A 57671-nucleotide genomic window follows, 5' to 3' on the forward strand; every position below is an offset into this window, starting at 1 on the left:
TCTAGGTAATCATTAAAGTGTTATAATATATCCAAAGAGTACTTACATACATCTTTTAGAATGCTATGTATCTATTTAATAAATTGAAAAGGGGGGCTTTGTAATGCTCGGTAAAATACTTTATGCTGATGACGAGGCAAATTACAGAAGACTTGTTAAGATGTTTTTAGAACAAGCAAACTATGAGGTACTCACCGTCAGTAACGGCAAAGAAGTTATAGATATATTAAACCTACATAATGATATTGATCTGGTTATATTGGATGTTATGATGCCTAATCTCAACGGATGGCAAACATGTCAAGAAATCCGAAAAAAATCCAGTATTCCTATTATAATGTTGACTGCCTTAGGAGACATAACTAGTGAAGTTCACGGTATTGAAAACGGTGCAGATGATTATGTTGCTAAGCCCTTTTCCCATGAAGTCCTTATTGCTCGTGTAGGTGGTGTACTACGTCGAGTACGTAAAAATCAGCAAGAGCAATTTAGTGATGAAGGTATGTTTTTTGAAGAATCCACTAACTCTGTCATTATTGACAGCGATAAAATTTCCCTACGGCCAAAGGAATATGAACTTTTAATGTGTCTAGTGCTTAATAAATCTATTGTACTTTCTCGTGGACAAATTTTAGATAAGGTATGGGGGTATAACTATTTGGGCGATCCTAGAACAGTTGATACTCACATTAAAAGCCTCCGAGCGAGGTTAGGACATGTCGGGAAACGTATTAGAACCTTGAGAAATAAAGGATATTGCTATAGAGGTGTTGACTAATGAGATCGATCAAAATGAAATGGATGTTGGCTATAGTAATTTTATTGACCATTTTGATTGGAGCAATGATCTTGGTCAACTCTATTTTTCTTGAAAAATACTACATATTTAAAAATAAATCAACTTTTGTTGAGGAATATGAGGAACTCTTGGAGGAGCACCGTGGCATATCCGACGATAAATTCCTAGATATTTTGAGAAGTCATAATTCAATTACTGGGTACAAGTATCTTGTCGTTAACGAAAAGTATGATACTGTCTTGTCATCGTCTCCTGAATTTAAAAAAGGTGATAGATTACGTCTACCAAAAGAGTTCAAAGAGTTTATAGAAATAAATCAAAAGAAGCTTGAAGAAGGCCATATATTTTATGATGCCTTAAAGAATAATGAAAATGAAAACTATCATATCACTTTAGCTGCCAAATTAAGAAAGGATCATTTTTTACTGATTACTAAACCATTACAACAAGTACGTGAAAACGTAGCTATTGCCAATGACTTTTTCATTATGATTGGTATAGGTGTTTTGATTATAGGAGTAGTTCTTTCTAATTTTATGTCACGAAGGATAGTAAGGCCTATATTAGAAATAACGGATATCACCAGTAAAATTGCTCATTTAGATTTTTCAGAACGGTATCATGGAGCTTTAAAGGATGAGGTAGGTATATTAGGTAAGAGCATTAATACAATATCGGAAAAACTACATTCTACAATTAGTGATTTGAAGCAGGCTAACGATGACCTTCAAGGAGAAATACAATTGCAAAAGCGTTTTTTAGCTAGTGTATCTCATGAGTTTAAAACCCCTGTTGGGTTGATCAGAGGGTATACAGAGTCATTACATCTAGGCATGGCGAAAGACACGGAAGAAGCCAAAGAGTTTACATCGATTATACTTCAAGAAACAGATCGTTTGAATCGATTGATTAGCGACATTATATTTTTGATGCATGTAGACTCAGGAGTATTTCAAATGACTATGAGGGATTTTGATTTATCCAAATCAATTAAAGAAGTGGCTAGTAAATTTTCCCAAATGCCCTCAGATAAACCCTTTGAATTACAAATAGATATTCCTCCTTCGTTACAAGTTCTTGGAGATGAAGGACGATTGATTCAAGTTCTGGAAAATTTAATTTCAAATGGTATACGTCATGTTAACTCTGGTGGTATACTGAAAATTAGCGCAGAGCAAAAGAATAATGTAGTTAAGGTGGCAGTCTATAATAGTGGCGAAGAAATTCCTGAGGAGCACCTTTCCCATCTATTCAATGCCTTTTATAGTGCACAGGATTCTCGTTCTCGAAATAAAGGTGGCACCGGGCTGGGACTATCAGTAGTTAATAGCATAATACAAAAGCATAAAGGCCAGTGCGGTGTTTTTAATAAAGAAAATGGAGTAGTATTCTGGTTTACACTTCCTACACAAAATTAAGATACAGTGTCGCTTTTTTACAAGTATTACTTTAAATCTTGAGATAGAATGAAGTATAACATTTTGGAGGTGTAAAAATGAAGGAAAAAGGATGTATTGAAATAATAACGTTTAATCTGGTTGACAATTTAGAAGAACAACAGATTTCAGAAGGTTTTAAGATACTTGATAGGTTCTATAAAAAGTTCGACGGATACTATGGAATGGATATTGCTAAAGTAGAACAGGGCCAATGGACTTTGGTTTTAAGATGGGAGTCAAAACAACTTGAAAAAAATGCTAGTGCTAATATGATGAAAAGTGATGAAACAAATCAATTTAAAATGTTAGTCAATCCTAAAACAGTTGTCAAAAACGTATATTCATGTGTTGATATCAACTGAAATTCGCAGTAATTGATCAAACACTTTTAGCCAAAAGAGTGTATCTCTAATGATGAGATATACTCTTTTCATTGCAAACATATGATAAAATAATAAGCAAGATATGCTTATTCTGCTGTGGTATACCTCTCTAGCTAGTACTTTATTATAGTGGACTAATTGAATTTGCAATGATGAGGAGGTGTCAAAAAATTGATAAAAATACAATTTCTAAATGAAGTTAAGCCATTGCTGAGAGGTCTTATTCGCCATTATTGGTATGTCAATGGTGAAGAAGGAAGTCCGCCTAGTAAAAATTTATTACTACCTATGGACCATGTTGATCTGATTATAACTATGGGCGATCCCTATATTTATAGTAAAAATAAAAAGATCTTCCAACCTAAAAATATTCATTTTCATGGAATAAGAGAGGGGTCAGTTCAAATAACTCAACAAGGTAGAATACAAGCCGTAGGAATTAGTTTTGAACCTTGGGGTTTTTACTTTTTTACAAGACAGTCGATGAGTCAATATGTCAACAAAATAGTAGACTTAAGAGATGTAAATCATTCACTTTGTGAAGAGTTATCTGATCATATGGTACAATTTGACGATCCTATAGACTTTATTAAAACCGTAGAAGAGTCGCTAATAAGATGTGTCAATCTCAAAACTCAGGAGCACATTGACTGTAGAATAATTGAGGAATTTATAAGTTCCGATATCAATAGTATAAAAGATTATTGTCAAATCGGTGGAGTATCAATACGAAAATTAGAACGTATCTTTAAAAAATATATTGGTGTCAGTCCTAAAAGGTTCATGAATATTGTTAGATTTGAAGCTTCTTCAAGAGATATGATAAATAGTAATAGTTCTAGTTTAACAGATATTTCATATAAACATGGATATTATGACCAACCCCATTTTGCCAGGGTTTTTAAGGATTATACTGATTATGCTCCAAAGGACTTCCAATCAGATAAACCAGCTGTAAAATCCCACTTTGATTACGAATAGTAGGAGATTCATATAAGTACTACTCTACAATTTAAAGCCACTATAAAGCATCACCTTTTTAAGGTGTAAATATATCAAACAATAGATTTCTTTATATTTTCACTTTTTATATTCAGAATGTAAAAAAATAAGTCATCTAACCTCTCAGTTAGTGACTTGTATAATGGTTAACTATTTACTATCTCCTTAACCCTTCCTACAATTCCACCCTCAAGCATTACTTTTATGCCATGAGGATGACTATGTGAGTTTGTAAGAATTCTTTGAACTACGCCTTCTGTTAATTTTCCAGAGCGCTGATCTTGTTTTTGTACTACCTTGACCCTTGCACCTATCTTAATTTTTTCTCTTTTAGTTCCTTGCATCACACTGTTCCCCTCTCTTTATTACTTGTATCTGCAGCATTATTTATGAATCATAAATTTTTTACTACCATGTCAATTTTTACATCTACTCTAAAATAGCAGGGATAATATATTTCTTGAGAAGTGCCCATCTATCTTGAGGCCTTTGAATTATTTTAGACGCTATCACTACAACCAGATCCTTTTGAGGAATACAAAAAATATGATTTCCGCCTGAGCCTGCTGCTGTATATGCCAATGTATTTTCTACTTCAAAAAGCCACCATAGATAACCATATTTACATATATTCATAGCTGTTGATTCAATCCATTTTTCTGAAATAATTTGCTTGTTATCCCAAGCTGTTGATTCATCAATCCATTTCTCCGAAATAATTTGATTGTTATCCCAAATACCTCGATTCAGATACAAAAATCCAAAACGTGCCATATCCCTAGGAGTTATTGTTAGTCCCCACCCGCCAGTGGTGTTGCCCTGGGGATCTTTAATCCATCCCGTAACATTTTTCCCGAAAACGTCATCTAACTTAAATGATTTCATTTGGTGATCAGGTATTTCTTTTATTCCTATAGTCTTGAATAAATGTTTGTTTGCAAACTCCCTAGCAGACATGCCTGTTGCACGTGTAATAATAGCCGAAAGCAGATGCGTTCCTGCAGTGCTATATTGAAAATTCCCTATCTGTCCATTTCTACCTAACTGGTCTAAAATATATTTTACCCAGTCCTTTTGTCTTCTTAGTCTGTCTAAAGGTTCATTCTTCCACGGAAATGGTGCAGTCATAGTAAGAAGATGTTTAATCGTAATGGTACTTTTTGAAATATTATCTGCCCCCGAAAGATATTCAGGAAAAAAATCCAATACTTTCTGATCTACGCTTTTAATATATCCTGCATCAATGGCAATGCCAATCAGAGCAGATATAAAGCTTTTTGTCACCGATGCTACATTATGTGTATCAGTCGAACAATATCCATTGTAATATCTTTCATAAACTATATACCCCCTTCTTACTACAACTATGCCATTAATATTTTTGTATTTGGAATTTATAGTATACTCAAAATCCGTAAGATATTTTGGATCCATATCTACATCTACTAGCTCTGCTGTCTGCCACTCTTTTGTGGGCCAGTAATCTCTTTTACTAGTAATTTCAAGCATTTAAATACCTCCCTGTTTTGGATTTCGGATTTTCTTTCAAAGTCCGTGGTGAACCCTCTGCGATAATCCTTCCTCCATCGAATCCTCCTTTAGGACCGAGTTCTATAATCCAATCGCAGGTTGATAAAACCTCAGGATCATGCTCAACAACAATTACTGAATTCCCATTTCCAACCAATTCATCTAATAATAAGATTAGCTTGGCAGTATCACAAAGACTAAGACCAACAGTTGGTTCATCCAGTACATAAAGTATATTTCCTTTTCGTTGTTTACCGATTTCTTTTGCAAGTTTGATTCTCTGAGCTTCACCTCCACTAAGTGTTGGCGTAGGCTGTCCCAGTTTGATATATCCCATACCAACCTGCTTCAATACTCTTAATGTAGAAGTAATTCTCTTACTATCTTCAAAGAAATTGACAGCTTCTGAAACAGTCATTTCTAGTATGTCAACAATATTTTTTCCCCTATAGCTAACAGATAAAGCTTCATCATTATACCTTTTCCCGTGACATTCCTTGCAAATATTATTAATAAAGAAACTGTCTCCTAGCCACTTTTTTTCCTGCCCACTACCTCCACATTCAGAGCAGGCGCCCTTTGAGTTAAAGGAAAAGTGACCGGCAGTTAAGTTTTGCTTAATAGCTTCTGGCTGCATAGCAAATATCTTACGTATTCTATCCCAAATACCAATATAGGATATCACATTGGAGTTTATATTTCTACCTATAGGAGCCTGCGATACTTCAACGTATCCAGAGATATGTTCTACACCTTCAAGTTTTACCTCTTTTTTTGCAGATGTAGTAAATAAGGTGTAGTCATCAATTTCATTTTTCTGAGTATTTGTTTCATTATACTCTGATTTATTATAAAAGTGGCTTTGAAGAAGTGAGATTAGAGTGTCTGAAACAAGAGAGCTCTTACCGCTTCCAGATACACCGGCAATTCCAACAAGCATACCCAAGGGTAATGACACAGTTACATCCTTTAGATTATTTTGTTTTGCATGCCTGATTGTAAGCTTAGGTGTTTCCTTTTCAATTTCACAATTTTGATTTGTTTTTCTAGCAGGCATTATAGCTTTACCAGATAGATATTGACCAGTGATTGATAAATCACACTTAAGGAGACCATCTATATCACCCTGATAAACGATCTGTCCACCTTGCGTCCCAGCCTTCGGACCTATATCAATGATATGGTCTGCCATCTCGATTGTGCTTTTGTCATGCTCTACAATAATAACAGTGTTACCCAGTTCTTTAAGAGCCTTGATTGATTTCAGCAGCTCAGCCTTTTCAGACTCATGTAATCCGGATGTTGGTTCATCAAGGATATAAATAAGAGAATCCATTTTTGATTCCAGATGTGAATTAAGAAAAAGTCTTTGTAGTTCTCCACCACTAAGAGTGGACATTTCTCTATAAAGGGACAGATGGCCCAAACGAGATTTACTTAAGCAATTTACTTTATGCAAAATATCTTTAAGTAGGTTATTTCCTAAGGGCTTTAAAGTATCTTGCTTTAATAGTCCTGCAAGAAAATCATGTAATTCTGTTATTGTCATTTTTCCAAGTTCGCCGATATGTTTACCTTTTAAAAATACTTTTTGTGCTTCTTCACCAATCCTAAATCCTCCACAATCGGAGCAAACCGATGATGTGTATATACCACCTGAATTATCGTCGCTTTTTAAAAGGCGACCTTCAAAAATTCTTTGTAAACAATAGCTACGATTTTGGCTATTGCTATTTGTATATTTTCCATAAAGAATCTCTATTTTTACTTCATCGGGTATTTTTAAAAAGGGCATTTCTAGATAATCCTTAAACTTTTTATTGAATAGTTTTTTATAACCGGGTGTTGGTTTAGCTATTTCAAAAATCTGTTTTAGAGTTGTATTTTCATAGGGAATAAGTTGTTGCATATTCATTTCATAATACGATCCTTTACCAGAGCACCTAATGCACATTCCATTCGAGTTGTTATATAAAAAATAACTAGCCGGCAGGTATTCTTCTACATTTCCACATTTTGAGCATATCATGTCATCGCCAACAAGTGAATCACATGTTGAACAGGAAATCTTGCCTTCTGCTGCATAAAGCACTGCAAGCATCTTTAAGATACTGGTCTTTGTGCCCACAGTTGAACGTGGATTGCTTTGGCGTATAATATTTTGCTGTACTGCTATTGTCGGGCCTATACCGGATATGTTATCAAACTTGTCTTCATCATCGATCCCAGCAAAAACACCCAACGACTGCAAGTATTGTTTACGTCCCTCTTCAAATATAATGTCAAAGGCAAGACTAGATTTGCCCGAGCCGCTTACCCCTGTTACTACAACAAGTTTGTTTTTTGGTATAGATACATCAATTTCTTTAAGATTGTGGATACGTGCACCTTCTATTGTTATGCTTTTCATAAATTCACCCCTTAAAAAGTATAGGCAATTGCTTTTTAGAGTGCAAATATTTTTATAAAAGCCTCCTAATATTCAGGTATGATTCCTAAGTATTACTAATGTTGCTTGAATTGATAATTCTATCTACTGTCCTTATCTATATTTTCTGTAGTAATGATCCTAAAGCCATTACAATGGTTTTACTGGGAGATAAATATCAAGAATTTGTTTTTTCTCTGGGTGTGTGTTAGGGTCATTTGCATACATTTCAAAAATGTAACCTTTATCCGGCTGAAATCCGCTTTTCGGAAGCCATTCACCGTAAATATAGTCCCAAGCATTGGTGATATCGCTTCGATCAATTTCAAAGTGCCCAATTGCATATTTACCCGATGGAATGTTTATCTTTCCGATCTCCCCTTCCACTTTTATATCCTCTGAAACGGCTAGGCAAATACTAGTTTTTAGATTCTCATCTTCAGTAAACTCGGGATTATCATGGTAAATTGAAAAAAGCTTGATTCCATCACAACCTATTAAATTCCTCGCCATAGCCCAACTTATTAATTTTCCTAACATTCCTTGGAACACAGTAGCCAATTCTTCATAGGAACCCATGTGCCTTAAATAGATAGCTTTTATTTCTTCAATTATTCGTACCTCAACATTGCCTTTTACTAAAATATCATTATTCTTTCTTAAGGTATTTGATACTTTTTCATTATACCTTGGCAATATCATATTAGCTTTGCAATCCTTGCTATCTACTTTGCAATTCTTGCTATATTTTTTCCTTACTTCTGAAGCACTCATTCCATAGTGCTTTTTAAAAGCTCGTGCAAATACTGCTGAATCAGAAAACCCTAACTGCATTGCTATTTCGGTAATACTCATACTAGGATTGTGCAGAAGATAACCTGTTGCTCTCTCCAATCGTATTCGATTTATATAACTTAAAAGCGTTTCTTTAATAATTCCTCGAAAAATCCTACAAAAATGAAACTTTGAAAAACCAGAAATGTCTGCAAGTATATCAAGGGAAATATCTCCTCCAAGATTTGCTTCAATGTAATCTTGGACTTTATTTATTCTTGAGGTATATTCACTATGTATAAGTGAACTAGTTGATTCCAACATTGATTTCACTCCTTTAACAGTCACATATATAGGGATTATATAATATAAATTAAAGTCTTTACTTAAATCCTTATAGTCATACTACTTCAAAATTTATTAATCCTTCAACTATAATTACTAAAAAAATATTGTTATAAAGATTTAATACCATTTCTATATATTGTAAAAATTCAATATATAGAAATGGTATCACGTACTAAAATTTCTTTCAATAATAGATCAGATTTTGTACCTTCAAAAGACAGGTCTGATGTTTTGGAATTTATAAATAGTAATTATTTGCTTTCGTCTTCTCCCCCCTAAAAAAACTATTAATTAGTACAGCCATTTGTACATTTCAAGCTGATTTATTTTATTCTTTTCCATACCGTAGTGTTTGGCAAATGTATGTAACTCCGAGTTGTTTGTGTAGGTGATATTTAACTTTTGCGTATCTGTATCTACTATCAATCTATTTAGTAAGGCTCTTGCATACCCTTTTAATCTATACCTTGGGTTAACCCATATATATAAAATTTTATTTTTTGCTCCTGCCAAACCTGCAATTAAACGATCATCTTCTCTTATACCATAATAATTACAAGACAGCTGTTTAAAATAGGAAAACTCGCCCTGCCATGGTAGGTGTGAAAACTCTTCCTCTCTCAATGAATAAAGGTCCTCATGGCTAATAACACTTATCGCATTTGATAAAGGGTTATTACCTTGTACTATAATCTCTTTATTTTCTATCTCCCAATTCATATAGGTTAGGTCATATATCTTTTCATAACCCATCTTTTTATAAAAACTAATGGCTCTATCATTGCTATCTATTACCTCTAGAAATAGCTGCTTACAGCCTATATCCCTTGCTAAACCTTCATGTAATTCAAATAGCTTTGTGGCTACACCACTACCTCTTTCTTCTGGTATCAAGGACATAGCTCCACATCTAAGTGTCTTAAATATCTCACCTGTCTTTATCCCACCTAATATAATCCCTATAGGTCTATTATTCCTAAAAGCTACAAAGGATAGCTCTCTTTCATTTCCCTCGATACCAAAAAATCTACTAATTAACTGTTCTTGTGTCATGTTAGCTTGTATTATATAATCTGCAAACCCATCTCTGAAAGCTTCATATATTTGCCTATCAGAAACTTCTATACACTTTTTAAAACTGTACAATTCTTCACTCCCCCTTCAAGTACTTAAGATGCATATCTACAATATCTTTTATCTGAGTATCTGTGATCACTCTTCCCATTACACCCGATAGAACCCCAACACCGTTTATTGTACTCATAATCTGATATACCATGGAGTCTACATTGTAGCTAGCCCTGAATACTCCCTCCATTATTCCTTGATTGATAATATGTTCTATATCAGCCCTATAGGCTTTATAGCGCTCATCATCTATCTCTTTGAGTTCTGGAATATCCTTAGGTAATGACCAAAACATTAAGGATATCTTTGCCCATTTATGGTTTTTAGGGTATTTGAATATCTCAAGTCGCCTTTCTAGGTATTGTGATAAGATCTGATCAGCAGAAAGACTGCTGTCTATGTCTTTAAGAATATTTCTTCTTTTGGAGTCTATACGCTGCATAATTCCTAAGAGGATCTCTAGCTTGCTATTGAAATAAACATATATTCCGCCCTTGCTGATATTAGAAGCCTTCATAATGTCTCTCATACCAGTAGACGCATACCCCTTCTCTGCAAAGAGTTCAAAGGCTATATCCAAAATATAATCTCTTCTCTCACTTTTCTTTTCTTCGGATAATTTTGGCATAATCAACCTCCTTTTAAAAACCGATCGTGCTTTTATTTTATCACGAGCTTTACTAATTTTCAACATGAATCATTCATGAATATTATTCAGTCGTAAATTATCTCGTTTGCAAAAAAAAAGAATCCAAGTTAAATTACTTGGATTCCTTTAAAACTTGATACCCGAAAAGCCTGCCCTTTAGAGTTTAAAAATCAACGATAAACTATAACTATTTCGTAGATTCTTTCTTTCGTATCCCTACCACACATTCAACATGTGCCGTGTGCTAGGTGTAGATTCTTTATGTACTAGCTTATATATTAATTCGCTACAATATAAAACAAGGCTCTGTAAAAATAATGTTAATACCAAAATTCTATTATGTCATATTTTAAGAAGAATGCGCCTTAACTGCAAATACGGATTCTACTCATATTCTCCCCAATATATTGGAATTTACATCTCAATAAGTGTTTTCAATTCATTTATAAAACGACAAACATGAAATCCATCACATACAGCATGATGAACTTGTATTGCTAAGGGCAAGATATATTTTTCGTTTTCTTTATAATATTTTCCTATTGTAAAAATTGGCAACAAATAATCATACCCCTTTTGTAAATTCAAGTTAAAACCTTCAAAAGTTTCCCACGGAATCATAGAAACATGAAAAGTATTATTGGGCGTATTGGGCTTTGCTTCCATTCGCTTTACAGAACCAAATTCCTCAATATCCTTTTGATACTCTTTACGAAAAGTTTCATAATCCTCGAAATATTCTGTCCAAACATTAGAGAATGTTTCAGTATCTTTGTGGAATACTGTATAACATGGAATTAGCTCATCAAAAATACCTAGTTGTCCATTATTGTTTAATGATGTTCTAAATTCGCTATGCTTATTAACTACTCTTGATAAGAGATAGAGCATTGTTGGATATAGTTTTTGATTGGATTTTTTTATTTTTGTAATATCAAGTTTTACTGTCATACTGTATGTGCAAGGAACTCTTGAAGAGTAGTGTTCAAAATATTCTTTTCTTTCCCATTTTTCTTTGTCTATAAGGTTGAAACTCATAATATTATTCTCCCTTCAAATTCCTGACTATCTAGTTTATGCTACACAATATTCTACAAGTGTGTGTTTATCTTCTCTGATCCATTGAATTTATAGCATATCTTTATTTTTCCATCGTCAGCTATGACTATCTTATCCATAAACCTATTTAAAACCTCACGGATTATATACTTAAATTCTACCTTTTCTTCTATAGATACTTTTAATCTATTTAAAAGTACTTCATCTAGTTCTGCTCTAATACCTATCTGTCTTTCTTTTAATCTATCTAATTCTTTTTCCTTAGATTGTGTTATAAGCTTCTTGTCTCTGTAATTACCAGCATTCACACTATTTTATCTTTTTTAACTGTACACAGCACTCCACATGAGGTGTATGCGGAAACATATCTACGCATCGAACCTTCTCTGTTACATATCCTGCTTCTTTAATCTGCTTTAAATTTTCCGCAAGTGTCTTTGGATTACAGGATACATATATAATTTCTTTAGGTTCAAATCTCAAAATTTTATCTAGCGCCTTTGGATGCACTCCTACCCTTGGTGGGTCTATAATTATTATATCTGGCTTTTCATTTATCTCGTCAATCTCTTTTAGTACATCGCCAGCAATAAAATGACAGTTATTTAGACCGTTCATTTCAGCATTTTCATTCGCAGCTTTTACGGCTTCTTCAACAATTTCTATCCCTATTACCTTTTTAGCTTTTTGAGCAGCAATTTGTCCTATTGTTCCTGTTCCAGAATATAAATCAAATACGGTTTTGTTATCTGAATCCTCAATAAAATCTAAGGCTGTTTGATATAGGAGTTCTGCTCCTAGTGTATTTGTTTGGAAGAATGAAAAGGGAGATATTTTAAATCTCAGACCGAGAAGCTCGTCGTAGAAATAATCTTGTCCCCAAAGTATCTTCATTTCCTCACATTTTACAGCATCAGCCAGATTGTCATTATGTATATGGATAATCCCTTTTATCTCTCCCTTAAGTTTAAGTCCAAGGATCATCTCTACATAATCAGTTAAATCAGGACATAGTTGGGTTGAAGTTACTAAAACAACTAGCATTTCCCCAGTATTTAATCCCTTTCTAACTATTAGATGCCTTAAATATCCCTTATGGATTTTATTAATATAATGTGGTATATTTCTTTTTCTGAAATATTCTAAGTTCGACTTTAGAATATTATTGAAATCATCATCTACAAGCTTACATTTATCTACGGTTACTACAGAATTAAATTGTCCTCTTTTATGCATCCCAAGGGTCGTCTCTCCCCCCTTAGCTTCATCTCCAAAGGAGTACTCCATCTTATTTCTGTAACCATAAATTTCAGGGCTTCTCACAGTATCTAGTAGCTCGTAATCCTTTATTCCCGCTTCGTCAATAAGTTTTTTGACTAGATCTGTCTTTATTTGTACCTGTGTCTCATAGGGAACAGTTTGTCTAGCACAACCTCCGCAAAGTCCGAAATGATCACAGAAGGATTCCGACTCATAGTGAGCTGTTCCTACTACTTCCACTAACTTACCTTCTGCATATTCTTTACGGTTTTTCTTTATTCTAACCTTTACTTTTTGCCCCTTCAAAGCATTCTTTACATATATCTTCTTTCCATCAAGTTCTCCTATTCCCTTTGCTGGAAATTCCATATCCTTTATTTCAACTTCTACCAGTTGTCCTCTTTTCAATTTTTCACACTCCTTGAGTTAGTTAAGCTTCACACTTACAATTAATCTCTACATTATTTTTCTCCTTATGATATAATATACCCTAAATCCAATTTAGTAAAGGTCCAAATAAAAACTCATTGGTATAGAACCACTTCATTTGTGTCAATTTTTAGCATCAAAAAACGCCGGCTAGTATCCGGCGTTCTTCTCTTCTTTAAGCAATATTTATATAGTTATCAATGTAATTTTCAGCCAACTCACATATTTCTTCTTTATAAGGTATTGATAGTTCATCTGATATTGCAACAACCCTCATACCAGCACGTTTTGCAGCCAGAACTCCTGCATAAGTATCTTCAAATACAATACATTCATCAGGTTTAACATTTAAATCCTCTGCCGCCTTCAGGAAAACATCTGGATGGGGCTTCCCTTTCTCTACCTCACAAGAGGTTCTAATAGTATCAAAGTGCTTATAGATATCATGCTTTTTTAATACTTCTATGGCTAGTTCTCTAGAATTACTTGTTCCCAAGCCTAGTTTTATTTCTCTAGATTTTATCATCTCGATAAATTCCCTTACTCCACCTTTCAAGTCAATTCTATTGCGATAGAAATCAGATGCCATCTCATTCCATTCTTCTTTAATTTCTTCGATTGTATCAGTTAGATTAAAGGTTTCTTTAAAGTATATTGCTGTTTCTGTGAAGCTCTTTCCCTCAATTGCTTTTTGAAGATCTTCTGGTAGTTCATGGCCTCTCTTAGCGAGATATTCAATATCTATTGCCTTCCATATCCACATGGAATCCACAAGGGTCCCATCTAAATCAAATATTACTGCCTTTATATCTTTTAACATGTCAGCCTCCTAAAATAATCTATAAAATAAACTTCATTAAGTGCTCTTTAATGTAAAAATATAAACTCAATGGGCATCTTACCTCTTCGTTTTGGTCAGATTTCTGTTTGAGGAACGACGCAATAAAATAGAGTGGGAACTAATCCCGACTCTATTTTATTTTATTACTATCTTAACTTTTAGTCAAATTAGTGAATTGCATAATTATCATCTAAAGAGGCTTTTATGCTATCTAGTCTAAAAGTCCCTATTGTCTAACTTTTCTGCCCGTTTTTGAGCCTTTTCTAATAATGATTTCTTATTTACGATAATTCTTTCATGAGATCCTCTTCCAATGATACCAATTTCATCATAGGCTGTCATCTTAAGGTTTATTCTGTTTCCATCAAACTTTTCTATCTCTACATTTACACTAATAGTTTCCCCTAGTACCGTTGTTTTTTCATGAACTACTTCTGCTTTTTTGCCGACAGTAATAAATCCTTCAGGGAGTTTATCATCTAATAGTTTAGCTGAGGCCTCGATCATAAGTGCTACAAGGCTTGGTGTAGCAAAAAGCTTCTCTAATTTTCCGCTACCATAGTTTAAAGCCGTATCTTCTTTTTGTACTGTTCTTTGAACAGTGATATTACTTCCAACTTCAACCTTCGGAACATTTAACATGGTTTCATCTCCCTTCTCCTCTATATATTATATTTATACCTTTACCCCCTATGATTATTCAAAATTTTTCTATTTTAATAGATTTGTTAGTTTTTTCTTATGTTTATACAATAGAAACTCAGGAGCATCGAACTACTTCGTTTTGGTCAGATTGCTCTTCGAGAAATGACCTCAATAACAAAACCTATGGAGTTTACTTTCCCATAGGTTTTAGATTCTATATTTTAGTCAAACAGTATATATTTGCTGATTGTAAAAGTTATTACATTATCCTTATTATAACTATACTTACTGTAACCTCATATCCTTATCATATAGTACTTTGGATTCAACATAATATTCGTTGAGTTTCCTCAAGTTTCCTATCCATAGGTATACCACGTATGGTATAAATACGAAAAAGGCATATGAGATCTGCGCCATTAATATGAAATTGAAGCCTCCGTGAAGTAATGCTGGAACATACCAAGATTTTCTAAGATATTTTTTTCTCTCACCTTCATCCTTTGCAAATTTTGCAAGTGAAAGATAATATCCCATAGTAGTTCCAAAAAGCATATGGGCTGGCACAGAGAATATTCCTCTATATATTCCTATTGTAGGGTTCGCAGAAAATCTAAATACAACATACATTATATTTTCAATAGTTGCAAAACCTAGTGCTGAAAAAATTGCATATATAATCCCATCAAGTTTTTCGTCAAAGGCTTTGCTCCTGAAGGCTGTTAATAGTACAACTCCTCTTTTGAAGAATTCTTCTGTTAGACCTGCCACAATGAAAGCTGTAAAGGCAGCACTTAGCAATCCTCCAAAGACATTAAAGCCTAATAAAAATCTTTCTACTAAGGCAGTGGGAATTACGGATAAACATCCAAGAACAAATACCTTTAATAACAAAGATAAGGGTTCTTTATCATATCTATCGGTAAAATAAACTGCCATAGCAAGAGCAATTCCAGGTGTTATTGCAATAACAAATAATCTAGTGTTCATTTTAAGCACCCTTTCAATACACTATAAGATTATTATTTGTAGAAGAATCTTTTTTATCGCTCCATTTTTTTCTAAAAAGCTATTTATCAAAACTTAAACTATTAACTTTTTAATATAACTATGCGAATCATTATTATAGTGTTTGTTGGGATATAAGGATTGATATCCAAAATGCGTCATTATATAAAATCAATTTTTGAGGTAAATTATTATAAAGGAAGTGATTGTGTAATGATCAATACTGACAAATTAATTAATACCAGTGAAATAGTTTATAGAGATTTGTTTAGTTCAAGTAGTAACAAAAAAGATACGTCAATACACGAAAAAAGTAATCTTATCAAATTATCTCAATTAATTAATACTAGCGAAATAATCTATGAGGATATGTTAAGTTTCTAAAAGCTCTATTAAACCCAGATTATCTTAGGAGTGATATTATGAAAAGCAAAGAGAAGTTCATAAACGCGTATGAAATATATTATAAAGACATGTTAAACTCAAACATTAATGCTAATCATAGAGCAATATCTGAAAAGAAGAATAAAGAAGTTTTAGAAAAAGATACCTTTAAAAACAAAACTAATCACTTTAATCCTTCTTAAAAAGATTGATTAAAATCAACAGAGGGTGTCTCAGAGTGAGAAATTTCTATTTTATTGAAATTTACTCATTCTGAAACACCCCGTTTTTTATGATACATAGGAAACTATAAATATTTCTGATTTATATAATCATCTATTAGAGATTTTCTTATACCTTCGTCAAAGACACCCTCACTTCTTAATCTTTCTAGCATTGATTCGCTCTTCGAATGTAGAATAACATCTTGAAAGTCATATAGGACTATTTCATAGAGCTTATCCTTCAATGCCTTTGATCTTACTTTTATAAAATATGCTTCAACATTTTCAAAATCTAAGTGTTCGAGAAGTCTTATTGTTGACCAATCCTTCTGATTATAGTAATGTGCTGCTTTTGCACTATATTTACGAGCAACTTGTGGATGCTTGTTAATAAGTTTTCTATCCTTTGATTTCATATAACAATATTTCGCTAGCATATTATAATATTGATAATTGTAAATCCCTTTTTCAAATGAATCTATTTTATTTTTAAATGGTTGTAGCTTCAGTTTCTGAATAAAATGGTAGTGCTCCTCAAGAAATTCCCTTTTAGTTATGTCTCCGTTTTTAAATTGAAGTATTAAAGAATTTCTATGTTCGAAAAACTTATCAAAAACATTTTCAGGCATTTTATATTTTAACATTATTACACCCAATCTAGATCTAATTTATGAATATAGAGTTCTTATGAATCTCTATGTTAAAAATGTTTACCATTTTCATAATATCTATTTTTTTCAAATACAGTAAAGGTCATATCTAAATCTTTTACACCTATTTCATTAACATACTTTGTTATTATCTCAGCTACTCTATCTTGAACTTCTTGGCCCCTATCAAACCAAGCAACTTCGATAAATGGATAGGTTTCAACTATCTCCCCATCTAATATAGAAGTGGTACTAATACATTCTATAGTGAAATAATCTCTAGGGCAACCTACAATTTCTGTTAATTCATCTATTAGTTCTTTGCTTATCTTCTTTAGTTCATTAACTCCTATACCTCTTACTTTAAGCTGAGGCATTGTCTATCCCTCCTTTTAATCCTATGTAAGTTTCTAGTCTAGTATTTTTATTGGATTAAAATCAATAAAATCACATGATGCCAAGCTATATTCAATACCATTATGGATTCCCTTCAATCCCATCTTAAATGAATCTTTACCATGTAAATGACCATATATTACTTTCTCTACATTATATTCTTCATATATTTCTATAAATCCTGACCTTTGAAATTTTTCATTGGTAGGAGGATAGTGGGTCATAACAATAAATTTACTAAATCCATCTTTTTGGGCAGATTGTAAAGATAATCTTAGCCTATGAAGTTCCCTCTCATAGACTTTTTCGTCGTGATCATCAAATTTTACTTGATTTGGACAGTTCCATCCCCGCGTACCACATATAGCATAATCATCATATATATAATAATTATTCTGCAAAAATTGCATATTGTCAAATAAATTGTTCATTTTTGATAGAGAACCCCACCAATAGTCATGATTTCCACGTAATAATATCTTTCTGCCCGGCAAAGAATTTATCCAACCTAGGTCTGTCATAGCATCTTTTAGTCTCATAGCCCATGATATATCCCCAGGAATTAATACGGTATCATTATCCCTTATTTTTTCCATCCAATTTGTCTTTATTTTCTCGTCATGACGAATCCATAGATCGCCAAATACGTCCATTGGTTTATCAGTTTCAAAGCTTAAATGTAAATCTGCTATTCCATATAACGACATTTTATCACCAGCAATCTCTTCTTTGTTTCCAAATATTTTTCATATCAATATTGCTTAAAGAAGTTACTATCTTCTCTCTTATATCAGGATAATCCTTTTCTAATGAATTAACTAACTCCTTTGTTCCTTGCCTACTTGTACATCCATCTTTAGGACATTTTGATTTAATCACAGGTAACTCTAAAATCTCAGTTACCTTTATTATTTTTTGCTCTTTAACATATACTAAAGGCCTTATTGTGTAGATATTCTTTTCTTTTTCATATACCTTTGGCTGAAATGTTCCTAGCTTACCATTGTAGAGCATATTCATAAAAAAAGTCTCAACTGCATCATCCATATGATGTCCTAAAGCTATTTTGGATATGTGCATTTTTTGTGCTAGTCTGCCAAGAGCTCCTCGTCTCAGCCTGGCACAAAGATAACATGGATTTTTTTTACCTTCAAAGTCTAGTTGCCCTACTATATTCGTTTCTTCAATGTGAAACTTAATATTCTTATTTTCACAAAATTTCTTTAAAGGTTCTATATCCATACCAAAACCACAGTCTAAATGCACCCCTATTACTTCAAAGCTTTTATGGGAATATTTGCTCAGCAAGTCAAGGGCAAATAACAATAGGGTACTATCTTTCCCTCCTGACAACCCAACAATTACCTTCTCATTCTCTTTAATCATATTATAATCATCTATAGCTCTTCTTATATCATTCAAAAACAATTTATTATACCATTTTTTCATGAGTAAAGCTCCTCACCAATGATTATAGTTCTATTTAATCAAATGCTTGATATCTTTGTATTGCATATTTTATAGATTCTGATAGTTTCTGAAGCTCTTCCAAAGTTCCATTTATCCATATCTTATCAAATTTACTTTGAAACTCCCTTGCCTCTTCTTTATAGCCAAATAGATTTAAAAGTTGTATATTGTTTGAGATTTCGTAAACACTGCTTGATTTTTCTTCAAATAGCTTTTGTGCATTTATTATCTCATTCCTAATTGTATACATTTCTTTATCTAATTGATGCGCTGCTTCTGAAGCTTTTCTAAGTCTATCTCTTACCTCTTCAGGAATGTTCTTTTTATATTTATAATTTAGTGAATGTTCCACCGTGGCCCAGAAATTCATTGCTAATGTACGTATCTGAATCTCTGCAAGTATTTTCTTCTCACCTAGGGCAGTTTGTACTGGATATCTAATGATAACATGATAACTCCTATATCCACTTTCCTTATAATTTTTTATATAGTCCTTTTCATAAACAATATCTAAATCTTTCCCACTTCGTCTTCTAATTAACTCTACGACCTCATAAATATCATCTACAAATTGACACATTATCCTAATTCCTGCTATATCTTCAATTTCTTCTTCTATTTTATCCTCGGTAATATTTCTTCTACTAGCCTTTTCTAATATACTTGATATTTTCTTTACTCTACCAGTTACAAACTCAATAGGAGAGTACTCATTCATATCTCTAAATTCATTTCTAATAGATTTAAACTTTACCTTAAGCTCCTCAACAGCTTGTGTATAGGGCAATAGGATTCGTTTCCAATGTTTTATTCTTTGCAATTATACCACCCCGATTTCAAAACTTCTATGTTATTAATTATTTAGTTTTCTAGAAATCCTTATCTATTTTATTAGTATACATAGGAACTCTTCAAAGGACTCAAAGCTTTGAAAAATATAATCTGGTTCATAGCTCTTTAATTCATCATAGCTATACCCACCTGTTGCAACAGCAACAGATTTTATTCCCAAAATCTTTCCACATTCAATATCTAGCGGTGTATCACCAATAACATAGGTTTTATTGTTTGAAAAATCTATATCATAAAAAGCTTCAGATTCACTAATAGCCCTTTTTATAATTTGCCACCTCTGTACATCTTCGTCACCAAAACCACCAATTTTAAAATACTTATCTAATTGTAAATGTGACAGCTTAAGTCTTGCACCTCTCTCACAATTACCAGTCCCTAGGACATGAAATATATTCGCATTGTTAGCGGTTTTTTCTAATATTTCATTAATCCCTGGCAAAACCTTTGACGAAGTATTGCCTTTTAGTCCTTCTTTTAACATTTCCTCATATTTATCTAAAAATCTAGTAAAATTAGTATCACATATTTTATTTATTTCAAAGGCCTGCTTAACTATTTGTGAATCTAATCTACCTGCCATACTAACATCTTTGAAGCCGTCTTCCACACTAAAAAGATGCAGAAAAGCCTCATTCATGGCATTTCTTCCTGAGCCTTTGCTATCTATCAAGGTTCCATCTATATCCCAGATTAATAGAATATTATCCATAGGTACCCCCTCTTATGTTTCAATTATCACAATATCTATGCTATTTATAAACTTAATAGCTTTACTTGAATCTCTATAATACTATATCATATTTTGGTTTGTTTGTTCTATATCTTTATATCTTTATATCTTTATATCTTTATGGCTTGTTTTTTTATTCAACAAACTTCCTGACTGCTTTACCATTTAGGTAGTCGCATTCTTTTCCTTGATAGGTATCTAACTCTTCTAGTCTCTCATCAATCATGTCTCTAATACGCCACCAACTCATATCCCAGTTACAAAATAAAGTACTTTCCTTAGGGGCTCTTCCTGCTAATCTCTGTATTACAGCTTCACTACGAAGATAACTTATAAAGGTTACTACCCTATCAACATATTCCTCTACAGATATGATGGAAATTTCTCTTCCGTTATACATTCTTCCTAGCTCAGTTTTTTCTAATATGTATAGTGAATGAAGCTTAACCTGATTTATACCTAATGCTGATACTATCTTTGCAGCTTCAATGATATCTTCCATATCGTCCCAAGGGAAATTTAATATCAAGTGACAGCAGCTTTCAAAATTATAGGAATTTATTTTTATCATGGCATCTATAAATTCAGCTAATGTATGACCCCTTTTTATTTTTTTCAGGGTCTTATAATTAACACTCTGAAGTCCCATCTCAACTGTGATTTCTACACCATACTTTTTTCTAACATTATCTAAGATTTCAAGATAGCTATTGTTAATACAATCAGGCCTTGTGGATATACATATCTCTACTATGTCATCTACTGATGCAGCTTCTTCAACATACTCTTTAAAAGAACTCACAGGCATATATGTATTTGTAAAGTTTTGAAAATATGCAATGTATTTTTTAGCTTTATACTTCTTACCTATATATTCAATATTTTTATTTACTTGTTCCTTTACGGATAATGTATTCTCTAAGCTTTCAAATCCGGTTCCAATATCTCCACAAAATATACAACCTCCTGTCCCACATTCTCCGTCTCTATTTGGACAGGTTATCGGAAGATTTATAGGAATTTTATAAACTTTCTCTCCATATTTTTCTTTAAGATATTTTGAATATACTCTATATCTATCTTTCTTTTCTTCCATATCTTCTACCCTTCCCTATGCTTTATTTTCTATCTTAGTATATCATGAATAAAAAATTTTATCATTGGTATAGAAATCGCAATAACTCTTTTAAAATTTGATTCCTTAAATATCCTTAAAACTCTGGCTATTCAAGAAATCAAAGTATAGATTTATAAGTACGTTCTATATAGATAAAAGACTCAATATATAAAAATTAAGGGAATTTTATCATCCAAGATCATAAAATTCCCTTAGTCTATTTATTTATAGTCATAACACCTTGAAACTTTAAAGTATCCTTATTTTATTCATATCTTAATGCATCAATAGGCTTTAGCTTCGCAGCCTTATTTGCAGGATATATACCGAATATTATCCCTATACCTACTGAAAATGTAAATGCAATCAACATTACTTTAAGGTTTAATACTGGTTTTAATGGAGAGAATTTTCCTATTAAGAAGTTCGCCATTATGCCTAAGCCTATTCCTAATATCCCCCCTGTACCGCTCACTACACCGGATTCTATTAGGAACTGTATTAATATGTTTTTTCTTTGAGCTCCTAATGCCTTTCTTATTCCTATTTCTCTAGTTCTTTCAGTCACTGACACAAACATTATGTTCATAATCCCTATACCACCAACTAATAAAGAGATTCCTGCTATACCTCCGAGCATAAGAGAAAAAGTTCGCGTCATTTCTTTTACCTGCTTCATCTCTTTCTCTGGTGTATAGACGTAAAACTGGTCATTAAACGAATAGGCTCCGAACCCTCCCGTTGATCCATCTTCCCCGGATTCCTTATCTTTCTTAGTATTGTAGAATTTCTTCAAAGCTCCTTCAATTTCTTGTGAAAGAGGAATAACTTTTTCTTTATCATTTACCTTAATATGGACCTTACCTACTGATTTTACGCCAAAGCTTCTTTGAACTGTTGTTATTGGTGTTAATAATTCTTCTCTAAGCCTCTCATACATGGAGACCTCTCTATTGGCTATTACACCTACAACCCTATAATCATTTCCATCTATTTTTATATCTTTTCCAATAGGGTCTTGACCCTTGAAAAATGTTTCAGCAGCTTTTTCATTTATTACAACTACTTTTTTGCGATAATCCACATCTAAGGCTGCTATCAATCTTCCACTTTTAAGCTTCGCATTAATCATACTTGCATAAGCCTGGTCGACACCCTTAAGTGAAATATTCTTTTCAACTTTTTCATACTTAGCCTGTGGCTGTTGATCTAAAATCGGTGATACATTTTTTATATCCAACTTCTTATAAAAGTCTAGGATTTCATTATAATCCATTTGCTTTGCTTCATCATTTGGAAACATTTCAACCTTAATAAGGTTTGTCTCCTTTGATATTGCTTTCGTTATATTGGCGGACGCACCTTCACCTAGGGATACTAGAACAATTATGGAAAAAACCCCTATTATTACCCCTAACATAGTTAGTATAGACCTTAGTTTATTTGCTATTATTTCCTTTATCGATAACTTGAGAATCGTAGTTATATTCATAATCGGCTCCCTTCTACTCTATTTAGTCCTTTATAATCTGCCCATCGCTTATTCTAATGATTCTACTAGCTAACTTAGCTATATCATTATCATGGGTAATTAGCACAAGAGGAGTTCCTGATTTATTAAGGTCTAATAAAATATTCATAGTATCTTCCGTAGATTTACTGTCTAAGTTTCCAGTAGGTTCATCGGCTAGTATTAAAGGCGGTTTTCCTGCGATAGCCCTAGCTATTGCTACCCTTTGCTGCTGTCCTCCTGATAATTCTGTTGGTTTGTGATCTTGTCTATCACTTAATCCAACCATTTCCAGTGACTCTAATACACGCCTTTTTCGTTCTTTCTTCTCCATTCCTTTATATAGAAGTGGCAGTTCCACATTTTCATACGCACTCATCTTACTAAGTAGGTTAAATTTCTGAAATATGAACCCAAGCTTTTCGTTTCTTATCACGGCTAATTCCTTTTCTGTATAGGAGTTTATATCCTTAGAGTCTAAAAAATACTCTCCAGATGTACATGTATCTAGACATCCTATTATATTCATAAGAGTTGACTTACCTGAACCACTTGCTCCTATTATAGATATAAACTCTCCCTTTTCCACCGTTAGTGAGATTCCTTTTAAAACTTCTACTTTTAGGGCTCCAGTTTCATAGGTCTTCCTTATATCCCTCATTTCAATAATTGGTTTATTCATTTAAAATCCCACTCCCTCAAATTCACCTTCGCCGTTTTGACTATCTGCATAGCTAGATTTTTTTACCACAGAGTCTCCCTCTTTCAGACCTGAGATAATTTCAGCATAGTTATTGGACACCAATCCTACTTCAACATCAACCCTATTTACTTCTTCATCTTGTCCTTTTACGTTAACAAAGTACTTACCATCTTCTTTTTCCACACACTCAATAGGAACTCTCAATACATTTTTCTGTGAAGCCAATACAATTTTCGCATTAGCATTCATTCCGATTCTCAGATTCCTTGCTTGGTCTGACTCTTCTATTCTTATGGTAGTTTTATATTTAGTTATACCATTTTGTATATCACCTATTTGAGCGATTTTACTAACCTTTCCTTTAAGTTCTGCTCCTTCAACGGCTGAAACCTTAATAAAAGCCTCCTGCCCTTCTTTAACCTTAAGAATATTTAATTCATCCACTGGTATTGTAATTTCTAAATTATCTAAGTCTGCAATTTTAGCTACAACCTTATCGGATGCAATGTTTTCTCCTTCTACTACATCGATTTTTACTACAGTTCCAGAAATAGGTGCCAACACAATATTATTAAGCTCCCTTTTACTATTACTATCTTCCAACTTGATTTTCTTGTTGGCAAGACGCTTTTCTTTAATTTCTATACTCTTCATATAATCTTCATTGACTATTTTTGCAATTACTTCACCCTTATTTACTTTTTGACCACTTTTTACATAAACTTCTTTTATTTCTCCATCCATTTCAAACTTTACTTTTTCTTCGTCATTCCACTTCAATTCTACAATCTTATTAACATAACTTATTCCCCAATCAAATACTAATCCAACCTGAGCTTTTAGTCCCTCAACTAAAGCACCTTTATTCTCTATCTCAATAGTTACATTTCCTAGTAATTCTCCATTTTTTGTTCCATATGCTTCAGTATTAATATTTGTAACTTTCCCTTCTAACTTCTGGAGATTTCCCTTAAGTAATATTTCAGCTTTTTGACCTATAAAAGCTTTTTCAGCCATCTTTTTATTAAATGGTGCAATAACTTTGAGTGTACCCTTATCTATAATATCTACAAAATCTTCCCCTTTAGAAACATCATCGTTTTTTTCATGGTTAACCTCACCAACTACTCCTGTAAAGGGAGCTCTTACAGTAAGTTTTTCTAAATCTTCCTTTAAGTTTCTTAATTCATTTTCTTCTTCATAGATTTGTAAATTACTTTCCATGATACTATCATTATCTTCGTCCTTTATACTTCTGAGTTCTATTATTCTGTCACCTTTATTTACCTTCTGACCTTCCTGAGATAAAACCTCTACAATTGTTCCAGCCTTTCTATTTGTCAATTCCTTAATTAACTTTGACTGTATATTTCCACTTCCCGATATACTCATCTCAATATCGCCTTTTTGTACTGCAACTGTCTCTTGCATTTCATTTACTGATTCAATTGAACTACTTGTGTTTCTTTTAAAATAAAAAAAAGCTCCTATTGTTACCACAACTATAATTGGTATGATAATTTTTAAATATTTTTTCTGCATCACTTTCTACTCCTTACTTTCAATATTTATTTTTAATTTTATAAATACATTATACAGCCCTACTCTTACATGAAACTTAAATGAATCTTAAATCCATCTTAAATATTATAAACTTTGCTATATTAACAAAAAAAGTAGAGAAGCAGTTTAAGTTAAACTGCTTCTCTACTTCTTTTATGATTTTTATGGAGCAGGAACTAGTAATTCTTGTCCTGTGATAATTAAGCTTGGATTTTTTAGCTTATTGTATTCAGCAAGCCTTTGCCATGTTAATCCAAACTTCTTAGCGATCTTCCATAGTACATCGCCTTCTTTTACAACGTATTTACCAACCTTCATTTCTGGTGTATCAGCTTTTACTTCTGGAACCTCTACCTTAGGCTCAGGTTTAACTACTTCAGTCTTAGGCGCTTCCACTTCTACCTGTGGACTATGAACCTTAACTCTACCTTCAACCTTAGCATCTTCTGTTCCATATTTTTGAATATGCTCTATTAATACTTCATCAAGACCAGGATATTCTCCTAGAATCTTGTCGTCTGCAAACATCTTATATCCATCTCCACCTGCAGCTAGGAAGTCATTTGTAACAAATTTATAGGTTTTTTCTAGATCTAGAGGATTCTCTCCAACCATAACCTTAACCAATCTGCTTCCAGCTTCTTTAGATGGATCAAATTCGAATGTCATACCTGCTACATGTGGGAATGCTCCCTTTGCTTCTGGATAAGAATCTATTCCATGCTCTAATGCAGCCCATACATCTGATCCCTTCATTTCTTTAACAACAACGTAATTACCAAATGGCAACACTGTAATAACTTCTCCCTTAGTTATTTCACCTGGTGCTATAGATGCTCTAATTCCACCACCATTTGTGAAGGCAATATCGGCTTCCGTTAATTTAAGCATTGCAGAAGCGATAAGGTTACCAAGGTTTGTTTCTCCAGTTCTTACATCTGCTCTTTCACCGTCTAAGTGAATATCTGTTTTACCAACAACAACTGAAGTTACTTTTTCATTTTCAGCTTTAATGTCGGCAACAACAGCTACTAAAGCTTCATCTTCAGCTAATTCTGCTGCTTCTTCCTTAGTCAATAAGGATGCAGCAACTGATTTTATTTTTCCATCTTCATATACTAAATCAACTATTCCTAAATTCTTATCGTATTCTCCAGCTTGAACTATTAAGGTATCATTCACCTTCTTACCTTCTGGAAGAGTTGTATGGCTGTGACCATCAACCATAATGTCAATGCCTTTTACCTCTTCAGCTACTTGAACACTTGTAATTGAACTACTTTCATCTACTCCTAGATGAGCTAAAGCTACAATAATATCTGTCTTATCTTCTAACTCTTTAACCATTTCCTTAGCAACAGCTATAGGATCATTGAATTTTATTCCTTCAACGTTCTTTGGATGAGTCATATATGTAGTATCTGGAGTAGCTAATCCGAAGATACCTACCTTTAATCCGCCTACTTCTTTAATGATGTATGGCTTTAGTAGAGCCTTTCCATCTTCCTTAATAACATTTGATGCTAGAATTGGGAAGTCTGTCATTTCCTCTAATTCTACTAATCTCTCCTGACCATAGTTGAAGTCGTGGTTACCTGTAACCATAGCGTCATAACCTATAGTATTCATAACCTTAACAATACTTTCACCCTTTACTATCGAAGCAATAGTTTGTCCATGGAAAGTATCACCGGCATCTACAACTAGAACATTTGGATTTTCTTCTCTTAGTTCTTTAATCTTCGTTGCAATCTTTGCAAATCCCATACCAGCATATTTACCAGCTTCAACTCTAGCATGGGTATCATTTGTATGAACTATAGTTAATGGTGTGTAATCAATTTTAAATTCATCAAGTTTATCCTGAGGAATCTTACCTTCTTTAATTAAATCATATATGTTTAATGATTTAACATTTGGAGTTCTTCCATCCTTTGATTTCGGTACTTCTATTTTCCCTTCCTTAACAAGCTCTAGGATTGTGGCTCTAAGAGGATGGTTTAGATCTGCACCTATAATTTCCCAGTTATTATCAACCTTAGGTTCTATAGTTCCCTTTTCCTTGATGTAATCCTTAATATAGCTTCTTAATGTAACAGGATCAGAGTTGAAATACGCCTCTCCACTGATGATTCCTTTACTCTTTAATCCACTATATCTATAATCATTTATTGCTAGCTTATACTTCTTTTCATCATCTATTGGCTTTCCTTTAAAGGTTAAATCAACTATTCTCTCGCCTGCAGGCTTACTAATATCAACTTTATATTCTACTCCTGCAAACATATCATAGTTATATCCTCTAATTTCAGGATTAAAGCTAACAGTAACATCGCCTGGTCTATATGTATTATAGTAGCTTGCTGACCATTCCATATAGTCCTTAAGCTCTTTTCCTGTTACTTCTACGCCAACTAGCTTATTTGCGTATTTATAGATATCAAATACGTTAGCAAAGTTTATATCTCCCTTTGGCAGATTTGATCCTGACTTAAATAGTGCAGCTGCTGCAATCTCAGCTTCAGTATACTTTAATTGCACCTCGTTAATCAAATCTATTACAGCTGTATCTCTTATTTGAGCCTCAGGAATTCCTGGAACCTCACTTGCTGGATGGAAATCATCAGCCGCTTTTCCAATAGGATCTTTAATAAATTCCAATGTTGCCTCATGATAAGGCTTTGCATGTTCTACAGCCTCTGCTGATGCTTCGTAGTCAGCTATATTTAAAAAGCTAACCTTTTTATCTGCTACAGACCATGTGTCTCCATCCTTTTGTAAATTAATATCAAATCTTACAACTTCACTGGATTGACCATATTTAGCAACTGGAGCACCAACTAAAACTCCATTTACAGTCTCATTTACATTACTATGATCATGTCCTAATAGTAAAGTAGCAATTTCTGGAGCCGCAAGAGCTATGTTCTTTGCGGAATCGCTTCCATCAGCCTCATGTCTACCTTCTAAGCCTGCATGGGCAGTAGCCACAATTACGTCTACGCCTTCTTTTTCCTTAAGAATTTTAACATACTTTTTAGCTTCTTCTGCCATATGTTTAAATTCTAAGCTTTCAACCTTTGGCCCATCCCATCTCGGTATACTTGGTACAGTAAGTCCAAGGATTCCTACCTTAACTCCAGCAACTTCCTTAACGATGTATGGCTTAACAAAGTGAGAGCCATCTTCTTTTTTATAGGTATTTGCTGAAATAATAGGGAATTTAGCTTCCTTTACCATTTTGTCTATTAATGGTAATCCAAAGTTAAATTCATGATTTCCAAGGGTCATTGCATCATATCCAACGAAATTCATCATGTCAATCATTGGTTGAGGCTTACTAAGGTCAGCATTATATAAATCATCAGTCATAATACTTCCTTGTACAGTATCCCCATTGTCAATAACCAAGGTGTTTGGATTTTCAGCCTTCACTTGCTTTACAATGCTATGAATTTTAGCAAGTCCAATACTTCCATAATCTTTGCCGCTTTCATAAGACCAACTGTTCACAGCGCCGTGCATATCACTTGTTCCTAGAACTGTGATTGTAACGGTCTCATTGCCTTCGGCATTTGAGAAGAATGGGTTTGCAAATAGTGCCGTAAAAACCAGCATAAATGCAAGTAAAAAACTGAGTCTTTTCATTCTCTTCATCTTCTTTCCTCCCTATTTAAAATATTGTGCATATATAATATTCTTTATATTCATGCAATTTCCCTTCTATTTTTTTCACATTTTCCTATATTTATCTTCATAAAACAGATTATTATTCTATTTCATAAAATTGTAATTGATTTTTTCCTAAAAATATCCATATAAAAAAAAACAAGTGTCTCACGACACTTGTTTCTCTAATTTAAACTGCCTTTTCATTAACTTCTTCGATAGGCACAATATCAACTATGATATTTTTATTTACATTCTTCTTAAATCTTTCAATCATATTTTGTTGAGCAGTCTTCTCTAAGGATTCACCCATAACAACTACTTCAACATTGTGTTTTTGAGCAAATTTGAATAATGTATCAGCAATATCTGTTGCTTTTATAACTGTTAAATCGGCTCCATATGATTTTGAAGTGTCAAATAAGTACTCTAAAGCATCTGACTCCTTTAACTTTCCAAAATACTTCCATCCTTCTTTTACAACATGGATTACATGAAGCTCACCATTAAATTTTTCCTTAATTTCTGCACCCCTCTTAATAAGCCTTTCACATGATTTTTGTTGAGTTACACAAACCATTATGTCTTTTCTTTTTTTCATATTATACCCCTCTCGCGGTAGATAACCGTTTAATTGGGTTAAGCTCATCCCTAAAGATTTATCCCTATATATATATTATACTATAATTTTCTATGGTTTAAACATCTTTTACATTTTGTTAAGTTTATATAATATTATATGACTGAAGCCAATAAAAGGATCTCCTCATTATCGTTGTAAATCTTATCAAACTGCGTTATCGGTAAAGGATTCTTGCCCTTACCAGCTTCTATAGTATATCCAGGTCTTCTGTATTCTTTAATAAACCAGTCCTTCATTCCAGCGTATGCCCCTATTCCAAATATCTGAGCCAGCCTATATCCGCTTACATCTGCAAACCTCTGTCCTATTGTTCTTGCTTCAGGTGGTTGTAGATCCTCAAACTCCCAAAATATAACTTCACCTTGGGTATGATATGCTAGAACCAACCTAAAATTGTGGTTTTTAACAAATTCGGTTACTGCCTCGGTTTCTGGTTCAGAAAGCGGGAACGGCCCTCCATATCGTGTTGGTCCTGGTCCAGTTATTCCCATCTCTATTGCTCTATCTTTGGACTCCTGCCACCTAGCAGGATAGTTATGATTTAGGTCTACACCTTTGTTATTAGCCTGCCATACTTTAGAAAAATCAGTACTTCCATTGTTCCATTCAATAAGTTCATTATAATATGGATTGGTAGGACTAAGACCATTTAGTACTAAATCTATACCATCTGGGTTTACCATAGGCATTATATATATACTGCTTTCATTCCAAATTTTATTAAGATCGTATCCTCTGATATTTTTTCCTTCAGTATAATTTTTTAAAAAGTTTTCTGTAAATTTCATTAAAAGTGGTGAAGTAATCCACTCTAAGCCATGGTGGGCTCCATTATAGAAAACTTGATTTGGTCCTTTTCCAAGCTTAATATAGTATAAGTTTCTTCCCAATACACTTTGCCCTGCTACCCCCACCTCTATAAATGGATATCTTACCTTCAAACCTTCTATATCTCTTTTCATTATATCGTAAGTATAATCTATGTCAGTATCAACTATATCAATTCCATATGGTACAACTATTCTTTGGCCTACCTGAAGCTGATAGGGATTTATACCAGGATTTGCGGTAGTTATTTTTTTTACAGTGGTATAATAATCTTTTGCTATCTGCCATAATGTATCACCTGGCTGAACATAGTATATATCATATCCCCTTAATAGAATGTTCAAAACTCCATAGGTTTGAGGGCCGATTATACCATCTGCATCTAAATTATTGTTTTTTTGAAAGGCTATAACTGCATCCTTTGTTTTCTGTCCGTAATAACCATCTATGGGTCCAGGATTATATCCAATTTTTTTAAGTAGGGATTGAATTTCCATAACATCTGTTCCCTGTGAACCTAACTTTAAAACTCTCAAGTAAATTACCTCCTAAAAAAGTTGCCTTAATATCATCATATACACTTAATATATATTATGTGTTACGCTTTCTTTTGTTTCAATGTTTCAAAACAATAGTGCATGGATTAGGTGTTTTTTTATTAGTCTTATATGATATACTAAGTAAATGGGAATACTAGCTGATATTATGAAGTTCTCGTATGGATAAAAAAAGTACATAAAAATAAGGGACTGTACGTCCCTAAGTTTTTTTAATATTGGAGGTAATTAGTACTATGGAGAGATATACTAAAGTTATTGAGCTCATGGGCTCCTACTATACGAAGGAGTATAGGAAAAAGAAAAAACATAAAAACAAAGTTAGAGAAATTAAGGAAGATACCGTAAGAAAGTTCTTTCTACAGGGTAAGGCTGAAGTATTGGTTATAATGGAGGAAAGCGAAAAGGAGATATTGCTTGACTTTACCAGCGATACAGAGGACATAAAAAAATATCTAGGTAAGTCATTTCTTGATTAAAAGGTCTCTCGGGCTTCAATCTTAATTAATATATTTTCACACAAAAAGAGTAAAGCGGTAATTCTAGTATAATTACCCTTTACTCTTAATTATTTCTATTAAGCAAATGTAACTAATAAACTAGGTACTCACTGTCTAAGCTTGAACTAGGTATTTATGTAAATCTTCATGTATCTGATCTTTAGTACAACTCATTGTCATGAAGAAATCGATTTCATACTTAGTAGACATTCTATCTAATTTTTCTAATAGCTTTGGTACGTCTTCCACCGATGTATCCATTACCTTTAACAGACCATCAATAAATATCTTTTTAATATCATAATCGTTTGAAATAATTCCACATAGGAATCCAAAAAACTCATCTTCATTCTTTATAGGATATTCATCCATGCTTATAAATCTTAAATCATGCTTAAGATCATACATATGTCTCTTATCATCATCAACAAATATTATATTACCCTTAGCTTTCTTTAGTTCCTCATTTGCTAACTTTATTATCCTCTTTGTTTTCCCAGCACCCTTTGGACCAATTAATAAACTTATCATGTTAATCTCCTCCCTTAATTTTAATAGAGAAAGAACCTTCAGCATAAGAATATTCTAAATATTCTTATATAACTAATTCTACGATTTTCGCTAAATTCCTCCAAAAACAATAATTTAATTTTCAGCCTTAATATTCGGTATTTTTTTCTTCTCTATGAAGCTTTTCCTTAGCTGTCCACAGGCAGCCTCTATATCACTGCCGAGTTCTCTTCGTATAGTCGCATCAATTCCATTTTGCTTAAGAATTTTTTGAAAATCATATGCCGTTTCCCTTGCTGAACCTTTCAACTTCCTCTCTTCAACCTCATTTAGAGGAATAAGGTTCACATGGCAAAGCATACCCTTAAGTTTTTTAGCAAGTTCTATAGCATGTTCCTTCTTATCATTTACCCCCCTTATTAAAGAATATTCAAAAGTTATTCTACGATTAGTCTTTTTTGTATAATTTTTACACGTTTCTAAAAGTTTTTCGATATTGTAGACTTTGTTTACTGGCATAATTTTATTTCTTAGTTCATCGTTTGGAGCATGAAGAGAGATAGCCAAGGTTACTTGAAGATTTTTTTCAGCCAAATCTATTAGTTTAGGGACAATTCCACATGTTGATAATGTAATGTTTCTCATGCCTATATTTAATCCTAACTGATCATTAACTATACTTAGGAACTTTATAACCTCTTCGTAATTATCAAAGGGTTCTCCACTTCCCATAAGGACAATGTTAGATATCCTCTCTCCAATATCCTTCTGAACTTCTAATACTTGCCCTATTATTTCTCCACAGGTCAAGTTTCTAACAACACCATCAATTGTAGATGCACAGAAGGTACAACCCATTTTACAGCCTACCTGAGTAGAAACACAAATCGTATTTCCGTGCTTGTACTTCATCAAAACACTTTCGATTATATTTCCGTCATTAAGAAGTAGCAGGTATTTTCTTGTTCCGTCCAGCTTCGACTTTAATACCTTTAATATATCCATATTTTTAATGTATGATACCTGTCTAAGGCTACTTTTAAAGCCCTTTGATAAGTTTGACATCTCATCAATGTCATCAATACCTTTGTAAATCCAACTAAATATTTGCTTACCTCTAAATTTCTTGTCCCCAAGTTCAATAGATAAGTCTTCTAGCTCTTTAATGCTACAACTTCTAAGCTCAACCTTTTTATTCATAAAATATTTCACCTGTCCTTAAAAGTATTAATACCCAAAATTTTACTATACTAATCTATAAATTTCATAATTTTGATAATTTTATAAATTTAATTCCAATTTAATTTGCTCAAAGAAAATTATTCCCATCTGAGAGATTTTAATAAGCAAAACTATATAAAATATATGTGATTTTTTACTATGCTTTTAACTTTGTATCAACCTTTAATTTTGAATTCAAATAAACTCCACATATTATTATAGCAGCGCTTATAACTTTTATTAAAGTAACGTCCTCTTTAAGTATTATAGAGGATAAAATTATTGAAAAAACAGGAACCAAATTTATAAATGACATTGTTTTACTTGGTCCAATGGCTTTAATCGAAATCTGCTGAACCAAATATCCTATGACCGACGCAAAAACAGCCATATATAAAACTGAAACCCATCCTTTCCAGGTTACATCCGGAAGATATGTCATTGGTTTTTCATATAGTACAAATGGAACTAATGCTATTAGACATACTAGAAAGCTATATGATGTTATTATTAGAGGTGAGTATTTGGGCATGACTTTTTTACTAATCACACCATATATCGCCCAGCATACTACTGCCAAGAGCATAATTATATCACCATTATTAAAGTTTATACTCTTTATTACCTCAAGCTTACCTCCTGAAATTGTTAGCATTACACCAGAAAGAGCTAGTAATATCGCACCTAACCTTTTAAATCCCAGTTTCTCCCCGATCATAAAGGAAGCTAAAAGGGATGTTATTAAAGGATTAGTTGCTCCAATCATAGCCGAATTTATTGCTGTAGTATATTTAAGAGCCGTAAAAAATAGAGCATGATATCCAAACATACCTATCATTCCCAATACAATTATAGTCTTCCAATCGGATTTTTTTAATCTCCAATTCTTATCTTCATACTTAATCATTACGGGAAAGATTATCGCTGTAGCAAATAAAAATCTAAAAAAAGCCAAGGAAAATGGAGGAAATTCCTTCACACCGATTTTACCTGCAATAAATGCCCCTGCCCAAAACCAAGTACACATAATCATCAACATATAAATTTTTTTCTCACTCTTCAACTCAATCAATCCCCCCGTCACAAAATTTCTGGATGCCAAGTCCCTCAAATTAATAAAGATGTCATAAACTATGACATCTTTATTATACTACTATATTTAATAGTTTTGCTCAAGGTAATTAAGTACGGATTAAATTACTCATTCCTTAAAATTCATTAGTTATTGGTATGAAATCATTAACTACTTCCCTCTTATTAATAATTCTCGATTCATCTTTAGCTTGCTTTGAAAAATATTCTTGACTGTTAATTATCTCTTTACCTCTTTTATCTATTCTTGAATAACTTCCATCTCTTCTTAAGCTCCTTGCCTTTACAGTATCTTTCAAGGATATATCAAGTATTTCTTTTATCAATAATCTATTATGTTTATCCTCAACGGGGAATAATAGTTCAACTCTTCTCCTTAGGTTTCTCGGCATCCAATCGGCACTGGACAAATATATTTGCTCATTTCCATCATTATAGAAGTAGAATATTCTACTATGCTCTAAAAATCTTCCAACAATACTTCTAACTTTAATGTTTTCACTTACCCCTGGTACCCCTGCTCTAAGACAGCAAATCCCACGAACAATGAGGTCTATTTGTACTCCAGCGCATGAGGCTTCATATAAAGCCTTAATAATTTTTTCATCTACTAGAGAGTTCATTTTTGCAATGATTCTTGCCTCTTTTCCCTTTCTAGCATTGTTAGCTTCTTGCTCTATTAAATCAATAAACTTACTGTCGAGTCCCGGAGCTATATCTATCTTATAAAAACCCGCATACTTTGAAAATCCCGATAGAGTGTTAAACAATGCCGATATATCTGAACCAAAAAATGGTTTGGAGGTAAACAAGCCAATATCTGTATAAAACTTCGCAGTAACATCATTATAGTTCCCCGTGCCCATATGTACGTATCTTTTAATACCATCTTCTTCTCTTCTAACTATCAGTAACAACTTGCAATGTGTCTTTAACCCTACAAGACCATAAATAACATGGCATCCTGATTTTTCTAAGTGCTTTGCCCATATAATATTATTTTTCTCATCAAATCTTGCCTTAATCTCAAGAAGTACTGTTACCTGCTTACCATTTTCAGCAGCCTCGGCCAGTGCCTTTATTATTGGTGAATCTCCACTAACCCTATAAAGAGTCTGCTTAATGGCTAGAACATTAGGATCCTTCGCAGCTTTCTGAACCAGCTCCACTACTGGATCAAAACTATGAAAAGGATGATGTAAAATTATATCATTTTCTTTAATAGCCTCGAATATATCTTCGTAGTCACTAAAGATAGGGGCCGGTTTGGGATTATGGGGTTCATATTTCAAATCAGAATACCCTTCTATGGATGCGAATTTCATCAAAAACGTTAAATCTAAGGGTCCAGAGATTTGATAAACCCCTTCTCCTGGTACTTCCATTTCTTCAATTAAAATTTTTAGCAGTTTCTTAGACAATCCTTTCTCAACCTCTAGCCTAACTACATTTCCCCACTTTCTTTTTCTCAAGGACTGTTCAATTGTTTCTAATAGATCTTCTGCTCCCTCTTCATCAACACCAAGATCTGCATTTCTTGTGATTCTATAGCATCCCATACTTATAATTTCATATCCATTAAAAAGTGTACTTATAAACATTTTTATAGCTTCTTCTAATAAAATAAAATACTTCTTACCTTCCTTTTCAGGTAACTCAATGAATCTTCCTAGAACTGCTGGAACTTGCACCGTTGCAAAAAAATTCTCCTCAGGACTTTCATTATCTCTTATAATTAATGCAATATTAAGACTTTTATTCATTACAAGTGGAAATGGTCTAGTTGGGTCAACAACCATCGGTGTCAGTACAGGATAAATATTTTTCCAGAAATAATTATCAATAAATTCTCTTTGATAATCATTCAGTTCCTTAGATTTAAGAAAAAATATATTTTGCTTCTTGAGTCCTACCAATAAAGAACGATTATAACAATTGCTCTGATTATAAACAATATTGTGTACTCTTTGTGATATCTTTTTAATCTGCTGAGATGGAGTGAGCCCTGAAGGGTCTGCCTTTGTAAAGTCTGCCCACACCTGATCCCAAAGCGAAGCTACCCTTACCATAAAGAATTCGTCCATATTAGAGCTTACTATTGAAATAAACTTTAATCTTTCCAAAAGAGGATTATCCTTATCTTGAGCTTCTTCAAGAACACGATTATTAAACTCCAGCCAGCTTAGCTCACGGTTTATATAGCATTTAGCAAAATCATTATTCATACATTATCACCCTTTATGCTTTATTAAAGCTTTCATCCCCATCACTTCTTCAAAAAATCCTGAATTTTTCATAAATGCCCATTTTTCAAGTAGAATATCTTCCTTTGTTAAAGTCTTAAAGTATATTTCATCTTTATTATGTGAAACTTCTACATCTCTTATTTTTTGAAGATGAGTAATATCTAATGCATCAGCAATCTTAAGCATAGCACTAAGCTTTGATATTGTGATCTGATCATCATAATCCATTTTATTATAGTTATCATGAAATCTCTTAGGATTTTCCTCATCATGATATCTTGCTATATTCGCTATAATATTTAGTTCTCTATTTGAAAACCCCATTATATTTTGAGCTTTGATAATATCGTATGTATATATATGATGTTTATCTAAATTAACAAATTTCCCTACATCATGTAATAATGAAGCCACCTGTAAATATAATCTATCCTTTTCTCCAAGCTTATGCATCTTTTTTAACTGGTCAAAAATAGAGGTAGATAAATATTGAATATGAGATGCATGCTTTTCATCATAATTATATTTTTCTCCTATATACTTTACCGAGCTAATTATATCGTTTAAAAAATCCTTTTTTCTTGGTGTGTCAAACCACTCATCAACCATTTCCGCCAAGATACCGTGCCTAAGAGATACCATAGGCGCAAAGATATGCTTTGCCTTTGTAATATTTAAAAACCTTCTAAAAATAATTGTAGCCGGAAGTAAGGTTTGTGCCTCTGAATAATCTAAACGAAAGGTATTCACTATCTGATCTATCGATTTTGTAGCAATATCAGAGTAAAGCTTGTCTATATCTTTCTTGTCAATTATTTTGCTTTCCCCTTTTATTTCATTATGATTACATATATTTAAAATATTCCATAAACCTCCGCCGAGCCCTATAAAGTGCTTTATCTCCATTTTCTCTATTATTGATTCAATAAGATAGGTTTTACTTTCAATAAATCCTTCCATAATAATTGGAAAATCCAGTGTCTGTCCCTCAAGATCCGCTAGCAATTCCCTAAGTCTTAATGAACCTACTTTTGTATAGGACGTAAACCTTAGATTACCATCCTTAAAGGCTGAGAACTCTACGCCTCCTGACCCTATATTGACAACGAGTACACCCTCTTCTCTCATTTTTCTAGAGTCCTTTAATTTGCTCCTAATAGCCTTAAATGTTAGAAACCTTTCTTCAGAGTTATTTATTATTTCTACCTCGAGTCCAGTTCTCATTCTAATCTGCTCAATAACATAGCTTCTATTATCTGCCTCTCTAATACCACTAGTAGATACAGCTCTGTAGTGTTTTACTCCATATTCCTTCATAACCTTTGCAAATTTTTTCAGTATTTTGCATGTTTCATGGATTGTTTCAACATTAATTTTTCCATCAGAAAATGTATCCTTACCAATATTAGTGTGACGTCTTAATTCCTCAAGTATTGTTATTTCTCCTTGCTTATTGATTTCAGCAACTACCATTCTAATATGGTATGAGCCTACATCAATAGATGAAACCGTTCTTATTTTATTTTTCATAGTCAACATACTCCTTAGTATTATTTACTATATACTTATTTTATCTGATTATTAACCTAACATACAATCTCTTCATTAAATATAAATAGATATTTAACCTAAACTTAACGAATTAAATTCCTTTTCTTTCTCGTAACTTTGTTCTATAATTTATATTTAATAAATACTTACCCAAATAGCATAAAATATATTAAGGAAATCCTAAAAAGATGAGGAGTTTTTATGATGAAAAAAATAGGAATTATAGATATCGGATCAAACTCTGTAAGGTTAGTATTGGTCAAAATTGGCCAAAAAGGGAGCTTTAAGATATTTAATGATGTTAAAGAAAGTGTTAGACTCGGAATGGGAATGGATGATAGTCTAGAATTACAACCTGACCGAATTGCTAAGGCAATAAAAACCTTAAAGATGTTTAAGAGTATGTGCGATGCCACCCTCGTAGATGAAATTATTGCTGTAGCAACTGCCGCTGTAAGGAAGGCTAAAAATAGCAACTATTTTCTTGAAAGAGTTAAAGAGGAAGCCGGAATAGATATTAGGGTTCTTTCAGGTAAAGAAGAAGCCTTCTTTGCATATTGGGGTGTTATAAATAGTATCGATATTGATAAAGGACTTATTATGGATATTGGAGGAGGAAGCACAGAACTTATTTTAGTAGAGAATAGGAAAATATCCAATAGTATTAGTCTTCCCTTTGGTTCAATTAATTTAACTCAAGATTTTAAGCTTAGCAACAATGTTAAAGAAAGCAATATTAAGGCTTTAGAAGATTTTTTAGCTGCTAATTATAGTAAAATTCCTTGGCTTTCTAAAACAAAAGGTTATCCTCTAATCGGTGTAGGTGGGACAATAAGAAACATGGGAAACATTGTTCGTAAATCAAGTAGCTATCCCCTTGAAATTACTCACAATTTTAGAATGAAAAAAGGTGATTTGCATAAAGTATATAAACTTGCAAAAGAAAAGAATCTTGAGGAAAGAAAAAAAATAAAAGGACTTTCAAAGGATCGAGCTGATATTTTTGTTGGGGTTTCGGGCGCCGTATGGAGTCTATTTGAGCATTGCCAGCTAAAAAATCTTATTGTCAGTGGAAGTGGTATTCGTGAGGGATTAATATATGATTATATCCACAATAATGTTGAACCCGTAGGAAATGTTTTAGACTTTTCAATAAATAGTCTGATGAGTAAATATGAGCTTGATATAGAACATGCAAACCATATCTATAGCCTAAGTAGATCCCTCTATAAGCAAATACTAGGAGAGGAAAGTTTCTCAGTTGATACACATAAATTGCTTAAAACTGCTGCCCTACTCCATGACTCTGGAATAAATATTAGATTTTATAATCATACTCAGCATTCCTTCTATATGATTTTAAATGCAGGAATAAACGGTTTAACCCATAAGGAGTTGCTTATGAGTGCCTTTGTTGCGGCCCTACACAGAAATAAAAAGTTTAAGATTAATTGGCTTAAGTATAAGAATATCATTACTAAGGACGATATGGTAACTATAAGGATGCTTGGTCTCTTATTAATAATTGCAGAAAGCTTAGATATTTGTCTTGATGGAAAAGTAACAGATGTAGAGTGCTATGTAAATACCGATGAAGTAAAGATAACGGTTCTTTCAGATAAAAGTACCGAGGTTGAAATCAACCATGCTTTAAATGCCACTGAGCAATTCAAAAAGGTTTATGGTAAAAAATTAATTATCGAATAACAATACAGGCTCAGAGGTACTAAACATCTGCCTTTTGATTAGATAAATTACCTCAATAATAAAAACTCGGGACATAGATGTTCCGAGTTTTTGAACTCAAAGACTAAATACAAATACTTATTTAAATGGAACAACCGTTTTTTCTTCAAATTTCCTTCCTTTAGCTCTCAAATAATCCTTAAGCTTTTCCTTAGAAGTATTCATTATAAGTTCCTCAGGCATTTCAACTAATTTGAAGACCTCTATTGTTTTTTCAAAATTACCTACATCAAAGGAAATATGGGCATCACTACCTGCCACAACAAATACTCCATGCTCCTTCGCCTTTCTTGCAATCATTATACAGTTTTCTCTACTGCCACTCCGGCCTGGATTCGTGAAAGTACTATTGTTTATTTCAATTATCTTATTTTCTTTTTTAGCAGTTAGAACAAAGGCATCGATATCAATTGGAAATCTTGGATTCCCTGGGTGTGCAACTATATCTACATACTGGTTCTCCATTACCTTTAAAAAGGCTCTAGTATTCTCTTCCCTTGTTCCTGGGTCGATACATACATCATGCAGACTAGCAAGAACTATATCTAGCCTCTTTAAAAATCTTTCAGGTATGTCAATGTTTCCATCAAAATCTACAATGTTTGCTTCAACACCTCTTAAAATTTCTACGCCATCTATTTCTCTAGGAATCACTCTTTGATTCCCTATATGAAAAATATGTGGGCCACCAGGCATAGCCGGACCATGATCCGTAAAAGCTACAAGCTCTAACTCCTTTTTTTTGGCCACATCTATATAATCATGGATAGTACTATAGGCGTGTCCACTTGCGATAGTATGCGTATGTGTATCCAAAATTAACTTCATCTGTTTGATTCTCCTTCTATATCTGTATAAGTTAATATCCTCTATCTAAATCTATTAGATTAATAAGAGCTTCTCCATTTATATATCTTCTCATATTTTCATATATATTCTTAAATCTTCTCTCATTGCGCATCTCAGAAACCCATGAATTATGAGGAGTAATATAAACCTTATCTATACTCCAAAGCGGATTATCCTTTGGTAATGGTTCCTCATCAAATACATCTAAAGCAACTCCTAAAAATTTACCTTCTTTAAGGGCTGTAATCAGATCATCTTCATTAATAATATTCCCTCTTGATACATTAATTAATACTGATGCATCCTTCATTTTATCTATTTTTTCTTTATTTAAGAGATTATGGGTCATCTTAGTATATGGAATAGTACACACTACTATATCACAAATAGACAATAGTTCATCGATTTCTTCCATAGCAAAGCATTTATCAAAATACTCTACGCTGCTTCCTTTTGTATTAAGTCCATAGATATTTGCACCAAAACCTTGAAGCCTTTTCGCACCTTCTTTAGCTATAGATCCCGTTCCTATAAATCCTACATTTTTACCATAAATCTCGAGTACATCCGTAGATAGCTTCCATTCTTTTTCTCTCTGCTTATTATAAAAATACTTACTATTTTTATAAATTTCTAATATTTTTAGAACTATCCATTCCCCCATAGGTATGCTATATCCGCCTTTATTATTGGTAAGAAAAATTCCTTTTTCCTTTATATAGCTGTACGGAGCCTGATCACTACCTATACTAGATAACTGAATCCATCTCAAATTATTTAATTTGCTAATATCAAGGCTGTTAAAGGGGGTATAACAAACTAAAACCTCTATATCTTCAATTTCATCGCAGTTAGATACTTCTTTTTCTGGTATATGAATGACTTCATATCCTAAATCACTAACTGCCTTCATTTTTTCCTCTCCATAATGATATGTAAATAGAACTTTCATAATTATCTCTCCTCATAAAAGTACTAATAAAAACTCAGTGGCATCAAATTCCTTCGTTTTGCTCAGATTTCTCTTTGAAAAATGACCCCAATTAAAATAAAAGTTACTGCTAAGCAGTAACTTTATTCAAATATTTCCTTTTCATAATCATCTATACTGTCACTTAGAACATCTGCTAATCCCACGAACTCACAACCAACCATAAATCCACTATTGATTTTTTGATTTCTTACAATCCTAAGAACACTATAGAACATCTTTTCTTCATCTATTGTAATCTTAGCATTGAAATAGTATCCTATAGGTAGTTCAATGTCACTAATTAAGCCGATACCTGTTTTAGAAACGTTTATTAGTGTAACCTTATCATTAATATCATCAAAGGTTTTGTCACCCGATTGATACAAAGATTCTATTTCTAAATTAATATTCACCGGCAGTCTTTTACTTTTTCTTTTGTCCTCCATAGAAATTCCTCCCAATAATATTTTATACTCTATTATAACATATGAAATATATTCAATACTGTATTTAACCCAGATTAATCATGAAAAATTCAAATTTACTTGCACACTTTCAAACTTTTCATGAATGATCAGGGTTTAATAATAATTTTGCAATTAAATATGTCATTTAAACAGACTATATCATAAACTATAGTATAGAAGAAGAAACCTTTAGAAATCACCAGTAGGGATGCTAGGTCCCAACTATTTATATAAGTTATTATTGGTGATTATTTCTTTATGTATTTAGAAGAGAGGTCATATAATGCCAGGTTGCTCAAAGGGATTTTTTAATATACTCAAATCCGAAACATTCCTCAATTTAATAAATGCAGATAAAATCAAGATTGTTGAGCTAAATTCTGCTATTGCCTTACTTATAAAGTGCAATATTGATTTCGATGTAATCTTTACTGCGGGAACTAATAGAGAATTTCCTCAGGCTATTCTTGTAGTATATCTCAATCCTAATACCAACATCGACTTTAGATTTCAATTCGAAAATTGTCCATAGTCTATTTACTTGTTTTAAGGTATTTCAAGTGTTAATATTACTTGTCTAAGAAACCTAAATGATTTTAGGTCTATAGCTTAGATTTACATCTAAATATGTACCATCAGTTATCTGAGTAACATCGTCTTTCTCTATATCTAAAATATAAACATTGAAGTGATCTAGGTTGTTGGCACTATAGTATATTTTCCTTTCATCTATTTTCCAAACATAATCGCTAATAGTTTTATTTCCTATTTCTTTTGTTAAATTTATTATTACTCTCTTCTTAATATCGTACAAGTATATATTGTCAATTAAATCTTTCCTTCCTATATATGTTATATAATTGCTATTTGGAGAATATCTTACTTTTCTCAAGGTCTCCAATTCCTCGGTTGTTTTGATAAATTCTCTTTCATTTGTATTAGTGTTAATAATACATAGGCTATGCTTTCCAAACTCCTCATCTATTATGTAGGTTATTTGTTTGTCATTTGAGTGCCAGTCATAATCTTTAATCTTGCCAAAGCTGGTAAGCTGTTGTAGGCTTAGCCCATTATTATCCATAATATAAAGGCGTTTTTCACCTAAAGAAGATCTTGTAAATGCTATTTTCTCTCCATTATGGGAGCATCTAGGCTTATAATTTTTTGCTAAATCTTCACCATATGTCAGCCTTTCACAGCTTAATCTCCTTACGTCTACAGCGTATATATCTTTCTCTCCATCGGTTATACCCGCAAAATATATTTGATCACCATTATTGTTCCAACAATAACTTGTAATGCTTTCAAATATCATTGGATTTGTAATTCTAATGGGGGTATCACTATTGATATTTAGTGTGTACAACATATATCTACCCTCTTTATTGGATAGGAATGCTATATCTTGCCCACTAGGTGACCAGGTAGGTGATACCACCTTTAATAAGTGCTCTTTAGTCAGTTTTTTATAATATCTTCCGTTATCATAGCAAATGCTTATATCACTATCCCTAGAATCATTGTACACACAAAGACATATTGCATATGTAGGTATATATTTAATCTCAAATATAAAAAAAGGGGTGATAAGAATTTTTCTTGCATTTATCCTATTACTAACAATGTCCTGAGTAAATATGCTTGTTTTAAATCTTTCATGCTTTACTAATAATTCAGTTTCTGTTCCTTCAATAAGTGATGGTACATCTATGTAAACACTTTCAGTGGACTCACTTTGTATGACATGCATACTTTGCTCTAGATTATCAGCAACATACATCACTCTCTTACTTAGCTCTATTTCTAATAATATTTGACAACCAGATATATTCTCGCCTTCAAAGGATTTCCCCTTCACTGTTTCAACCGATCTTAGTGAAGTAACTTTCGGCGTTACAATTATAGAGATTACTTCATCAACGTCGGGTAAACAAGCGGGAATATCAATTGTTTGCTTTAAATCAGATTGTGAGAAATATTTCATTACCTTAGGTATATCTTCAGATATACCATTCTTTTTGACCGAAGATTTCTTATGCTTCACCCTATCCACTCCTTAAAAGTTCTAATATTGAATCCGGGTTGAAGGATACAAAATATATATTTGAGGAAATTGCATAATTTAAAAAAGTTTATAATTTCCTATGTTTTATAAAATATCTATTCAACGAAAAAAAAAATATTATGGATTTTTATGTACATAACCATAATATTTAAACATATGCTAGATATTTTGCATATTTTGTTTTGAGAATAATAAAATATTATCAAAGAATAATAATTTTCAAAGCTATTTTATAAGTCATTAAGGAGGTTTACATATGTCTAGTACCGTAAAAGGTCTTATAGAATACTTAGGTGTATCAAATAACCTGCCTAAAGCTCCATCATCCTTCAAACACCTCAATTTACAGAACACATTAACGTTATCAAATGCAGATCCAGATATTAATGAAATACTTAAGGTAACAGCAGATACAGATGTTATAGAAACCAAGATCATTACAACACCAAAAGCAACCTCATTCGATGGTAAAATTTTAACCGGTTGGGAAGTAATAGTAGAGAATCAGCTTGAATTAAAAATAGAGTATAGTACCGGACTTGTAAATCAGCCAATTCACATAGTCTGTTTCAGTATTCCCTATAGTACTTTCATAATACTTCCAAATTATTTTAAGCCCTCACACTCTGTTAAGGTCTCAGGTTATATAGAAAACATACATACCAGACACCTTAACAAAAGAGAGATTTTTCAAAATACAGTTATATTTTTAGATGCTTTTATCTATGGATTTAATAGAATTAAATTTGATCTGTAAACCACCCTTTTTAACTGGCTTATTTTCTAGTTAACATTCAGTATGATATCTAGGTTATATAGCACAAGTTAAAAATCCTCTATCGTAAAAGAATACACTGATGTATACTTTGACCTGGTAAAACTTTTATACATTGGACTGCATCTTTCAAGTCATGCCCTGCATATGCTAGTATACTGTAATACCCAGGAGGTAAATCCTCTATTGAAAAGTTTCCATTCTCATCAGATTTAGTTTTATATACCGCAATTTCATTTATAGTGCCAAAGTATAACAACACCTTTACATTCGGAAGTATTTTATTGCTTTCCTCTATATAGGTAACCCCTGTTATCTTTCCACAATAGTCTCTAACATTGAATTCAGTTTTAACATTAAAATTTTGTGTATTAAATTGCATAGGAGTCGCATTGACATTCTGTGCCTGATCAATATCTTGAATATTACGTTGGCTGCTTACTTGCTCTTGAGTTCCATTCTTTACATCTGTATCCGATAAACCTTTAGTGTTTTCGCTTATTCCTTCTAATTTATCTTCCATTTCCATAGTTTCACCTCCTAGATGTATCCCTTAATTACTTTTTAACTTCTCTTCAAAAGATCTTTAACTATCTATATAATTAATTTAAAAATTTATATTTCGGTCTTTTATTTAATTTAAATAGTGGGGAAATCCCCACTATTTAAATCAGGAAGATTAGTATCTACCTTTGTCAACCTTGAAGTTTTTTGCTTTTGCATCTGCATCAGCATCTGCTTTGTTTCTATTTCTATTTCTATTTTTGTTTTCTGCTTCAGCTTCAGCTTCGTTTTCTGCTTCAGCTTTTTGACCTTGATATTGTCTAACTACATTGTGATTATGTTGATTGTTATACTGTATCTGCTTGTGATATTCTTTTTCAATTTCAATTTCTTTGTCTACGTCTATTTCCTTTTCTACTTCAAAGTCAAAGTTTCTGTTCCTTGCTTTTGCATCTGCGTCAGCATATGCTTTAGCTTTGTTTCTATTTCTTAGTCTTGCGTCAAGGTCAGCCTTAAGTCTTGCTCTTAAATCAGCCTCTATTTTTGCTTTTAGTTCATTTTCAAGCTCAACCTTTAATTCTTTCTTAAGTCTTCCGTAATCAAAATTTGTCATTTCTTCATCCCTCCAATTTTTTTTTTCGGCTAGTACCTATCCCCTAGCCTCGATACATAGTATTAGTGGACAGTACATAATGTTACTTTTTTGTACAAATTTCTTGAAAAAATTTCTTTGTACTAAATTTCTATGGTTTTATATTCGTACAAGTTACTTTCGGTAATTTTACACACTTTTCCGTATATTTTCATAAAATATTTTAGAAGCTAAAATAGGTTTGGAGGTATTTTTATGAAGGATTATATAAGGAAATTATGTAGAAAAATGGATATTAGTGTCATATATACAAGCAATAAGCAAACTACAAATTAAGAGGTTAGTTAAGGATAACTTTTTTGGAGGGGGAAAGTGAAATAGATCCCAATGAACCTATTAATGTCTCTAGTGTTGATGTAGTAGTTTTAGATATTATAGTCAATTATATTTAAAAAGAAGTAAATCAATGGTTTGGAAGTTTAAAAAAAGATTTAGCATCTTTAAAACCCAATGAAGAAAAGGAGATGTGCTTAGATCTAGAAAAAGAAAACAGAGCAGCTGCACATGGTTTTGTTAAGTTTCCTAATAATAAACCTGTGTGAGATACTGTAGTTAAATTGTTTAGAAAATAAAAGAGATATATGCAAATTGCCACCTGTTATATATACTTTTGCAGATGAATGTGGTCAGTTCTTATTCGGCGTTCCGTCAGGGGAGGACTTTTTTATAAAGGTATTCTACTATAAGCCCGAGAATGAAGATCGATACGATGATTGATATCGACATCTTCTAATCAATACAAAAATTTCTATATAATTTATGTCTTCAGATCGCTTAATACTATATGTATTACATAGATTGCGTAAAGTATTAAAACTTGAAGATCTATCAAGGCCAATGGAACTTTTCACCCTTGATAGATCTTCAAGTTAATAATCATTGATCTACTTCTTCATCATCAAATTTATTTTCTACTTCTTCTGAGTCAAGATAAAAGCCTTCAGGTTCTATGATTATCTCCCTGTTTTTAATATCTTGTATCCACACCTTGATTACATACTTTTGATTAGGCTGAAGGGGTCCAAATAGAAAGTGTCCCCACTCATCGGTAAAGGTATGGGTTATTGGCTCTAACTCATAGGGATCTATGCATTTTTCTTTAAATAGTTTAACCACCGCATCCTTTACGACCTCATTTTTATAATTTTTAACAACACCTTGAATTACACTTCGTGGTTCATGAGGAACCTTTAAGACAACATCAAGTTGTTCATTTTTTTCTGGAGTAAATCCAAAGCTTACCAATCTATAGCCCAAAATAATATCCCCCTTTAGTTTTGTACTATATTATATGTTCCCCTTATTTCATTATTCCAATAATAATTTACATATGAGCTGCTTTTCATGAAAAAAGTACTTCTAAATTGAAAATATGAAAATAAAATTGTACAAGAAGTATATTATAGTATACAGAGGTGATATAAATGGGAATTGTTAGAAATCACATAAATATCGAGGGAATAACACGGGAAAAAGATTTATTAAAAAACGAAAACGGCCATACAATTATATATTCTGAAGCAAAGACTCTTTTTCTACCTGAGGATAAACCAGAAATAAAGAGTATATACGAGATTCTGATAAGTATAGATATAAAGTCACATAGATCCATAAATACACCTGTAGGCAAAATAGTAATTTTAGATGGAGTTAAAAAATATAAAATTATATATACGGAAAATAGCAAAGTAGAAAAAATATCAATTCTCAATCTTGATACGACCTTTAATACTTTCACAGAATTACCTCAAGGTTTAGAAGATATATGGAATTTAAAGATCCATGTAATTGACGCATATTTCAGTGTGATTAATCCCAAGAAGATCTATGGACACTTTCTATATTTGCTAGATGTTAATTATAACGTTAATTATAAAGAAGTGCCTTCAGAAACCCCTCCTTTAAATACATATGACGGAATACAGATTAAGTCAAAACCACTTAAAAACATGTATGAAGAACTTTCTATATCTGAAGATATAGAAAAACATAGGCACAGTAACCCCCTAATAGATCTAGATGAAGAAATTCTATGAGGTGATATTTATGAAATTATGCTATGACGGTATAGGACTTAGCCATTTTAAAAATACAGGTTTATGTTCATATACCTTTGAACTGCTAAATAGGCTTACCAATCTTTATCCACAGGCAGAATATAGATTGGTATCTAATAGTTATGTTGACGCAAGTCCCTTAAAAATAGAACATTTAGATTTTGATGAAATCAATCTAAATAGAAAAGAAAATAATTATGAAATGCTTGAAAGCTATCTTATTAAAAATAACATAACAATCTATCATTCTCCTAATAATGGTTTTAGCCTACCCAAAAGAAAGGTTTGCAAATATGTATTGACATTACATAACTTATTACCCCTAAGCAATCCTGAACTCGTCGATAAAAAATATTATAAAAAATTTAGAAATGTAGTACCTATCTCATTAGAAAAAGCTGATAAAGTAATAGCCGTATCAAAATTTATCAAAGATGAACTAATTACCTATCTAGATATTCCAAGTGATAAAATTTCCGTAATTTATCCAACAATTTCAAAAATGTTTCGACCCATAGATAAAGAAAAATGTTCTTCTGTATTAGCAAATAGATATGGGATTGATGGAGATTTCTTACTTTTTGCAGGAAGTGCCCACGAAAGAAAGCATTTAGATATTATACTAACGGCTTTTAAAGATATATTAGAAATACACAAGGATCTGAAGTTAATAATTGCGGGTAATAATCGTGGAAAGAAGAACTTATACTATTTAAAGCTAAAGGATATGGCTAAGGATCTAAATATTAGCCATAATATTCGATTTATTGGCTCTATCGACTATGCTTATATGCCCTATCTTTACAACAATGCTCTTTCTACGATAACCATTTCAGATTATGAAGGGTTTCCTACATCATCTTTGGAATCGCTTTCTTGTGGAACTCCAGTAATTTGCTGCGATACCTCCTCTTTTAAAGAGGTCCTAGAAGATTCAGCAATTTATGTAGATTATGAGGATATAGAGGACTTTAAAAATACTTTATTAGAAACAATAGAGAAGAAAAAATCTGGTTTATTAGAAAGTACCTCACTTATGTCAAAGTATCAGACTAATAATTCCATAAAGCAGCTAGTAAGAATATATGAGTCTATTATATAAAAAAAGCTGCCTATGATTCTTTGGTAGCTGTTAAGTATGAAAAATCCTACTCTATTCAAGTAGGATCTTTTCATGTTTTTACTATAGTAATTTTCAAGTAAGTATTCTTATTATCTTCCATATCCTTCAACAGCCTGTTTCAGCCGTTTTTGACCTTTCTCAGATAAACCTAAATCCTTTATCTCATTGGAGAGCATTTTTAATGTACCATATCCCTTTATATATCCATTCACATGGGCTGCAGCAGTTGAGTTTATAAAATCATTAAACTTTCTATACATGGCTCCAAAGTCATCCATAAGCTGCCGTACTAATTGTAGGTAATATTTTTGATGATAACTTTCTGCTAGATAGAATTTTTCATAGGGCACTATTTCAGTATATATTTTTGATTCCTTTCTTTTTTCTTCTCTAGCCATAGTTTCATAGGCAATTTCTTTCTGTTTTTCATTGTGGCAAAAAATTGCTGACATGTACTGCCTAGATGGAGATTTATATTCAGGAGCATGGCTATTCCAAAATATATTGAGAATTTCTTCATAGGAAATAATATTAGGGTCATAATCAATTTGTATAGTTTCAGTATGATTTCCTAAATCGTAGTATGTTGGATTATCTTTGATTCCTCCAGCATAGCCAACTCTCGTCCTAATAACTCCCTTTGTAAGCCCAAACTGGGCGTCTGGTCCCCAAAATCATCCCATGGCAAAAGTTGCTGTTTCAAGTTCTTTTGATTTTCTCAAATCTATACTAGGTATTTTTTTCATAATATCTTCTCCTTTAAACAAATATCAAATAATTGTATATAGAGGGTTCCAAGTAAATTATAGTTTTGACTGGAATCTCTATATTATTTTTACCCATATTTTATTTATCTAAATCCAAGATATCTTGTAAATTATTGTATAGATAGTTAGATGAGTTCTTCATAAAAATAGCGATAAATACTATGAGGTCTTGAGTTTGGAGCATAAAAAAACTCAAAAATTCTTTTACCATGAATCTTTGAGCTTTTTACTTAAATTATTTTTTTGTCACAAGGAATGTTGGTAATGTATAGCAATCATGAAGCCCAGATATAATGGCATTCTTTCCTACCCTTGAGTAGAGTCCATATAGTTTTTCATTATACATGTACATCCCAGTAATGTTGTTGAATTTACTTACCTTTAGTTCACCTTCATGAAATTCTACTAAATCACTTTGAGAAGGAGTATAGTATTCCTGTATAAGATAGTCATTTCCATGACATTCTTTTAGTCTCTTCTTCCATTCCTCACTACTAAAGTCTCGTCCAGCATAAACTCCTCTAGATGCATAAAGGTCCATCGGTTTAAGTATATACTTGTCTTTATCAGTGATTAATTCATTATAATCGAAGCCTTCACCATCAAATTTAGCTGTATATGGTATATGGTCCTTAATGAACTTTACTTCTTCTTCCGTTAGAAAATTTGTAGTATAGCTGTCATGTAAAATCTTAAATATTATCTTGTTGTGGATAATTTGTGACTTGATTGGCCCAATTATACAAACCTTACCTTCAATTGCAGCCTTAATAAGGTCAGGTATTTCATCGGCCCTTTCCATTAAATCTCTTGTTACAAGTCTTCTATAGACAAAATCTATCTTCATGTCATCAGAATACAGCTCTCCATCTTGATATTTCAAATCTCTGGCATCAACAATCTCAGCATTATATCCATTTCTCTTAAATGCTTCCTTAAAAATCTCAAATTCATTAGGGCTTCCCTTGTCATTAAAATCAACAATAGCCACATTAGGTTTCTCTATTGACGAATTGAATTCTCTAAAAATACTAACAGATTCTTTTACCCAGGTATCAAAAAGCTCAAAGGATTTTATATCATACTTATTTTCCATTTCCTTAAAGGCCACAGTATCAGACAATATTCTTGATAACTCTCTATCTTCATTCATAGCTGATGATCCATCAGCATTCAATTCACAGAACTTAAAACTTCCATCTTCTTTGTAGAATATATCTATTCTTGCCATAGGGACCTTTGCATTATACCCATGTTCAGTTAAAATTAGATCCTCTAAAAGCTTTGAAAAACCAAACTTTTCTCTAAAGCTTTGATCTTCTATATATCTATCTATAACCTTTCTAAGAATTGTCATTAAAGTAGATGTAAGTTTTTTGAACCTATCTAGATCTTCTTCCGTATAAAACTTTGGCATATATAGGAATGGAACTGGCTTTCCTTTATACATGGCAGTTGAGTTTTTTACACTTTCTTTTGTTTTAAGATAGTCATCATAACATGATTTCTCTTTATTTTTAACGATGTTAATATATTCACTATCTAAATCGATTCGATTCAAATGGTCTCACTCCAATCATAGTAGAGTTAGCATTAAATGTTATTTTCTATGTTATTTAAAATGCTTCCTTCTAAAGCTTTATTTTTTCCTAAGTGTAGATTTTCTTTGATTAACTTCGATGGGGTCATCTCTATGTCTATAAGTTCTTTAAGGGGAAGTAGAAACTTCTCTTCTTCTTCACTAAGCCCTTTTTCTGCAAGACTTATAATCTCCTTACAGACATTCATAATATCTTTATTCACTACTTGAAAGTCATCTTCGGATTCGATTATATCTCTTTTGATATTGCTAGCCTCATCGTTAGTAATATGATTAAATTTCTTATATAATGATTCAAGATTTTCCTCATTATATAACAAACCTTTCCAAAGAGCTACTCCGGCAATGTTTAATGGATATGGAACTGAATCCGCCATTCTTACTTCAATAAATTTTTTCGTTCTTACATCGGGAAAATACATAGTAAGTACATGCTCTAACTCCTCTTTAGTGTATTCATCTGGATAATATATATCCTTAAAAGGTCTATCTGCAGTAAATTCAAATTCGCCATTCCTTTGGATGATTATTGGTGGAGCATTTAGAACGTATTCAGCATAGTCCTCATAACCAAAAACTCTGTCTAAGGATTTAGGCACGATCTTACATCTATCATCATCACAGTTATTCCAGATATTAACTCTTAGAGTATTTTTATTCCACACTTCACCTTCAAAGAAAGGAGCATTATCGAAAATGTATGATATATATGGAGATAATGCGTTAGCAACACGGAATTTTTTCATGTAATCCTCTTCACAGCAATAATCTATGGTTATCTGTAAGGAAGCTGTCCCCTTCATCATATTGTGGGCATATTTCCCTCTTTTAGTAAAGTACTCAGACATGTATTTGTATCTTCCTTTAGGTATAAATGGTATTTGAGATATTTTACTTTCAGGTTGATATCCGAGGGACACTATATATTGATTTCTATCGTTTAGAATAGGAATGATATCCCTTAAAAAACTAAGATACTGGTTTTCTATTTCATTGATATCTACACATGGTCTTGTGCTAAGCTCTACCTGTGCTCCAGGTTCAAGGGTTATATTATTCCCATCTTTACTTAAAGCCATTAAATGATTTTCCTCATATTTCTCCTTCCAACCTTTTTTCGTGAGTTCCTTAAGCAATGACTCAATTCCATTTTCACCATAAAAGGATATTGTTTCTAGGGTATCTGCATTTACAACAAAATGTTCAAACTCTGCGCCAATTTTAAATTCATTCTTAGCAGTCTCACTCTCTTTAAAGTAATTTATGATTCTTTCTTTCTGATAATTTATATCATTATCAATAGTCAATTTTATACCTCCCAAAGGATTTCAAATATCTATATAGTTTTACCGCAACATTTATAGCATAAAATCAGGTAAATTTTTAACAATTTTTTTGCCATCTATATATATACCACTAAAATCACTTTTCAAACATTTAATTTTATTTATATCTAATATCTAGTTCCTGATTCTTTCTTTCTATTCTTAACACTTCTACATCGTACCTGTTAAGCTTCTCTCTAATTTTATCCGTGATTGTAAACTCGTTTCCAAAGTGCATAGGCACAAGGACCTTTGGTTTAATAGTTTTTGTAAAGTACTCTGCCGCAATATGATAATGCTCTCCAAGTCTTGGATCAACAGGAATAAAGGCAATGTCTATACTTTCATTCGCTAGCTTTGCTACTTCATTTTTAAAATCTTCTTCTTCTCTCCTTTGTGCTTCCTTCGAATCATTCTTCCAATGCCACCAATTCAAATCACCAGCATGGAAAATCTTCATATTATCTACTGTTATTAAGAATGAAACTCCGCTGTCGGTTGAACCAAAACTCTGGATTTTTAGATCATCAATATTTAGACTTTGATACACATCCATAGTATAATAGTTTGATTTTTTATCATTCATTTCTATATCACTACCTAAAAAGTACTTGATATTAGAATTTTTCCTCTCCCATTCAAAAACATCCCTAGAATAGTGATCGGAATGACTATGACTAATAAAAACATATACTTTATCATCTTCCGTAAATATCTTTGAAATATCCTTATCTAAGCAGTCGAACACTAGAACACTATTTTCTGTTCTTACTAAAAAACCACTATGAAAAATATGAATTATCTTCATCTAAATTCCCTCCAATTTTCTCTTCTGATAGTATTTTTTTGTATAAAAGGCTTTAAAATAGGTTATTCATGTTTCTGATTTTTATGAATAATCCTATTTCCATATATGTTGCTTTTTTTTGATATATATTTTAATTATTATATAACTATGTCAATTTTCCTTTTTTTTAACCCAGATTATTCATGAAAAGTTTGAAAGAGTGTAAATAATTTTGAATTTTTTATGAATAATCTGGGTTTAATTCTTATATTTATTATTTTGATCTAATATAGTAAAAATTCAAGGCATTGAAAAAAAGAAGTACCACTTTAAATGGCACTTCTTTTCTATTAGTAACAAACAAAAGATTCAATATTTCTTAGATCGGTTCCAAAGTAAACCCATCTGTGTCCATTCCACCTATAACCTGCAACCGATGTACGGCCTACAAATGTAAGATAGGACCAAAATTGTCGGCGATTTTTTAACCAAAGGTAGGTAAATTTGTATCTACATCGTCTTATGGCTCCTGGATCAACTGCTGCAAGTGCTGGACCCTGTTCTGGAGTAAAAGAAGGTGGTCTTCCCGGTGGCTCATCATCACCTACAAACCCTCCTCCTGGTCCACCTCCTGGACGACCTGTAGGAGGTCTAAGAAATTGTCCAGGCTGAAAAAATGGAGGTCCTCCAAATGGTGGCCTAGGAACTCTATATAACATTCTCACATCACCTCATCAAAATTTAAAGACTGTAGTACATAATATTCCCATATTAAGCGATGTGTGAATATTAATTGCTTTTTCTGTGAATTACTAGATTTTGAACTTCTCTATAAATTCCTGTTGCTTTCTTATAATGTCAGCCAGTTCATCTGCCGATGCCGCTATCTCTTCTAAGGCTGCCGTCTGCTCTTCTGTGGAAGCTGATACTTCTTCTGTTCCAGCTGCATTTTCTTCAATTATGCTTGCAATACTATTTATGTTTTCACTGACTACCTGTGAGTTCTCACTTACGTTTTCACAAACATATGTTACTTCCTTTATATTTTCAGTAACATTTTCTACTGATCTCAATATATCATTAAATGCATCTGATGTTTGATTAACGACATTTTCTTGTTCATCAACTATTTCTTCAGTGTTTTTCATTTCTTCAACAACATTGCTAACACCTATCTGGATTTCCTTTATAAGTTCACTGATATTTTCTGTAGCTGTACCTGATTCCTCTGCTAATTTCCTTACCTCTTCAGCAACAACTGCAAATCCCTTACCTTGTTCGCCAGCTCTAGCTGCTTCAATTGCTGCATTTAATGCCAGTAAATTTGTTTGTTCTGCAATATTTCTAATCAACTCTACTATTTGACCAATTTGTCCCGATTTCTCGGATAACGAAATAATTTCGTTACTCACATTCTTTGTTGCTCTTTTGTTTTCAAGCATTTTACCTTTTTGATATTCCAATATGCTAACACCCTTATCCACGGTTTCTTGGGCATTGATTGTTAGATTCTTTGAATCGTTTATATTATCCAGTATTTTACCTATCTCAGAAATCAAGTCATTAACCATCTTGCTACCTTCTTGACTTGATTGAGCCTGTTCAGTAGCTCCCTTTGCCATCTCTGATACGGTTACAGCTACTTGCTCAGATACCTTACTTGCTTCATCTGTAGAATCCTTCATTTCCTCAGAAGTTGATGCTACAGTTAAGCCAATATTCTTCATTTCATTTATCAACTCTCTCATACTATCGATCATATTGTTAAAGTTAGAAGCAAGTATTCCTATTTCATCATTACTTTTTACATCGACTTTTACAGTAAGATTTCCTGAAGCAACTTCATTGGTAATCTGGGTCATTTTCTTTACGGGCTTAGTGATTCTCGTAACGATTAAAAGTAGTATTATACCTATTAAAGCTACTATTGCTACTCCAATTGTTATTACTATTTTTCCTAGGGTCGATATGCTCTTAGTTACTTCGTTATTATATGTTGTCATGGCTATTGACCATCCCGTTGACTTCATCGGTCCATATGCCGCAATTTTCTTCTTCCCATCGAACTCATAATATGATACATCAGACTTACCCTCAACCATATTTCTAGTAAGTTCTATTTGAGAGTCACTTCCTGTCTCTAGAGCATTATATTCAAGAATTAATTCCTTTTTAGGGTGTGCTATAACTATACCTTCTTGATTAATCATATAACCATAGCCTGTCTCTCCAAATTTCTCAGCATTCACAATGTCTGTTACCTTAGACAGTGCTACTGTTCCTCCAATTAGGCCTACAACTTGTCCACTATCATTTTTAATTGGTGATGCAATAACAATAATTGGTACTCCAGTAGATTTGGATATTACAGGTTCAGATACAACTGATTCACCTTTCATAACCTTAGCAAAATAGTCCCTATCCTTAATATTTCCAGCCTTACCTTTATTGTTTTTGTATTTTCCGTCTCTTCCTGCCATAATAAGGGCCTGAAAATCTTTAAATTCATTACCATTACTAGATGCAAATTTTTTCAAACCCTCATAATCTTTCTCTTTGACTATATCCATACCAGAAAGTAAGTGAATCATATTTTTCCATTCATTAACTTTATCATCAGCTATTGTTATAAGTTTTTCATTTTTATTTCTCGCTATTTCTTCTACATCGTTAATAATTATTTCCTTAGCTTTTAGATATACAATTCCAGATAATAGACATATCCCTAAGAAAGTCATAATCAGAACAGGTATCATTATTTTGTATTTTAAACTTTTCATGTTTCTTACCTCCTAATAATAAGCAAATATATTTTTGAAATAGTTATTGTATAAATTACAGTGTTTATATTGATTTTCCAAGAATCAGTGTAATCTTTTTCAAAATTTGTCACACTAAGAATAGTTTTTAAACTAACTGCTATTTCATATGACTTCTTATAATCTCATCTCTATACAAATCTTTATGTAATTTTGCTACTATTTTCTTCTCTCACTCCTCCTTTCCTTCTCATTATCAAATAAATGCCTCTATATATCATAGAGACAATTTTTTATTTGCATATTAAATAATCATAATTTGTTATAATATTAACATACATGATATACTAATTCGTCATTTTCTGTCATTTTCCTCCTATTTTCTTAATTTTTTCTTAATACCAACATGACTAAAAAGCTTTTTAATCAAACTTAGATATAATCAACTTCAATGTTTAATAAATTTCAAAGAAAAAGTGTTGAAGCATTCATTGAGATCATTTCTCGAAGAGAAATCTGACCAAAAACTCAAGAACTCGATGTTCTTGAGTTTTTCTATGTTTTCTCTAAAGTTTATTTTAAATATTAATGTCGTTTATCTATAAATGAGTAGTCACTGAGAATTCTTCATATCCTCTTTGACTACTCACCCTTATTATCTATATATTAAGTTACTTATTTTCATTCCAAAGTTCTTCAGCAGTCTCAGCCCATTTTTTTGATACAGCTTGGCATTTGCAAGTAAGTTCACTGGCCGACTCCTTATCTACTGGCTGTGTCGAATATGCACATGATCTTTCCACCATTTCCTTTAATTTATCTGGATTATCGAGTAAAGGACAAGGCCTTAAATGGTTACTATTAAAGGGCTGCCCATCTTTATATTCCATAAACAGTGGAGATTTCAGGGCTTCCAACAACGTCACTTCATTTATATTTGCACTTGAATAGTGGATAAAAGCACATGGTTCGACATCTCCATTGGCATTTATATGGCAATATATTCTACCTCCTGCTATACAGCCATCAACATATTCACCATCATTCCAAAAATCTAGTATGAAGGCAGGTTTGTCTTTTC

General features: G+C 32.5%; 55 protein-coding genes (1 of these 55 cut by a window edge). 11 read left to right on the forward strand and 44 right to left on the reverse strand.

Translation table 11 applies throughout. From position 1 onward, the window contains the following. The first annotated feature begins 103 nt into the window (after positions 1-103). The 4 genes from R9X47_RS05765 (at position 104) to R9X47_RS05780 (ending at position 3602) form a co-directional block, all read left to right on the forward strand. Positions 104-778 (forward strand): response regulator transcription factor, encoded by a 675-nt coding sequence (locus tag R9X47_RS05765; protein WP_432665780.1) that lies wholly within the window; start codon positions 104-106, stop codon positions 776-778. Next, complete coding sequence (locus R9X47_RS05770) at positions 778-2217, forward strand: ATP-binding protein (RefSeq protein ID WP_432665781.1); 1440 nt, start codon at positions 778-780, stop codon at positions 2215-2217. Before R9X47_RS05765 ends, R9X47_RS05770 begins: the two co-directional genes overlap by 1 nt. A 77-nt stretch (positions 2218-2294) precedes the next feature. After that, positions 2295-2600: a hypothetical protein gene (locus R9X47_RS05775; protein WP_432665782.1), complete on the forward strand. Its 306-nt coding sequence runs from the start codon at positions 2295-2297 to the stop codon at positions 2598-2600. Between the two features lie 192 nt (positions 2601-2792). Beyond that, positions 2793-3602 (forward strand): helix-turn-helix domain-containing protein, encoded by an 810-nt coding sequence (locus R9X47_RS05780; protein WP_432665783.1) that lies wholly within the window; start codon positions 2793-2795, stop codon positions 3600-3602. A gap of 167 nt (positions 3603-3769) precedes the next feature. Here R9X47_RS05780 and R9X47_RS05785 read toward each other — a convergent pair whose 3' ends face one another. The 12 genes from R9X47_RS05785 to R9X47_RS05840 all read right to left on the reverse strand — a co-directional run bounded on the left by R9X47_RS05785 (position 3770) and on the right by R9X47_RS05840 (position 15704). Further along, positions 3770-3967 carry a YwbE family protein gene (locus R9X47_RS05785; protein ID WP_432665784.1) on the reverse strand — a complete coding sequence of 66 codons (198 nt, stop codon included), beginning with the start codon at positions 3965-3967 and terminating at the stop codon, positions 3770-3772. An 85-nt stretch (positions 3968-4052) separates the two neighbouring features. After that, positions 4053-5132: a serine hydrolase domain-containing protein gene (locus R9X47_RS05790; RefSeq protein WP_432665785.1), complete on the reverse strand. Its 1080-nt coding sequence runs from the start codon at positions 5130-5132 to the stop codon at positions 4053-4055. Next, complete coding sequence (locus R9X47_RS05795; protein ID WP_432665786.1) at positions 5125-7563, reverse strand: excinuclease ABC subunit UvrA; 2439 nt, start codon at positions 7561-7563, stop codon at positions 5125-5127. The genes R9X47_RS05790 and R9X47_RS05795 overlap by 8 nt, the downstream gene beginning before the upstream one ends. Before the next feature lie 168 nt (positions 7564-7731). Further along, positions 7732-8679, reverse strand: a complete 948-nt coding sequence (locus tag R9X47_RS05800; protein ID WP_432665787.1) for an AraC family transcriptional regulator — start codon at positions 8677-8679, stop codon at positions 7732-7734. Positions 8680-8994: 315 nt separating this feature from the next. After that, positions 8995-9849, reverse strand: a complete 855-nt coding sequence (locus R9X47_RS05805; protein WP_432665788.1) for a GNAT family N-acetyltransferase — start codon at positions 9847-9849, stop codon at positions 8995-8997. Positions 9850-9853: 4 nt separating this feature from the next. Continuing rightward, entirely contained in the window at positions 9854-10459 is a 606-nt protein-coding gene (locus R9X47_RS05810; protein WP_432665789.1) for a TetR/AcrR family transcriptional regulator, read from the reverse strand. Positions 10460-10894: 435 nt separating this feature from the next. Continuing rightward, positions 10895-11518: a type A chloramphenicol O-acetyltransferase gene (gene catA / locus R9X47_RS05815; RefSeq protein WP_432665790.1), complete on the reverse strand. Its 624-nt coding sequence runs from the start codon at positions 11516-11518 to the stop codon at positions 10895-10897. 53 nt (positions 11519-11571) lie between these two features. After that, positions 11572-11847 (reverse strand): hypothetical protein, encoded by a 276-nt coding sequence (locus tag R9X47_RS05820; protein ID WP_432665791.1) that lies wholly within the window; start codon positions 11845-11847, stop codon positions 11572-11574. Position 11848: 1 nt separating this feature from the next. Then, the gene (gene rlmD / locus R9X47_RS05825) at positions 11849-13207 is read right to left on the reverse strand and encodes a 23S rRNA (uracil(1939)-C(5))-methyltransferase RlmD (RefSeq protein WP_432665792.1); all 1359 of its coding nucleotides are present in this window, start codon (positions 13205-13207) and stop codon (positions 11849-11851) included. A gap of 196 nt (positions 13208-13403) precedes the next feature. Beyond that, a complete protein-coding gene (locus tag R9X47_RS05830) occupies positions 13404-14048 on the reverse strand; it encodes an HAD family hydrolase (protein WP_432665793.1) in 645 nt (214 codons plus the stop codon). Between the two features lie 237 nt (positions 14049-14285). Next, entirely contained in the window at positions 14286-14711 is a 426-nt protein-coding gene (locus tag R9X47_RS05835; protein WP_432665794.1) for a thioesterase family protein, read from the reverse strand. Between the two features lie 288 nt (positions 14712-14999). After that, on the reverse strand, positions 15000-15704 hold the full coding sequence (locus R9X47_RS05840) for a PrsW family intramembrane metalloprotease (RefSeq protein ID WP_432665795.1): 705 nt from the start codon (positions 15702-15704) through the stop codon (positions 15000-15002). A 440-nt stretch (positions 15705-16144) separates the two neighbouring features. On the opposite strand from R9X47_RS05840, the gene R9X47_RS05845 reads away from it, so the two are divergent. Then, a complete protein-coding gene (locus R9X47_RS05845) occupies positions 16145-16309 on the forward strand; it encodes a hypothetical protein (RefSeq protein WP_432665796.1) in 165 nt (54 codons plus the stop codon). A 104-nt stretch (positions 16310-16413) separates the two neighbouring features. On the opposite strand, the gene R9X47_RS05850 is transcribed toward R9X47_RS05845, so the two are convergent. The 13 genes from R9X47_RS05850 to R9X47_RS05910 form a co-directional block, all read right to left on the reverse strand. Next, complete coding sequence (locus tag R9X47_RS05850; RefSeq protein ID WP_432665797.1) at positions 16414-16974, reverse strand: DUF6648 family protein; 561 nt, start codon at positions 16972-16974, stop codon at positions 16414-16416. Between the two features lie 56 nt (positions 16975-17030). Next, entirely contained in the window at positions 17031-17357 is a 327-nt protein-coding gene (locus tag R9X47_RS05855; protein ID WP_432665798.1) for a DUF1904 domain-containing protein, read from the reverse strand. Between the two features lie 33 nt (positions 17358-17390). Beyond that, positions 17391-18083: a metallophosphoesterase gene (locus tag R9X47_RS05860; protein WP_432665799.1), complete on the reverse strand. Its 693-nt coding sequence runs from the start codon at positions 18081-18083 to the stop codon at positions 17391-17393. A 4-nt stretch (positions 18084-18087) separates the two neighbouring features. After that, positions 18088-18825 carry a tRNA 2-thiocytidine biosynthesis TtcA family protein gene (locus R9X47_RS05865; RefSeq protein ID WP_432665800.1) on the reverse strand — a complete coding sequence of 246 codons (738 nt, stop codon included), beginning with the start codon at positions 18823-18825 and terminating at the stop codon, positions 18088-18090. 34 nt (positions 18826-18859) lie between these two features. Continuing rightward, entirely contained in the window at positions 18860-19666 is an 807-nt protein-coding gene (locus R9X47_RS05870) for a GTP pyrophosphokinase (RefSeq protein ID WP_432665801.1), read from the reverse strand. A gap of 63 nt (positions 19667-19729) precedes the next feature. Continuing rightward, the gene (locus tag R9X47_RS05875; protein WP_432665802.1) at positions 19730-20410 is read right to left on the reverse strand and encodes an HAD family hydrolase; all 681 of its coding nucleotides are present in this window, start codon (positions 20408-20410) and stop codon (positions 19730-19732) included. Between the two features lie 154 nt (positions 20411-20564). Then, entirely contained in the window at positions 20565-21527 is a 963-nt protein-coding gene (locus R9X47_RS05880; RefSeq protein ID WP_432665803.1) for a TIGR01212 family radical SAM protein, read from the reverse strand. 286 nt (positions 21528-21813) lie between these two features. Further along, on the reverse strand, positions 21814-23040 hold the full coding sequence (locus tag R9X47_RS05885) for an ABC transporter permease (RefSeq protein WP_432665804.1): 1227 nt from the start codon (positions 23038-23040) through the stop codon (positions 21814-21816). Between the two features lie 22 nt (positions 23041-23062). Further along, complete coding sequence (locus R9X47_RS05890; protein ID WP_432667588.1) at positions 23063-23728, reverse strand: ABC transporter ATP-binding protein; 666 nt, start codon at positions 23726-23728, stop codon at positions 23063-23065. A gap of 12 nt (positions 23729-23740) precedes the next feature. Continuing rightward, positions 23741-25303: an HlyD family efflux transporter periplasmic adaptor subunit gene (locus tag R9X47_RS05895; protein ID WP_432665805.1), complete on the reverse strand. Its 1563-nt coding sequence runs from the start codon at positions 25301-25303 to the stop codon at positions 23741-23743. Positions 25304-25486: 183 nt separating this feature from the next. Then, on the reverse strand, positions 25487-28981 hold the full coding sequence (locus tag R9X47_RS05900; RefSeq protein WP_432665806.1) for a 5'-nucleotidase C-terminal domain-containing protein: 3495 nt from the start codon (positions 28979-28981) through the stop codon (positions 25487-25489). Positions 28982-29183: 202 nt separating this feature from the next. Continuing rightward, the gene (locus R9X47_RS05905; RefSeq protein WP_432665807.1) at positions 29184-29594 is read right to left on the reverse strand and encodes a universal stress protein; all 411 of its coding nucleotides are present in this window, start codon (positions 29592-29594) and stop codon (positions 29184-29186) included. 134 nt (positions 29595-29728) lie between these two features. Beyond that, positions 29729-31000, reverse strand: a complete 1272-nt coding sequence (locus R9X47_RS05910; RefSeq protein WP_432665808.1) for a M14 family metallopeptidase — start codon at positions 30998-31000, stop codon at positions 29729-29731. Between the two features lie 257 nt (positions 31001-31257). On the opposite strand from R9X47_RS05910, the gene R9X47_RS05915 reads away from it, so the two are divergent. Beyond that, complete coding sequence (locus R9X47_RS05915; protein WP_432665809.1) at positions 31258-31500, forward strand: hypothetical protein; 243 nt, start codon at positions 31258-31260, stop codon at positions 31498-31500. A gap of 135 nt (positions 31501-31635) precedes the next feature. Here the strand turns inward: R9X47_RS05915 and R9X47_RS05920 are convergent, their stop codons facing one another. The 5 genes from R9X47_RS05920 to R9X47_RS05940 all read right to left on the reverse strand — a co-directional run bounded on the left by R9X47_RS05920 (position 31636) and on the right by R9X47_RS05940 (position 38120). Continuing rightward, positions 31636-32052: an ATP-binding protein gene (locus R9X47_RS05920; protein ID WP_432665810.1), complete on the reverse strand. Its 417-nt coding sequence runs from the start codon at positions 32050-32052 to the stop codon at positions 31636-31638. 114 nt (positions 32053-32166) lie between these two features. After that, complete coding sequence (rlmN, locus tag R9X47_RS05925) at positions 32167-33231, reverse strand: 23S rRNA (adenine(2503)-C(2))-methyltransferase RlmN (protein ID WP_432665811.1); 1065 nt, start codon at positions 33229-33231, stop codon at positions 32167-32169. Between the two features lie 178 nt (positions 33232-33409). Continuing rightward, entirely contained in the window at positions 33410-34315 is a 906-nt protein-coding gene (locus tag R9X47_RS05930) for a DMT family transporter (protein WP_432665812.1), read from the reverse strand. 145 nt (positions 34316-34460) lie between these two features. Continuing rightward, positions 34461-36569, reverse strand: a complete 2109-nt coding sequence (locus R9X47_RS05935; RefSeq protein WP_432665813.1) for an RNA degradosome polyphosphate kinase — start codon at positions 36567-36569, stop codon at positions 34461-34463. 6 nt (positions 36570-36575) lie between these two features. Then, the gene (locus R9X47_RS05940; RefSeq protein ID WP_432665814.1) at positions 36576-38120 is read right to left on the reverse strand and encodes an HD domain-containing protein; all 1545 of its coding nucleotides are present in this window, start codon (positions 38118-38120) and stop codon (positions 36576-36578) included. 222 nt (positions 38121-38342) lie between these two features. On the opposite strand from R9X47_RS05940, the gene ppx reads away from it, so the two are divergent. Beyond that, positions 38343-39848: an exopolyphosphatase gene (gene ppx / locus R9X47_RS05945; protein WP_432665815.1), complete on the forward strand. Its 1506-nt coding sequence runs from the start codon at positions 38343-38345 to the stop codon at positions 39846-39848. Positions 39849-39965: 117 nt separating this feature from the next. On the opposite strand, the gene R9X47_RS05950 is transcribed toward ppx, so the two are convergent. The 3 genes from R9X47_RS05950 to R9X47_RS05960 all read right to left on the reverse strand — a co-directional run bounded on the left by R9X47_RS05950 (position 39966) and on the right by R9X47_RS05960 (position 42155). Further along, positions 39966-40715: a phosphatase gene (locus R9X47_RS05950; RefSeq protein WP_432665816.1), complete on the reverse strand. Its 750-nt coding sequence runs from the start codon at positions 40713-40715 to the stop codon at positions 39966-39968. A gap of 31 nt (positions 40716-40746) precedes the next feature. Further along, entirely contained in the window at positions 40747-41688 is a 942-nt protein-coding gene (locus tag R9X47_RS05955; RefSeq protein WP_432665817.1) for a phosphoglycerate dehydrogenase, read from the reverse strand. A gap of 122 nt (positions 41689-41810) precedes the next feature. Continuing rightward, positions 41811-42155, reverse strand: a complete 345-nt coding sequence (locus R9X47_RS05960) for a PilZ domain-containing protein (protein WP_432665818.1) — start codon at positions 42153-42155, stop codon at positions 41811-41813. Positions 42156-42459: 304 nt separating this feature from the next. Between R9X47_RS05960 and R9X47_RS05965 the strand changes: the two genes are divergently transcribed. After that, on the forward strand, positions 42460-42708 hold the full coding sequence (locus R9X47_RS05965) for a hypothetical protein (protein WP_432665820.1): 249 nt from the start codon (positions 42460-42462) through the stop codon (positions 42706-42708). A 54-nt stretch (positions 42709-42762) separates the two neighbouring features. Here the strand turns inward: R9X47_RS05965 and R9X47_RS05970 are convergent, their stop codons facing one another. Further along, positions 42763-44220, reverse strand: a complete 1458-nt coding sequence (locus tag R9X47_RS05970; RefSeq protein ID WP_432665821.1) for a TolB family protein — start codon at positions 44218-44220, stop codon at positions 42763-42765. 277 nt (positions 44221-44497) lie between these two features. Here R9X47_RS05970 and R9X47_RS05975 point away from each other — a divergent pair, with 277 nt between their 5' ends. Then, entirely contained in the window at positions 44498-44998 is a 501-nt protein-coding gene (locus R9X47_RS05975) for a DUF3794 domain-containing protein (protein ID WP_432665822.1), read from the forward strand. 79 nt (positions 44999-45077) lie between these two features. On the opposite strand, the gene R9X47_RS05980 is transcribed toward R9X47_RS05975, so the two are convergent. From R9X47_RS05980 to R9X47_RS05990, 3 genes are all read right to left on the reverse strand, one after another. After that, entirely contained in the window at positions 45078-45545 is a 468-nt protein-coding gene (locus R9X47_RS05980) for a carboxypeptidase-like regulatory domain-containing protein (RefSeq protein WP_432665824.1), read from the reverse strand. Positions 45546-45695: 150 nt separating this feature from the next. Further along, a complete protein-coding gene (locus R9X47_RS05985) occupies positions 45696-46133 on the reverse strand; it encodes a hypothetical protein (RefSeq protein WP_432665825.1) in 438 nt (145 codons plus the stop codon). A gap of 915 nt (positions 46134-47048) precedes the next feature. Continuing rightward, positions 47049-47429, reverse strand: coding sequence for a carboxypeptidase regulatory-like domain-containing protein (locus R9X47_RS05990; protein WP_432665826.1), 381 nt, complete (start codon positions 47427-47429; stop codon positions 47049-47051). Positions 47430-47596: 167 nt separating this feature from the next. Here R9X47_RS05990 and R9X47_RS05995 point away from each other — a divergent pair, with 167 nt between their 5' ends. After that, positions 47597-48208, forward strand: coding sequence for a hypothetical protein (locus R9X47_RS05995; RefSeq protein WP_432665827.1), 612 nt, complete (start codon positions 47597-47599; stop codon positions 48206-48208). Between the two features lie 10 nt (positions 48209-48218). After that, the gene (locus tag R9X47_RS06000; protein ID WP_432665828.1) at positions 48219-49331 is read left to right on the forward strand and encodes a glycosyltransferase family 4 protein; all 1113 of its coding nucleotides are present in this window, start codon (positions 48219-48221) and stop codon (positions 49329-49331) included. 110 nt (positions 49332-49441) lie between these two features. Here R9X47_RS06000 and R9X47_RS06005 read toward each other — a convergent pair whose 3' ends face one another. The 7 genes from R9X47_RS06005 to R9X47_RS06035 all read right to left on the reverse strand — a co-directional run. Then, on the reverse strand, positions 49442-49984 hold the full coding sequence (locus R9X47_RS06005; RefSeq protein ID WP_432667589.1) for a peptide-methionine (S)-S-oxide reductase MsrA: 543 nt from the start codon (positions 49982-49984) through the stop codon (positions 49442-49444). Positions 49985-50354: 370 nt separating this feature from the next. Continuing rightward, a complete protein-coding gene (locus R9X47_RS06010) occupies positions 50355-51680 on the reverse strand; it encodes a glutathionylspermidine synthase family protein (protein WP_432665829.1) in 1326 nt (441 codons plus the stop codon). Positions 51681-51712: 32 nt separating this feature from the next. Beyond that, on the reverse strand, positions 51713-53026 hold the full coding sequence (locus R9X47_RS06015; RefSeq protein ID WP_432665830.1) for a glutamate--cysteine ligase: 1314 nt from the start codon (positions 53024-53026) through the stop codon (positions 51713-51715). A gap of 136 nt (positions 53027-53162) precedes the next feature. Next, positions 53163-53852: an MBL fold metallo-hydrolase gene (locus R9X47_RS06020; RefSeq protein WP_432665831.1), complete on the reverse strand. Its 690-nt coding sequence runs from the start codon at positions 53850-53852 to the stop codon at positions 53163-53165. Positions 53853-54181: 329 nt separating this feature from the next. Beyond that, on the reverse strand, positions 54182-54550 hold the full coding sequence (locus tag R9X47_RS06025) for a hypothetical protein (RefSeq protein WP_432665832.1): 369 nt from the start codon (positions 54548-54550) through the stop codon (positions 54182-54184). A gap of 93 nt (positions 54551-54643) precedes the next feature. Beyond that, positions 54644-56611, reverse strand: a complete 1968-nt coding sequence (locus R9X47_RS06030) for a methyl-accepting chemotaxis protein (RefSeq protein WP_432665833.1) — start codon at positions 56609-56611, stop codon at positions 54644-54646. Between the two features lie 650 nt (positions 56612-57261). Continuing rightward, positions 57262-57671, reverse strand: partial view of a radical SAM protein gene (locus R9X47_RS06035; RefSeq protein WP_432665834.1) — the end only. It continues 931 nt past the right edge of the window; 410 of the gene's 1341 nt are visible here — the last part of the coding sequence; its start codon lies beyond the right edge, outside the window — the gene reads right to left on this strand; it ends in the stop codon at positions 57262-57264.

The organism is Wukongibacter baidiensis (assembly GCF_050888315.1).
GTDB lineage: Bacteria > Bacillota > Clostridia > Peptostreptococcales > Caminicellaceae > Wukongibacter > Wukongibacter baidiensis.

Excerpts from the sequence above, each read along its gene's own strand:
- R9X47_RS05765 (WP_432665780.1), top strand. The coding sequence starts at position 104 with ATGCTCGGTAAAATACTTTATGCTGATGACGAGGCAAATTACAGAAGA.
- R9X47_RS05770 (WP_432665781.1), top strand. The coding sequence starts at position 778 with ATGAGATCGATCAAAATGAAATGGATGTTGGCTATAGTAATTTTATTG.
- R9X47_RS05775 (WP_432665782.1), top strand. The coding sequence starts at position 2,295 with ATGAAGGAAAAAGGATGTATTGAAATAATAACGTTTAATCTGGTTGAC.
- R9X47_RS05785 (WP_432665784.1), bottom strand. The coding sequence starts at position 3,967 with ATGCAAGGAACTAAAAGAGAAAAAATTAAGATAGGTGCAAGGGTCAAG.
- R9X47_RS05790 (WP_432665785.1), bottom strand. The coding sequence starts at position 5,132 with ATGCTTGAAATTACTAGTAAAAGAGATTACTGGCCCACAAAAGAGTGG.
- R9X47_RS05795 (WP_432665786.1), bottom strand. The coding sequence starts at position 7,563 with ATGAAAAGCATAACAATAGAAGGTGCACGTATCCACAATCTTAAAGAA.
- R9X47_RS05800 (WP_432665787.1), bottom strand. The coding sequence starts at position 8,679 with ATGTTGGAATCAACTAGTTCACTTATACATAGTGAATATACCTCAAGA.
- R9X47_RS05810 (WP_432665789.1), bottom strand. The coding sequence starts at position 10,459 with ATGCCAAAATTATCCGAAGAAAAGAAAAGTGAGAGAAGAGATTATATT.
- catA (WP_432665790.1), bottom strand. The coding sequence starts at position 11,518 with ATGAGTTTCAACCTTATAGACAAAGAAAAATGGGAAAGAAAAGAATAT.
- R9X47_RS05830 (WP_432665793.1), bottom strand. The coding sequence starts at position 14,048 with ATGTTAAAAGATATAAAGGCAGTAATATTTGATTTAGATGGGACCCTT.
- R9X47_RS05835 (WP_432665794.1), bottom strand. The coding sequence starts at position 14,711 with ATGTTAAATGTTCCGAAGGTTGAAGTTGGAAGTAATATCACTGTTCAA.
- R9X47_RS05840 (WP_432665795.1), bottom strand. The coding sequence starts at position 15,704 with ATGAACACTAGATTATTTGTTATTGCAATAACACCTGGAATTGCTCTT.
- R9X47_RS05845 (WP_432665796.1), top strand. The coding sequence starts at position 16,145 with ATGAAAAGCAAAGAGAAGTTCATAAACGCGTATGAAATATATTATAAA.
- R9X47_RS05850 (WP_432665797.1), bottom strand. The coding sequence starts at position 16,974 with ATGTTAAAATATAAAATGCCTGAAAATGTTTTTGATAAGTTTTTCGAA.
- R9X47_RS05855 (WP_432665798.1), bottom strand. The coding sequence starts at position 17,357 with ATGCCTCAGCTTAAAGTAAGAGGTATAGGAGTTAATGAACTAAAGAAG.
- R9X47_RS05860 (WP_432665799.1), bottom strand. The coding sequence starts at position 18,083 with ATGTCGTTATATGGAATAGCAGATTTACATTTAAGCTTTGAAACTGAT.
- R9X47_RS05865 (WP_432665800.1), bottom strand. The coding sequence starts at position 18,825 with ATGAAAAAATGGTATAATAAATTGTTTTTGAATGATATAAGAAGAGCT.
- R9X47_RS05875 (WP_432665802.1), bottom strand. The coding sequence starts at position 20,410 with ATGGATAATATTCTATTAATCTGGGATATAGATGGAACCTTGATAGAT.
- R9X47_RS05880 (WP_432665803.1), bottom strand. The coding sequence starts at position 21,527 with ATGGAAGAAAAGAAAGATAGATATAGAGTATATTCAAAATATCTTAAA.
- R9X47_RS05885 (WP_432665804.1), bottom strand. The coding sequence starts at position 23,040 with ATGAATATAACTACGATTCTCAAGTTATCGATAAAGGAAATAATAGCA.
- R9X47_RS05895 (WP_432665805.1), bottom strand. The coding sequence starts at position 25,303 with ATGCAGAAAAAATATTTAAAAATTATCATACCAATTATAGTTGTGGTA.
- R9X47_RS05900 (WP_432665806.1), bottom strand. The coding sequence starts at position 28,981 with ATGAAGAGAATGAAAAGACTCAGTTTTTTACTTGCATTTATGCTGGTT.
- R9X47_RS05905 (WP_432665807.1), bottom strand. The coding sequence starts at position 29,594 with ATGAAAAAAAGAAAAGACATAATGGTTTGTGTAACTCAACAAAAATCA.
- R9X47_RS05915 (WP_432665809.1), top strand. The coding sequence starts at position 31,258 with ATGGAGAGATATACTAAAGTTATTGAGCTCATGGGCTCCTACTATACG.
- R9X47_RS05920 (WP_432665810.1), bottom strand. The coding sequence starts at position 32,052 with ATGATAAGTTTATTAATTGGTCCAAAGGGTGCTGGGAAAACAAAGAGG.
- rlmN (WP_432665811.1), bottom strand. The coding sequence starts at position 33,231 with ATGAATAAAAAGGTTGAGCTTAGAAGTTGTAGCATTAAAGAGCTAGAA.
- R9X47_RS05935 (WP_432665813.1), bottom strand. The coding sequence starts at position 36,569 with ATGAATAATGATTTTGCTAAATGCTATATAAACCGTGAGCTAAGCTGG.
- R9X47_RS05940 (WP_432665814.1), bottom strand. The coding sequence starts at position 38,120 with ATGAAAAATAAAATAAGAACGGTTTCATCTATTGATGTAGGCTCATAC.
- ppx (WP_432665815.1), top strand. The coding sequence starts at position 38,343 with ATGATGAAAAAAATAGGAATTATAGATATCGGATCAAACTCTGTAAGG.
- R9X47_RS05950 (WP_432665816.1), bottom strand. The coding sequence starts at position 40,715 with ATGAAGTTAATTTTGGATACACATACGCATACTATCGCAAGTGGACAC.
- R9X47_RS05955 (WP_432665817.1), bottom strand. The coding sequence starts at position 41,688 with ATGAAAGTTCTATTTACATATCATTATGGAGAGGAAAAAATGAAGGCA.
- R9X47_RS05960 (WP_432665818.1), bottom strand. The coding sequence starts at position 42,155 with ATGGAGGACAAAAGAAAAAGTAAAAGACTGCCGGTGAATATTAATTTA.
- R9X47_RS05965 (WP_432665820.1), top strand. The coding sequence starts at position 42,460 with ATGCCAGGTTGCTCAAAGGGATTTTTTAATATACTCAAATCCGAAACA.
- R9X47_RS05975 (WP_432665822.1), top strand. The coding sequence starts at position 44,498 with ATGTCTAGTACCGTAAAAGGTCTTATAGAATACTTAGGTGTATCAAAT.
- R9X47_RS05980 (WP_432665824.1), bottom strand. The coding sequence starts at position 45,545 with ATGGAAATGGAAGATAAATTAGAAGGAATAAGCGAAAACACTAAAGGT.
- R9X47_RS05985 (WP_432665825.1), bottom strand. The coding sequence starts at position 46,133 with ATGACAAATTTTGATTACGGAAGACTTAAGAAAGAATTAAAGGTTGAG.
- R9X47_RS05995 (WP_432665827.1), top strand. The coding sequence starts at position 47,597 with ATGGGAATTGTTAGAAATCACATAAATATCGAGGGAATAACACGGGAA.
- R9X47_RS06000 (WP_432665828.1), top strand. The coding sequence starts at position 48,219 with ATGAAATTATGCTATGACGGTATAGGACTTAGCCATTTTAAAAATACA.
- R9X47_RS06020 (WP_432665831.1), bottom strand. The coding sequence starts at position 53,852 with ATGAAGATAATTCATATTTTTCATAGTGGTTTTTTAGTAAGAACAGAA.
- R9X47_RS06025 (WP_432665832.1), bottom strand. The coding sequence starts at position 54,550 with ATGTTATATAGAGTTCCTAGGCCACCATTTGGAGGACCTCCATTTTTT.
- R9X47_RS06030 (WP_432665833.1), bottom strand. The coding sequence starts at position 56,611 with ATGAAAAGTTTAAAATACAAAATAATGATACCTGTTCTGATTATGACT.